The following is a 57,372-nucleotide window of genomic DNA, read 5'->3' as shown; positions in this document are numbered from 1 at the left end:
CTCCAGCACGGCCGCGACCCCGGCGACGGCGAGCGCGCCGTAGACGACGCCGAGCGCGGTCGAGACCGCGAGCGGCTGGAGGATCGGGCGCAGCGCAGGGGGCGCGAAGGGGCGCGGCGGGGTCGGCGCCGCGCGTGGCAGCTCGAACCGCCACGCCATCGCGACCGCGCCCGCGGAGCCGACGGCGACGAGCACCACGAGCGCGGCGGCCGGGCTCGTCGCGACGGCAACCGCGCCGGCGAGCAGCGGCCCGAGCGCGAAGGCGCCGTCCTGCAGCGCGGTGTCGGCGCCGAGCACGGCGGCGCGCGCGTCGGGCGCGACGCGGGCGCTGAGCGCCGCGCGCACCGCGACCGAGATCGACGGCGCCGAGAAGCCGAGCAGGAAGGCGGCCGCCGCGATCGCCGCGGTCGGGGCGGCGGCCGCGACGGTCGCCAGCAGCAGCGCGGTCACGCACGCGTGCAGGAGCGAGAGCGCGACGAAGCAGCGCAGGCCGCAGCGGTCGATCAGCCGGCCCTGCACCGGCCGCGTCAGCCCGACGCCGACCGACAGCGCCGCGACCGCCGCCCCGGCGCTTGCCAGCGACGCGCGGTCGTCCTCGACGAGCAGCAGCAGCGCGAGCCCGATGCCGCCGACGTGCAGGCGCGCGACCGCCGCGACCGCCAGCAACGGGGCGACGCCGGGGAGCGCGAGCGCGCCGCGGAGTCCAGCGCTGCGCTCGTCCGGCATCCCGACAGGATGACCCGCCGCCGGCAGCCGATCGAGATCGATCTGGTCTCGCCGATGTGCGCGAACGGGCATGCGCCGGGCGGGGGAGGGGCGCTACGGTCAGGCGGAATGGATCTGCTTCGGCACCTCCGGTACTTCGTCGCCGTCGCCCAGGAACTGCACTTCGGCCGCGCGGCCGACCGGCTGCACATGGCGCAATCGCCGCTGAGTCAGCGGATCCGCAGCCTCGAGCGCGAGTTCGGCGTGCAGCTGTTCGTGCGCAGCTCGCGGCAGGTCGCGCTGACCCCCGCGGGACGGGTGCTGCTCGACGAGGCGCCGCGGCTGCTCGCCGCCGCCGACGAGGTCAGGGCGCTGATGCACCGCGTCCGCGACGGCGGCCTCGGCGAGCTGCGCACCGGCATGCCGCCCGACTTCGACGCGCGCCTGGTCGCGGGCGTGCTCGCCAGCTTCCGCGCGGCCTGCCCGGAGGTCCGGCTCGACATCCAGCAGGCGCTCGCCGCCGAGCAGGAGCAGGCGCTCGCGACCGGCGCGATCGACGTCGGGCTGGTCTGGCATCCGCTCGGCGCGCGCGGGCTCGTCACCGGTCCCGTGCTGGAGAAGCCGCTGGGCGTCGTGCTGCCGGCCGACAGCGACCTCGCCGCGCACGAGCAGGTCGACCTCGGCGACCTGCGCGACCGCGCGCTCGTGATGTTCCCGCGCGAGGCGGGCCCGGCGGCGTACGACGAGGTGCTCGGCACCTGCCGCGCCTACGGCTTCGTGCCGGCCGACGTGCTGCACGCGCACCAGCGCGAGTTCGGCGTCGGGCTGGTGATGGCGGGCGATGCGATCGCGTTCGCCTTCGACGGCGAGCAGGCGGTCGAGGAGGTCGTCTGGCGGCCGCTGTGGGGCAGCCCGCTGCGGATGCGGCTCTCGACGGCGTGGCGCGATCGTGCCGACGGCCGCACCGTCGACGCGTTCACGCGCGCGGTCGTGACGACGCTGCGCGACGAGGGCGGCTGGGTCGAGAGCCGCGCGGCGCCGGCGCGACAGCACGACGCGAGCGTCCGCCGGCCGTCCTCGGGGGTGCTGTCGTGAGCGGGTCCTCGGAGCGGGTGCGCGCCGCCGAGCAGGCCAGGCGCGCCTTCGAGCGCGCGGGCGCGACCGGGCACCTGCACGTCGTCGACGTCGACCGCGGCGTGGACGGCGTCGAGCTGGAGGCCGGCGCCCCGGTCGCGATGGCGTCGGTCTTCAAGCTGCCGCTGCTCGTCGCGCTCTTCCAGCAGGCCGACGCCGGCGCGCTCGACCTGCGCGAGCGGCTGACGGTGACCGGAGACGGCGCCGGACTCACGGGGATCTCGCAGATGCACGACCCGGTCGAGATGTCGCTGCGCGATCTCGCGCTCGCGATGATGAGCGTCAGCGACTGCACGGCCGCCGACGCGCTCTACGACCGCGTCGGCCAGCCGGCCGTGCAGGAGGGACTGCGCCGGCTCGGGCTCGCGTCGACCACCGTCGAGGGCTGCTGCCGCGACATGTTCGCCGCGATCGAGCAGGGGACCGCGGCGCCGGCGCAGACGACGCCGCGCGACATGACGCGTCTGCTGAGCGCGATCTGGACCGACGCGGCGGCGTCGCCGGAGGCCTGCGCCACGATGCGCCGCCTGCTGCAGCTGCAGGTGTGGCCGCATCGGCTCGCATCCGGCTTCCCGTCCGACGACGTCACCGTCGGCGGGAAGACCGGCACGCTGCCCGGCATCCGCAACGAGGTCGGCGTGGTCGAGTACCCCGACGGCACCCGCTACGCCGCCGCCGTCTTCACGGTGACCGCCGACGCGCCCGCGACGCTGCCGGAGGTTGACGCCTCGATCGGCACCGCGGCGCGCATCTGCATCGACGCGCTGCGGGCGTAGCCGCAGCTCCCCCGTCAGGCGTCGACCGACGCGGCCAGGCGCGTCGCGACCACTCGGGCGTCGGCGACCAGCGCGGGCGGGTCGAGGACGTTGATCTCCAGGTCGAGCAGCGTCATCCAGACGAGGAACTGCCGCGACCAGCGGCCGTTGGAGGTCACGACGCAGGTGCCGCCGCCCGGCTCGGGCGTCACCGTGGCGTAGCGCGCGGGCACGCGCGGGGAGACCTCGGCGGCCGGGGCGTGGACGCGCACCCGTCCGGGCACCGCGGGCGACTCGCCGCGCAGGTTCAACGAGGTCTCCACGAAGGCCGCGGGGTCGCCGCCGGGGACCGTGCGACGGGGAGCGCGACCGCTGGGGGAGGGCGTCCCGGCGATCCGGTCGACGCGGAAGGTGCGCCAGTCGTCGCGGTCGAGGTCGAACGCGACGAGGTACCAGCGCGCGCCGGAGTGCACCAGCGCGCACGGCTCGGCGTGGCGACGCGACGCGCGGCCGTCCGGGGTCCCGTAGGCGAAGCGCAGGCCGACGGCGTCACGGCAGGCGCCGGCGAGCACCGCGAGCAGGTCTGCGTCGATCGGCGGCGCGTCGGCGCCGAAGGCCGAGGTGGCGTCGCCGAGCGCGCGCACGCGCCGGCGCAGATGCCCGGGCAGCAGCTGTTCGAGCTTCGCGAGCGCCCGCAGCGCCGTCTCCTCGGTGCCGCTGATCGAGCCCGACGCCGCCGAGCGCAGCCCGACCGCGACGGCGACGGCCTCGGCGTCGTCGAGCAGCAGCGGGGGGAGATGCGTGCCCGCGCCGAGCCTGTAGCCGCCGGCCATCCCCGGCGCGGCCTCGATCGGGTAGCCGAGCCCGCGCAGCTTGTCGACGTCGCGGCGGATCGTCCGCGGGCCGACGTCGAGCCGCTCGGCCAGCTCCGGCCCGGACCATTCGCGGCGCTGCTGCAGCAGCGAGAGCAGCGCCAGCAGCCGGGAGGAGGTCGGGATCGACATGCGCCACATGCTCGCCCACGCCGTCCAGGACCCGGCCGAGGCCGAGCAGGTGATGTGGGGCGAGGTGACGGCCGAGAACGGCTTCCGCGTGATGGCGTACGACGTGCCGTCGTCACTGCCGTGGAACCCCGGCGACAACGCCCACTTCGTCTCCGTCCGCGGCGACGACCCCGAGGAGATCACGGCCTACTGGGAGAAGCTCGCCGACGGCGCGACCGTCCGGCAGCCGCTCGCGCCGGCGTCGTGGTCGACGCTCTACGGCATGCTGCAGGACCGCTTCGGCGTGATCTGGGTGCTCGACGTCGCGAGCGCTCCCACCGACGCCTGAGCAGGAGGCACTATTCCTGTGCGATGAATCCTGAAGCACAGGCGGTCGCCACGGCCGAGGCGCAGGTCTCGGCCGCGCGCGACGATCCGGCAGCACGACTCGCGTTGATGGCGCGGCTGTTCGACGGGCCGACCGGCCGTGCGCCGCAGCACCGGCCGTTCCGGCGGGCGGCGTTGTCGTTCATGCGCTGGCAGGCGCAGCGCGGCGTGCTCAACCCGCTCGACGGATCGCAGCCCGGCAGCGTCTGGTGGCGCGCGATGAACGAGCGACTGCTGCGGGACGGCTGCGAAGCGGTCGCGCTGCTCGGTGGAATGGCCGGCGAGCCGTCGTCGCAGGCCGTGCGGCTGTGGCTGGCGTTCAGCACGAAGCCGACGGGGATCTCCTGGTACCGCGCGCACAACGCGAGCATCGTGAGCGGCTACCTGGAGCACCGGACCCTCGCCGAGGCAGAACGCGCTCCGGAGCGGTTCTTCATCAACGTCGCGCTGGTGCGCGTCCTGTACGCGCATGCGCTCGTCGGGGCGCCGCGCCTGGCCCTCGGCCGGCTGGCCCCGCTCGGCCGCCCGCTCGGCGACCCCCGCTTCGGAGTGGCCGGGCTGTTCCTCTCGCTGCGCCGTGTGCTGCCCGACCTCTATCCGCTGACGCTTGACGTGGAGAGCTACGTCGCCGACGAGCAGCGTCTCGGCCGGATGCTCGACTACGCGGTGATCGTGCCGCGACTGCAGCGCCTCTACGAGTGGTCGGCACGGGACCTGGGAGACGCGCGCCTGCTGGAGCTGGTTCGCGACGGCAACCCGATCTACGCCTGGCCCTTCGAGCAGCGACACGTCTGGCGCATGGCGAAGATGCCGCGCGCGGCGCGGGCGCTCGAACGCATCACGCGCGCTCGCGGCGGCGTATCGACGGTCTGAGACGCGCGGCCACGAGCCACTGAGACACCGAATATCGTTGTGTCGTGACGTTCGGGGACCATCCACTGCCGGTCGTCGGGCGCGAGCGGGAGCTGGCGCGCCTTGACGCGGTGCTGCGCGCGGCGGCGGCGGGAACGGGCGCGGCGCTCGTGGTCGAGGGTCCCGCGGGGATCGGCAAGACGCGCCTGCTCGCGGTCGCCCGCGAACGCGCGGCGGGGGAGGGGATGACCGTGCTGCACGCGCGCGGCACGCCGCTGGAGCGCGAGTACGCGATGGGGGTGGTGCGGCAGGCCTACGAGCCCTCGGTGCGCGCCGCCGAGCGCCACGACCGGCTGTTCGCCGGCGCCGCGGGGCTCGCGCGCGGCGTGCTGCTCGAGGGACCCGGCGAGCGGGCGGCGGCGCCCGTCGGCGTCCTGCACGGCCTCTACTGGCTGACCGCCAGCCTCGCCGATCGCGCGCCGCTGCTGCTCGCCGTCGACGACGCCCACTGGGCTGACGAGCCGTCGCTGCGATTCCTCGCGTACCTGGCCCGGCGCGTCGAGTCGCACGCGATCGCGCTCGTCGTCTGCGCACGCCACGAGCAGCAGGGCATCGCCGCGGACATGCTGCGTGAGATCGGCGCCGACCCGGCCACCGAGGTCGTCCAGCCGCAGCCGCTCCCGGTCACGGGCGTCGAGGCGCTGCTGACAGCGCTCGACGCCGGCGCGGTCGCGGAGCCGTTCGCGCGCGCCTGTCACGACGCGACCGGCGGCAACCCGTTCCTGCTCGCGGAGCTGATCCGCGCGCTGCACGCCGATCGCGTCCCGTTCACCGCGCGCGGGGCGGCGCGGATCCGCGGCGTCGCCCCGCGGCCGGTCGCGCAGATGGTGCGCGCCACGCTCGACCGGCTGGGACCCTCGGCGCGCGCGATCGCGCGCGCGGCGGCGATCCTCGGCGAGGACGCCCGCCTCGACGCGGCAGCCGCGCTTGAACGGCTGTCGATGACCGACGCGGCGGCGGCGGCCGGCGCGCTCGTGCGGGCCGGCGTGCTGGAGGACACCCAGCTGTTGCGCTTTCGTCATCCGATCGTGGCCGACGCCGTCGGCGCCGACCTCACCACAGCGGAGCGGGCCGACGGGCACCGGCGCGCCGCCGACCTGCTGCGCGCGCGCGGCGCCGAGCCCGAGCGCGTGGCGCTGCAGCTCCTGCACGCCCCGCCGGCCGGCGACGAGCGGGTCGTCGTCGAGCTGCGGCTCGCCGCGGAGCGCGCGCGGGCGCGGGGCGCGCAGGGGACGACGACGAGCCTGCTGCGCCGCGCGCTCGCCGAACCGCCGGTCGCGCACGTGCGCGGCGACCTGCTGCTCGAGCTCGGCGGAGCCGAGTACGCCTCCGGCGAGACCGGCGTCGCCGCAACCCACCTGGAGGAGGCCGCCCGCTGCGCGCCCGACCCGGCGACGCGGGCGCGTGCGCTGCTGGCGCTCGTCCAGGCCAGCCCGTACGACGCCCGCACGCATCGCTCGCTCAGCCCGCTGATCGCCCCGACGGTGGCGGAGCTGGAGCCGCGTGACGGTGCGCTCGCGCAGCGTCTGCGCCTGCTGATCATGCTGATGGCCCCGCCCGGACCGGAGCTGGACGCGGCGATCCGCGAGTGCCGCCGGCTCGACGGCGCGACGCCGGGGGAGGCCGCCGTGATGGCGTACCTGCTGATGCCGCTGATCCGCGACGGCGCGACCGCGACGGAGATCGCCGCCGTCGCCGAGCGCGCCGCCCCGCAGGCCGACGCGCTGCTGAGCGAGGGGGCGACCGCGCTGGTGATCGTCGGCATCGCGCTGAGCCTGCGCTGGACCGATCGGCTCGACGCGGCCGAGCGGCTGCTCGACCGCGTGATCGACAGCGCCCGCCGTCGCGGTTCCGCCGCCGACTTCGCGATCGCCTCGACGCACCGCGCCGGGATCCACCGCCGTGCGGGGCGGCTGCTCGTCGCCGAGGCCGACGCGCGCGACGCACTCGCCGCCGGCGTGGAGCGCGGATGGCTGTACGCGGGGCCGCCCGGCGTGATCCCGTTGATCGGATGCCTGGCCGACCAGGGTCGCGGGGAGGAGGCCGCGCGCGAGCTGGCGGCCGCGCACGGCGATGACGAACTCCCCGACGACCCCGCGATGACGCCGCTGCTGCTCGAACGGATGCGGCTGCGGGTCGTCGTCGGGGAGCCCCGGCTGGCGGTCGCCGACTGGGAGGAGGCGCGGCGCCGTGCTGGCCGGCTGTTCGGGGTCAACCCGGGGTGGATCGGAGACCTCGTCGTCGCCGCGGAAGCCCACCATGCGCTGGGCGAGCGCGACGCCGCCGTCGCGCTCGCGGACGAGGCGCTCACGCTGGCGCGGCGGTGGGACACGCCGGGCGCGATCGGCCAAGCGCTCCACGCCGGCGCTCGTCTCGGCCGCGCCGAGCAGGCGGTGGACGTGCTGCGGAGCGCCGTCGACCAGCTCGAGCGCTCGCCTGCTCGCGTCGAGCACGCCCGCGCGCTGATCGCGCTCGGCGGTACCCTGCGCCGCGGGGGCCACCGCGCCGACAGCCGCGTGCCGTTGCGCGAGGGGTACGAGCTTGCGCAGCGCGGCGGCGCCGCCGCGCTGGCGGAGCTGGCGCGGAGCGAGCTGCGGGCGAGCGGGATCCGCCTGCGCCGCGAGGCGCTCACGGGAGCGAGCTCGCTGACCGCGAGCGAACGACGGATCGCGGAGATGGCAGCCGCCGGAGCCTCGAACGCGGGCATCGCGCAGGACCTCTTCCTGACCGTGAAGACGGTCGAGATGCACCTCACGCACGCCTATCGCAAGCTGGACATCGGCGGTCGCCCGGGACTGGCCGAAGCGCTCGCCGGAGAACCCCAGGGGCGCGGTCCAGGGTCGGCCCCGTAGCGCCGCGGCGGCGTCCGGCGGAGCATCGCTCGAACCTTCAGGCCCCGGGGGGCCGGTTCGACGATAGGAGAGCGATTCCGATGAGGAGCACGCTGAAGTTCATCCTGGCGACGACGACGGCGATCGCGATGTCCGCGCCGTCCCTGCTCACACCGGGCGCGGCGGTCGCCGCCGACTACGGCCCGGACACCTGCCTCGCCGGCTTCGTCTGGCGCGAGGCGTTCGTCGGCGACACGGTCTGCGTCCCGCCCGCCACGCGCACCCAGACCTGGGCCGACAACGCCGCGGCGGCGTCGCGGATCGACCCGAACGGCGCCTACGGTCCACGCACGTGCATCTCGCCGTTCGTCTGGCGCGAGGCGCGTCCGAGCGACCTCGTCTGCGTCCCGGTCGCGACCCGCACCCAGACGAAGATCGACAACGCCTTGGCCACGAGCCGCCGCAACTCCGTCCTGGCGCGGCTGATGACGTGGGCGCCGACGGGTGACGGCGTCCTGCGCCACGTGGTGTTCGTCAGCAACGTGAACGTCGGCCGAACGTACCTGGGGCTGTACCGCAGCGGCAACCCCAAGCCGATCGCGTGGTGGTACCTGAACGCCCGCGCCACCTCGGGACACCTCGCCGGCGTCGCGATCTTCCGGACGAGTCGACTGGTCTGCAACGGCGCGCCGAACGGGTACTTCCGCGCCAAGGACATGACCTCCGGGCGCTGGTCCGTCCGCAAGCCCGTTCGCACGGGCTGCAGCACGCTGTAGCGAGCGGCGCGGCCGGCGCGATCGCGATGCCGGCCGCGCCGGCCGGCGCCCGCACGGGGAGGTGCGCATTACCGTATGCCCGCGCGCGAACGGTCGCGCGTCGTCGGCGAGTGACGTCTCGCCGGCGCACCGACGCGAAGGACCGACATGTCGATCATCCCCGCTCCCAGCGCGCGGCGCCCGCTGTTCGAAGACGTGCACGACGACTACCGCGAGAGCTTCCGGCGCTTCCTGCAGGCCGAGGTCGTCCCGCACCACGAGCAGTGGCAGGAGAACCACATCGTCTCGCGCGACCTGTTCACCAAGGCCGGCGAGCACGGCTTCCTGGCGATGGCGGTCGACGAGGAGCACGGCGGATCCGGCGTGGCCGACTGGCGCTTCAACGCCGTCCTCGCCGAGGAGGCCGCCTATGCGGTCGTGCAGTCGTCGTGGATGGGGCCGACCGTCCACAACGACCTCGGCCTTCCGTACGTGCTCGCCGCCGCCGACGACGAGCAGCGGCAGCGCTGGCTTCCGGGCACCGCATCGGGGGAGAAGATCCTCGCGCTGGCGATGACCGAGCCCGGCACCGGCTCGGACCTCGCGGCGATCGCGACGCGCGCCAAGCGCGACGGCGACGGCTACGTGATCAACGGCGCCAAGACCTTCATCTCCAACGGCATCAACGCCGACCTCGTCGTCACCGCCGTGCGCACGAGCGACGACCCGCACAAGGGTCTGTCGATGTTCGTCATCGAGCGCGGCATGGAGGGGTTCGAGCGCGGCAAGCAGATCCACAAGCGCGGCCAGCACGCCAATGACACCGCCGAGCTGTTCTTCAACGACTGCCAGGTCCCTGCCGAGAACATGCTCGGGGAGGAGGGGACGGGCTTCGCGCAGCTGATGTCACACCTGATCCCCGAGCGGCTCGGCCTCGCGGTCAGCTCGATGGCCGGCGCTGAGGCCGCGCTCGACATGACGCTCGAGTACGTCAGAGAGCGCAAGGCCTTCGGCCGCCCGATCGGCACGTTCCAGAACTCCCGCTTCGTGCTCGCCGAGCTGCAGACGAAGGTCGCGATCTCGCGCTGCTGGATGGACCGCACGATCGGCAGATTCGTCGAGGGCACCTGCACCGTGCAGGAGGCGGCGATGGCCAAGTACTGGACCACCGACCTGCTCTGCGAGGTCGCCGACGCCGGCGTCCAGCTGTTCGGCGGCTACGGCTACACGACCGAGTACAAGATCAGCGAGATCTGGGCCGACGCCCGCGTCAACCGCATCTACGCGGGCACCAACGAGATCATGAAGGAGCTGGTCGGCCGCTCGATGGGGTTGTGACCGGTTCGCTACGGTCGATGGATGCCGGCCCGCGCCGCTGACATCACGATTCGGCCGTGCCGCTCGGATGACGCTGACGCGTTGTGGGCGATCCTGCAGGCCGTCTTCTCGGCCGGCGAGACGTACGCCTACCCGACTGACATCTCGCGCGAAGCGGCGCTGGCCGGGTGGACGGCGCCGCCGGCGCGGGCCTGGGTCGCCGAGCGTGACGGCGTGGTTGTCGGCTCGTCACGTGTGATGCCCAACCAGCCCGGCCAGGGCGCCCACGTCGCGAACGGCTCGTTCGTCGTGGCGCCCGACGCCGGCGGTCGCGGCGTAGGTCGCGCGCTCTGCGAGCACGCGCTGCAAGCGGCGGCCGAGCTGGGCTACCGGGCGATGCAGTTCAACCTCGTCGTCAGCGCCAACGAGCGCGCGGTCGCGCTCTGGAGATCGCTCGGCTTCGAGACGGTCGGCCGCCTGCCCGGTGCGTTCATGCTGCACGGCGAGGAGGTCGACGCGTTCGTCATGTACCGTCGGCTCGACGACCTCCGCGGCGGCTAACGCGTAGCTTCAGTCGCACTGCACCTGTGCCAGCGTTGATCTGTAGGCGCTTCCGAGCTGGGTCAACGCCGTGCTCAGCTGTGTTCTCGCGTCGCTCAGGGAGAGGCTTCTTCCGAGCGTGCTGACGACGTCGCGCACCTCGTCGGTGAATCTCGTGGTCGCGGTCTCGACCTCTTGGCGTCGGTCGTCGGACAGCTCGGAGCGGTTGTCGGAGATCGTCGTGAGGTCGTCCTGAATCGTCTCCAGGTTGTTGCGGACCTGATCGACGGTCGCGGTGGTGAGCGTCAGGTTCGCGAGCTCGCCCACCTGCTGGGCGATGTCGTCGCGGGCGTCGCAGACCGCGGCCTGCGCCTGCTCCTCGTCGGAGTCGCCGCCGCAGCCGCCGACCGCGAGCGCCGCCATCGCGAGCAGCACCACGACGACGCGGAGCTTCGTTCGAGGCGCCTTGCCATCCATTACACCGAAAATCCTAACTGATGTTCGATGGTCGCGTCACATTATTGGCGGAATCGCGGGGTCGTCGGCGGGCGCCGCGCCGACGCGCGCGGCGAAGTCGGTCGCGAACCGCTCGACGGGTTCGCCTCAGTGGTTTGCCGCAACAGCTCTCCCGCGGCGGTGCGGGGGAGCAGATGGCCGAGCGGGAAGAGGGGGAGACTCGTCCTGATGCCGCTGAACAGGTGGGCAGAGGAGCACTCCAAAGAGCTGATCGCCGTCGCGGCGCTGACCGGGACGCTCGCGGGCGGCGCGTGCCACCTCGCGGGCGCCCCGGATGCCGGGGACTGGCTGTGGCGGATCACGCTCGTCGCGACGCTGGTGCCGCTGACGTGGTCAGTGGTGCGCGCGTTGTCGCACGGCGACCTCGGGGTCGACCTGATCGCGCTGTTGGCGATGGCCGGTGCGCTGATCGGCGGGGAGCTGCTCGCAGGCTCGGTGGTCGCGGTGATGCTGGCCGGCGGGAACGCGCTGGAGGCGTATGCCGATGGGCGCGCCCGTCGCGAGCTGACGGCGCTGCTGCGCCGGGCGCCTCAGGTGGCGCATCGCCGCGACGGCGACGACTGGGAGGAGGTCGACGTCGCGTCGGTGGCGCCCGGTGACGTGCTGCTGGTGCGCGCCGGCGAGCTGATCCCGGTCGACGGTGTGCTGCTGAGCGAGCGCGCCTCGATCGACGCCTCCTCGATCACGGGCGAGTCGCTGCCGATCGCCGGTGAGCGCGGGGTCAAGGTCCGCAGCGGCACCGCCAACGCCGGCGACGCGTTCGAGCTGCGCGCGAGCCGCGGTGCGGCCGACAGCTCCTACGCGGCGCTGGTGCGGCTGGTCGAGCGGGCGCAGTCGGAGAAGCCGCCGTTCACGCGCCTCGCCGACCGCTACGCCGTGATCTTCCTGCCGATCACGCTCGCGCTCGCGGGGCTGGCGTGGGCGCTCAGCGGCGAGGCGATCCGCGCGCTCGCCGTGCTCGTCGTCGCGACGCCCTGTCCGTTGATCCTCGCCGCACCGATCGCGCTCGTCTCCGGCCTGTCGCGAGCCGCGAGCGCCGGGATCGTGCTCAAGGGCGGCACCGCGCTGGAGCGGCTCGGCAGCGCCCGCACGGTCCTGCTCGACAAGACCGGCACGCTGACGCGCGGGCGACCGGCGGTCGAGCGGATCGTCGCCTTCGACGGCCGCGACGGTGACGACCTGCTCGCGCTCGCCGCCTCCGTCGACCAGCTCTCGGCCCACGTCCTGGCGGAGGGGATCGTCCACGACGCCGAGCGGCGCGGGCTCTCGTTGACGACGCCGCGCGACGCTCGCGAACAGCCGGGCGACGGGATCGTCGCGCGGGTCGACGGCCACCGCGTCGGCGTCGGCGGCAAGCGGTGGCTGCTGCGGCAGGGCTTCGCCGCGGCGAACGGCTCCGCGATGGGCGCGCCGCTCGATGCCGCCGGCGGCCGCGCCCTCGTCCACGTCGGCGTCGACCAGCGGCTCGCGGGCGTCCTGGTGATGGCCGACCGCCCGCGTCCGGACGCCGCGAACCTGGTGGCGCAGCTGCACGCGGCCGGTGTGCGGCAGGTCGCGATGGTGACGGGCGACGTCGCGGAGGTTGCCGATCAGGTCGCCGAGCAGGTCGGGCTCGATCGCGTCTACGCCGAGCAGACGCCGCAGCAGAAGCTGGCGGTCGTGCGGGCGGCGCGCGAGCACCCGGAGCTGCGGCCGGTGGTGATGGTCGGCGACGGCGTCAACGACGCGCCGGCGCTGGCGCTCGCCGACGTCGGAATCGCGCTCGCGGGGGAGAGCCGCACCGTTTCCAGCGAGGCCGCCGACGCGGTCATCACCGTCGACCGCGTCGACCGCGTCGCGGAGGCCGTGCGGATCGGCCGGCGCACGATGCGGATCGCGCGCCAGAGCGTGCTCGTCGGGATCGGCCTCAGCGTCGCGGCGATGGTCGTGGCGGCGTTCGGCTACCTGCCGCCGGTCGCGGGCGCGCTGCTGCAGGAGGTCATCGACGTCGGCGTGATCCTCAACGCGCTGCGAGCGCTGCGGCCATGACGCGCGCGGCAGGTGAGCGATTCGATGTCGAGAACCGCCGGTCGGCTCCGCTCACCAGGTGAAGGGCTCCATGCCGAGCATCGCCACGACAACCATCTGGAGGACTCGATGAGCATCGCCAAGCCCGACATCGTCACCCCTGAGCAGTGGCGCGCCGCGCGCGAGGCGCTGCTCACGAAGGAGAAGGCGCACACCCGCGCGCGTGACGCGCTTGCGGCCGAGCGCCGCCGCATGCCGATGATCCACGTGGACAAGGACTATCGCTTCACCGCGCCCGGCGGCGGAGACGCAACGTTGCTCGACCTCTTCGACGGCAGCCGCCAGCTCGTCGTGTACCGCTTCTTCATGGATCCGGACATGGACGTCTACCCGGAGCGCGGCTGCCCCGGCTGCTCGATGTACGCCGACCAGTTGAGCAACCTGCTGCACCTGCGCGAGCGCGACACCCGCTTCGTCGCCGTCAGCCGCGGCGAGCAGGAGCACCTGCAGCGCTATCGCGAGCAGATGGGCTGGGAGTTCCCGTGGTACACGCTGCGCGACGACTTCGACGCCGACCACGACGTCGCGGAGTGGCACGGCACGAACGTGTTCCTGCGCGACGGCGACGAGGTCTACCGCACGTACTTCATCGACGCCCGTGGCGACGAGGCGCTCGGGTCGACCTGGAACTTCCTCGACATCACCCCGTACGGCCGCCAGGAGCAGTGGGAGGACTCGCCAGAGGGCTGGCCGCAGACCCCGCCGTACACCTGGGGCGGCTGGCACGACACGTACGACCACACGCTCTGACGTGTTCGCCCACGTCGCAGGCATCCCCATTGAGAGAGGAACGTCATGGACCCGCAAGAGAACACCGAAGCGCCGCAGGAGCTGGCCGGAGGCCGTTCATGACCGTCCAGCGCCTGGAGCACGTCGGCATCGTCGTCGACGATCTCGCGGCGGCGACCGCGTACTTCACCGCACTCGGGCTCGAGGTGGAGGGCAAGGCGTCCGTCGAGGGCGGCTCGGTGGACCGGATCAACGGGCTCGACGGCGTGCGGGCGGATGTCGTGATCCTGCGGACCCCGGATGGCAGCAGCAAGCTCGAGCTGGCCAAGTACCACTCGCCCTCGTACGAGGGCGACACCGGGCAGCCGGCGCCCGCCAACGCCCCGGGCATCCGCCACATCCTCTTCGCCGTCGATGACATCGAGGCATCCCTCGCCGCCCTGCGACCACATGGCGCCGAGCTGGTCGGCGAGCTCGAGAACTACGGGAACAGCTATTGGCTCTGCTACGTGCGCGGCCCGGCAGGGATCATCGTCGAGCTGGCACAGAAGATCGGCTGATCGTCGCCTCAGCTGGGCGCGTCGCGCGCGTCGGGCTACGGAGCGATCGGCTGAAACGGTCGCTGGTCGCGCAGCTCGCCGCGGTGCTCGAACGACACCGACGTGTTCGGCGGGATCTCGTGCCAGAGCCCGGGCAGGTCGGAGAACGGCTCGGAGACGATCAGTCGGTCGCCGGGGAGGAGGCGGGCGAGCCGGTGGTCGGTGGGGTAGAGGCGGCGGACGGTCTCGACGCCGGCGGTGGTGAACAGGGAGCGCGGCGGGCCCTCGGTCGCGTAACGGACGGCCCACAGCGTGGAGCCGTCACAGACGCCGAAGCTCGCCTGCACCAGGCAGTCGCAGCCGCGCCGTCGGGCGGTCTGCTCGACGAGGCCGACGGTGCGCTCCAGCGCCGTGATCGGGTCGTCCTCGAGTCCGTGCGTGAGGGCGAGCTGGAAGAGCACCTCGGTGTCGGTCGAGCCGTGGACGGCGGCGAAGCGGTCGGGGTCGAGCGCGAGCATCAGGTCGCGGCGCAGGTGCGGGAAGTCGGCGACGTAGCCGTTGTGGACGAACAGCCATCTGCCATGGCGGAACGGGTGGCAGTTGGTCTGCTGGACGGGCGAGCCGATCGCGGCGCGGACGTGCACGAGGAACGCGTGCGAGGTGACGTGCGCGGCGAGCTCCCGCAGGTTCGCGTCCGACCACGCCGGCGCCTCGCTGCGGTACAGCGCCGGCTCGCCACCATCGTCGTACCAGCCGAGCCCGAAGCCGTCGCCGTTGGTCGGCTCGGCACCCATGCGCGCGTGCAGGCTCTGGTCGACGATCCCGTGCTTCGTCTGGAACAGCAGCTCGTCGATCAGCACCGGCTGCCCGAACCATGCCATCCAGCGACACATCGCTCACTGCCCGGGAGCGGCTTGCGCGTCGGGACGTTCGAGGATCGGGACGATCATCGCGGGTTGGTGCACCATGTCGGCTGATCTCCAGTTCGCGGACGCGTTGCGATGATCGTCGGCGTGCTCGAGCGCTGACAAGGGGGCATGCACCCTTCGCGGCTTCGTGCAGGTACTTCCTCAGCGCGGTCCGGCGGATGTAGGCTCCGCACATGACGATCGGCGCAAGCCTGTTCCTCATCATCGTCGGCGCGATCCTGCGCTTCGCGATCACCGCGGAGGTCGCGGGCATCGACCTGCAGGTCGTCGGACTGATCCTGATGATCGGCGGCGCCCTCGGTCTGGTCCTCGGCCTGATCATGACGTTCATGGCCGGCCGGCGGACGCCACCGCCCGGCGGGCGCGGGCCGGCCGACTACTGAGATCGTTCACGGCTGCAGCGCGATCACGACGAGGGTCTGGTCGAGTCGGCGGGGCATCGCCTCACGCCTCGTCGGCGAATGCCTCGCGCAGCGCCTGCTCGTCGCTCTCGGAGAGGTTCGTCTCGATCAGCTGGGCGTGCGAGCCCTCGAAGGCGTCGTGGACGCGGTCGGCGACGGCGCCGGAGGTGAGCAGGAAGAGAGCGGAGCTGCCGGGTCTGACCTCCGCGCGGACTCTCTCGATGAAGTCCTTGTCGATGCCGACGTGGGCAAGCGAGCCGCCGATCGCGCCGGCGGCGGCGCCGACGGCCAGCCCGAGGACCGGGATGAAGAAGATCAGGCCGAAGAGGAAGCCCCAGAAGGCGCCGCCGAGCGCGCCTCGCCCGGTCATGTCGGCGAGGTGGCGGGTCTTCGGCTTCTTCTTTCCGGCCTCCCAGGTGACGGTGGCGGCGTCGTGGAGCTGGATCAGCTCCTGCCGCTGCAGCTGCTCGACGGTCGTGACGGCGCGCTCGGCGCCGGCCGCATCGTCGAATCTCCAAACGGTGAGCGTGGCCATCGCATCTCTCCTGTCGGTGTGGTGGTGGAGTCGGAACGGATCGGGGTCGCGGGAGCGCGCCGTCAGCTCGCCGCCGCGTAGCGCTTCAGAAAGAGCGCCTCGGCGAGCGCGGTGTGCTCGATCTCGCGCGGGTCGACGCTCTCGTTGGGGGCGTGGATCAGGCACTTCGGCTCCTCGACGCCGAGCAGCATGATCTCGGCGTCGGGGAAGGTCTCGGCGAAGACGTTGCAGAGCGGAATCGAGCCGCCCTGGCCCTCGGTCGTCATCGGGTGGCCGAACGCCTCCTCCATCGAGACCTTCATCGCCTCGAAGGCGGGGCCGTCGAGTGTCCCGACGAACGGGTCGCCGACGGCGACGCGCTCGATCTCGCAGTGCAGCCCCCACGGCACGCGCGCCCGCAGGTGAGCGACGAGCGCGTCCTGCGCGGCTCTGCCCTCGACGCCGGGCGGGATTCGCAGGCTCACGCGGGCGGCGGCGCTCGCCTGTATCGCGGCGGAGGAGCCGACCACCGGCGGCACGTCGATGCCGAGCACGGTCGCCGACGGCCGCGCCCACAGCAGGTCGGCGGCGGCGCCGTCGCCCATCAGCTCGACGCCTTCGAGGACGTTGGCGTCGGCGCGGAACTGCTCGGCCGGGTAGTCGACGCCGGTCCATCTCTGGCTCGCGTCGAGGCCGTCGACGGTCGTGTTGCCGTCGGCGTCGTGGAGCGTCGCGAGCAGCTGGATCAGGCCGAGCACCGGGTCGGGCGCTGGGCCGCCGAACATGCCGGAGTGCATCGCGCTGGCGAGCGCGGTCAGTCTCACGTCGACGCTCGTCATGCCGCGCAGCGTCGTCGTCAGCGTCGGCACGCCGACGGCGAAGTTGCCGGTGTCGACGACGAGGATCGCATCCGCTCTGAGCAGCTCGGCGTTCGGCGGCACGAACGCCTCCAGTCCGCCGGTGCCCTGCTCCTCGGAGCCCTCGCAGATCAGCTTCACGCCGCACGGCAGGCCGCCGTGCTGCTGCAGCGCGCGCAGGGCGGTGAGGTGCATCACGATGTTGCCCTTGCAGTCGGCGGCGCCACGGCCGTACCAGCGCCCGTCGCGCTCGGTCAGCTCCCAGATCGGCGATCTCCACGCCGCCTCGCCCAGCGGCGGCTGCACGTCGTAGTGGCAGTAGAGCAACACCGTCGGGCTGCCGGACGGGCCGGGCGCGTGGCCGTGGACGGCGAGGCTTCCATCCGGCGTCGGCGACGTCGTCACGTCGTGCAGCCCCGCGTCGGTGAACGCCTCGACGACCCACGCCGCGGCCTTGTCGCATTCCTCGCGGGGGTACTGTCTGGGATCGGCGACGGAGCGGAACGCGACCAGCTCCGCGAGGTCGCTTCGAGCGCGGCTCATCAGCGCCCCGATCGCGGCGCGCAACTCCTCCGACGAAGCGATCTCGCTCGCGGCCATCACTGCCCTCCTGTCGATCTCGTCGCCGCCCACGGCGACCCGACTCAACGTCGTAGGCCACTCTCCACGCCCGTGCGCGGTCGTGTCGATGGTCTGTGCACGAGCGTGCGGGTGGTGCTGGCATCAGTGCCGGACGCGGCGTGCTCTGTTCAGCTCCCGGGTGATGCCCGTTCACCTTCCTGAGGGCGGCACGCCCGCCGGGCGCGGAGTGCTGGCGGCGACCTGCGTCTCGACGCTCGTCGTCAACGCCAACACCTCCGCGGTCAGCATCCTGCTGCCGGCGATCAGCGCCGACGTCGGCACCTCGACGACGACGCTGCAGTGGGCCGTCACGGGCTACTCGCTCGTCGGCGCAGCGGTGATCGTGACCGGTGGCGTGCTCGGCGACATCGCCGGGCGCCGCAAGGTCTTCGTCGCCGCGCTGCTGCTGTTCGTCGCCTCCTGTGTGCTGATCGCGCTCGCGGGCAGCGGCGCGGGCGTGATCGCTGGCCGCATGATCCAGGGCGCCGCCGGCTCGACGCTGCTCGCCTGCGGCATGAGCCTGCTGTCGGTCGGCGCCAGCGGCGCGGCGCAGATGCGCGCCGTCTCGATCTGGGGCGCCGCCTCCGCCGTCGGCGCCGCCGCGGGCCCGCTCGTCGGCGGCGCGCTCGTCGACACGACCGGCTGGCAGGGGCTGTTCTGGATCGACGCCGCGATCGCAGCGGCCTGCATCCCGCTGACGTTGGCGACCGTGCCCGAGTCGCGCGATCCCGAGCGGCCGCACACGATCGACCTCGCCGGCACGCTGCTGGTCGCAACGACGCTGGTGCCGTTCGTGCTCGCGCTCACGCGCGGACCGGACTGGGGGTGGGGGTCCGCGCTGACGCTCGGCTGCTTCGCCGTCTCGATCGCCGCCGGCGCCGGCTTCGTCGCGGTCGAGCGGCGGGTGCGGGCTCCGCTGCTCGACCTGGCGCTGCTGCGCAACAAGGTGCTCGTCGGCGCGACGCTGGCGATCCTGATCGGCGCCGGCACGATCAACGGCCTGATGTACGTCGTCAGCCTCTACTTCCAGGATCCGGCCGGGCTTGGCATGAGCCCGCTGGATGCCGGCCTCGCGACGCTGCCGGCGACGGTCGGCCTGATCGTCGTCTCGCCGTTCGTCAGCGATCTCGCGACCCGCATCGGGTCGCGTCAGACGATCGGGCTCGGCTTCGCGATCACGACCGTCGGTTTCGCCGCGCTGGTCTTCGTGACCGGCTCGTGGGCGTACGGGATGTTCGTGCTGCCGCTGATCGCGATCGCGCTCGGGATGGGGCTTTCAAACGGCTGCGCCTCGTCGGCCTCGACCGCGACGGTGCCGCAGAACCAGGTCGGCTCCGCATCCGGCGTCTCGAACATGGCCCGCTACGTCGGCGCCGCGCTCGTGACAGCAGCGGCGGCCACGATCTACGGCTCGGCAGCCGCCTCCGCCGACGGCGCCGCGCGCACCGACGCGCTCGTCGACGGCGTCGCCCGCTCGGCGCTGCTGATGACGATCGCCTCCGCGCTCGGAATCGCGCTCGCGCTCCTCTACGGACGTCACCGCCCCGCCCGCGCCCGCACCGTCGACCGCGCCGCCGCGGCCGCCGTCGCCGTCCACACGCTCCCGACACGGCAGGCAAGCGACATGACGCCGAAAGGGTCGCACGGGCGATGGCATCACGGCGCTCGAAACCGGGCGCGTCAACGATGACGCCTCAACACTCAAGAAATCTGGTTTGGTTACGCTGACACCACGAAGGAAGGTGGCTGCGGCTGATGACGATCAGCGTTCCCCAGACGCGCAGGGAGGTGCTTCGCGCCTGGACCCTGCCGCGGCCGGCCCAGCGCTTGCTCGCCACCGCGTTGGCCGCCGCGCTCGTCGTCGTCGTCACGTGGCTGCTGCTCGTGGGGGCGTGGAGAGCGTCGCTGATGCTGGTCGCCGCCGCCGCGCTCGTCGCCCTGGCCGGACTTGCCCGGCTGTTGCACGCCGAGCGGTGCACCGTGCGCGCGCTCACAGCCGAGCAGCGGTGGCTCGCTGCCGCTGCCGCGCAGTCGACGGGCGAGCTGCGCCGCTCTCGCGCGCGAATCGCTGCCGGCGCCGAGCGCGAGCGGCGGCGGATCGAGCGCGATCTGCACGACGGCGCGCAACAGCGGCTGGTCGCGTTGCGGATCGAGCTGGAGCTCGCCGAGGAGCTGGTCGAACGCGATCCGCACACCGCCCGCGAGCGGTTGCGCGAGCTGGAGCACGAGGTCGACGAGGCGCTCGACGAGCTGCGAGCGCTCGCGCACGGCGTCTACCCGCCGCTGCTGGCCGATCGTGGTCTGTCCGAGGCGCTGCGCGCCGAGACCGTTCGCGCCGCGCTGCCGGTGCGGGTGCGCGACCACGGGATCGGGCGGCATCCGACCGAGGTCGAGAGCGCCGTCTACTTCTGCGTTCTGGAAGCGGTCCAGAACGCCTGCAAGCACGCTGTCGGCGCACGGCAGGTGACGATCACGCTCAGCGGCGAGCACGACGGCGGGCTGTCGGTCGAGGTGCTCGATGACGGCGCGCGCATGCCGCAGATCGTGCCGGGGCACGGGATCGCGAACATGCGCGAGCGACTGGTGGCCGTCGATGGCGGCATCGAGATCGCGCCGCGTCCGCGCGGCGGTTGCGTGGTGCGGATGCGTGTTCCCGCGCGCGCCGTCCGGTAGGGCGCGCACCACCACCGTCGGCATGGTTCCGCCCTTGCCGGGTGCGGCCGCGTCCGGCAGGCTGACAGGCTCCGCAACGGAGGAGAAGCGACCATGAGCGGCGCGGTCACCGTGCTCGCCGTCGACGACCAGGAGGTCTTCCGCCGCACGGCGCGGCGGCTGCTCGACGCGACGCCCGACTTCGAGCTGGTCGGCGAGGCGGCCTCAGGGCCGGAGGCGCTGCGGCTGGCCGCCGAGCTGCTGCCCGACCTCGTCCTGCTCGACATCCGGATGCCGGGGATGGACGGGATCGAGACCGCGCGCCGGCTGATGCGGATGGAGCTGCAGTCGACGGTCGTGCTGATCTCGATCGGCGAGGTGCCCGAGCTGCTCACCGAGCCGCTGCAGGCGATCGGCGTCGTCGCCCATCTGCGCAAGCAGGACCTCTCCGCGCAGACGCTCCGCCGAACGTGGGAGTCGCACCACGCCTCATGATGGCTGCTCGGCGAGATAGATCAGCGCCGCCTTGACGCGCTGGCTGACGTCTTGCTCGTGCGCGATCCCGAACTTCAGGAAGATCGCGTGGATGTGCTTCTCGACCGCACGCTTGCTCACCGCAAGCTCGTCGGCGATCGCCTGGTTGCTGCACCCGCGCGCGACCAACGCGAGGATCTCCGTCTCCCGCGTCGTCAGCTGCGCCAGCGGCGAACAGGCGATGCGCCGACGCTCGGCGATCATCCGCTCGACCAGTCGCGAGTCGATGACCGAGCCGCCGCGCGCGACCGTCTCGATCGCCGCCACCAGTTGCCCGCGGCTCTGCACCCGTTCCTTGAGCAGGTAGCCGCGGCCGTCCGCGCCGGCGTCCAGCAGCGCGATCCCGTAGCGCGGCTCGGCGTATTGGCTCAACACGACGACGCCGACCCGGGGATGGGTCCGGCGCAGCTGCGTCGCGACCTGCACACCCTCGTCGGTCAGCGCCGGCGGCATGCGCACGTCCGTCACGACGACGTCGGGAGCGAGCTCCTCGACGGCGCGCAGCACCTCGTCGCGATCGCCGCAGAGACCGACGACCTCGAGCGACGGCGATCCCTCCAGCACATGCTCCAGCGCCGTGCGGATGATCGAGCTGTCGTCGGCGATGACGACGCGGAGCGTCATCGGCCGACTATCGAGCAGGTCGCCGGCCGCAGTCAAGCGGTTACTGCTCGATCGTGTCGTCGACCTTGTAGTCGCCGAGCTTGTCACGGAACTCCTGCAGCTCCTCGGGACAGTAGGTGTCGAGGATCAGCGCCTGCCCGACGAGCACACGGCGGTCGGCGATGACCGGGCGCTGCCCGACGAACGCCGCGCCGTTGGTCAGCTGGCTGTTGAAGAGCGCGCGGCCGAGCGCGTTGGCCGGGTTGTCGCAGACGGCGCCGCCGTCGGTCCCGAGCGACTTGACGATGATGTCCTGATCGGCCGGGACCGGCAGGCCGGCCCGCTCGAACTTCTGCGTCAGCTCCTGCGCCTTCGCCTGCGCGGCGGCGTCGTCCTTCTGGCCGCTGTAGGTGATCAGGCCGATCACGACGAGGATCAGCAGCACCCCGCCGACGAACCAGTAGATGAAGCGGAAGTCGTCGCCGGACGCTGACGGCTGGGGTGGGGTGGAGGCGCTCATGACGTCACCTCCGGCTGGGCCTGCTTCCAGCTCGGCTTGCGCAGCCGCAGGAACAGCCACGGTGGCAACAAGCCGATCAGCCCGGTCCCGGCAGCGATGACCGCGACGTACGCGACGGTGCTGCCGCTCTCGAACTGCGACGGCGGCACGAATCCGATCACGATCGCCGCGGCGGAGGCGACGAAGCCGACGACGCAGAGGAAGGCGAGCGCCGGCGCGCGGTAGCCGCGCTCGACGTTCGGCTGGGTTCTGCGCAGGCGCCGCGCGGCGACGAACATCAGCAGGTAGACGACGAGGTAGACCTGCGTCGTCATCACCGACAGGATCCAATAGGCGCTGGAGACCGACGGGATCAGCGCGTAGAGCAGCGCGATCACGGTCGTCACGGCGCCCTGGATGACGAGGATGTTGACCGCCACCTCGTGGTCGTTCTGGCGCTGGAAGTACGGCGGCAGGTAGCCCTCTCTCTGGGCGATCATCAACAGTCCCTTCGAGGGGCCCGACAGCCATGTGAGCATCCCGCCGAGCGAGGCGCAGACGAGCGCGATCGCCACGATCGGGACCAGGATCTGCAGGCCGAAGTAGGCGAAGAAGCCGTCGAACGCCTGCATCACGCCGGCGGTCAGGCTCAGCTCCTGGGACGGGATCACCCAGCTGATCGCGAGCGCCGGCAGGATGAAGATCAACAGCACCAGCGCGCAGGCGAAGAACATCGCGCGCGGGAACTCGCCGCGGGGGTTGCGCAGCGAGCCGACGTGGACGGCGTTCATCTCCATCCCCGAGTAGGAGAGGAAGTTGTTGACGATCAGCACGAGGCTGGCGATCCCCGTCCACTGCGGGATCAGGTGGTCGGCGTTCATCGGCGCGGCCGAGGCGTTGCCCTGCGCGAGGTAGATGATGCCGAGGATCACCAGCAGCGCACCGGGGATCAGCGTGCCGACGAGCAGGCCGCTGGAGGCGAGCTTGGCGATCCCGCCGACGCCGCCGTGCGCCGACATGAGCACACCGGCCCAGAAGACGATCACGATCACGACGCCGGTGTAGACGCCGTTGGTCGCCAGATCGGGATTGAAGACGTAGGCCAGCGTGCTCGCGACGAACCCCAGCAGCGTCGGGTAGTAGAAGATCGTCATCGCGAACTGACACCAGACGGCGAGCAGGCCCCACTTCGCCGAGAGCCCCTCGCTGACCCAGCGATAGACGCCGCCGCTCCAGCCCGACGCCAGCTCGGCCGCCACGAGCGCCTGCGGGATCAGGAAGATGATCGCCGGCACGATGTACAGGAACACGCACGCGAGGCCGTAGATCGCCATCGTCGGGGCGCTGCGCAGGCTCGCGACCGAGGCCGTGGTCATGAACGCCAGCGTCAGCCAGGTGATGTACGTCGGCTTGGCGATGACCAGCTTCGCCGCCGGGGCGGCAGCCGGTCGATCGGCGGGAATGTCCATGGAGGCCATGGCGGCGACTCTTCCGTGCCCCAGCAGCGGCGTCGAGGTGGCGTGCATGCGCCCGCGATGGGTGCGCGCACGACTGCCCGACCTCGACGCGGACATATCGTGGAGACGCTCTCGCGCAGGAAGGGGAGACTCGTCCTGATGCCGCTGAACCCCGGAAGGGGGAGTGATGAGGAACTTGATCGTGACCGGTGTCGACGGCTGCGACGGCGGCAAGGACGCCGCCGCGCTCGCGGTGGCGCTCGCCGCCGGCACCGATGCGGAGGTGCTGCTGACCGGGGTGTGGCAGGAGACCTTGCTGCCGCTTCCCTTGCTGCTCGGACCGCAGATGAGACCGCTGGAGGAGATCGAGCGGATGCTCCTCACCACGCGCGCCGAGCTCGCCCCGCGCGGGATCACCCGTCCGCTGAGCGACCTCTCGCCGGCGCGCGCGCTGCGGCGGACGGCGCGCGAGGAGCACGCGGACCTGATCGTGCTCGGCTCCACGCACGCGCCGCGCGGGCACGTCCGCGCCGGACAGTGCGCCCGGCAGGTCATCCACGACGCTCCGTGCGCGGTCGCGATCGCGGCGACCGGCGTGCACCATGAGCCGTTCGCGGTCCGCCGCATCCTCGTCGGGATCGACGGCGGCGTCGAGAGCGACGCCGCGCTGACCGCGGCCCGTGGGCTGGCCCGGACACTCGGCGCGCAGCTGAACGTGCTCACCGCCGGGGAGGTGCGCCTCGGCGATCCCGACACCGAGCTGGCGCTGGCAGCCGCGGCGGCCGACCTCGTCGTCGTGGGCTCACGTCACTGGGGGCGGCGCTCGCGCGTCGTGATCGGCAGCATCGCCGAGCGGCTGATGCGCGACGCGCCGTGCTCGCTGATGGTGGTGCCGCGCCCAGCCGAGGAGGCCAGCGACCGATGAGCGCCGTCGGCTTGACATAACCCGGCGGCGCTCATCGCACCGTCAGGGTTGCCGCGGCTGTTCACCGACGTCCAGTCACCTCTGCCGGTGCTGTGGCACGGAGTGAAATTTCAGTTGACACCGGATGTGTCATCGAATACACATTGCAGGTACAGGAGGTTCTCGCGCGGGTCGCGGCGGAGGCGTCGAAACGTCGGCGTCGGCCTGCCCGCACGCGCGAGTTCCGGGCATCACCGGAACCCCCACCGGTGCCGGCGCACGCCGAGCAGGCACAGAGGAGAGAGGCAGAATGCGAAGTGAATCGAGAGGCGGCCGCCTGATGCGGCGCCTGTTGCGCGCCCGCGCCGCCGGCACGCTCGCCGCAGCGCTCGCGGCTGCGGCCGTGTCCGGCTGCGGTGACGGCACGACCGCGACGACCAGCGGCGCCGGCGGAGACCGGACGCTGACGATCGCGACCCCGGGCTTTCCCCCGAGCCTCGACCCCGCGACGGGCGCCAACGAGCACGGCGACTACTTCAACCTCGCCTACGACCCGCTGATCGTGCAGGCTGCCGACGGCAGCTTCCAGCCCGGGCTGGCGACGAGCTGGAGATACGGGCCGCGCAACGAGAGCTTCGCCATCACCCTGCGCAGAGGCGTCAGATTCAGCGACGGCACGCCGCTCGACGCCAGAGCGGTCAAGACCTGGATCGAGCATGCGATGAGACTGCCCGGAGGACGCGGCCCGACCTATCTCGGCTCGCTCGAGTCCGTCGACGTCACGGGCCCGCTGGCGCTCACGCTGCGGTTCTCCTCGCCCACTCCGCTGCTCGAGCTGGTCTTCAGCCAGGTGCTCGAGATGGGGATGATCGGCAGCCCCAGAGCCGTCGCCGCCGGGACCCTCGCCACCAAGACCGACGGCGCCGGGCCGTACATGCTCGACCCGGCCAAGACGGTCGCGCGGGACCACTACACCTACGTCCGCAACCCGCACTACTGGAACAGAGCGGCGCAGCACTGGGACGAGGTCGTGATCAAGACGATCTCGAATCCGACCGCTGCGCTGCAGGCGCTCAAGACCGGCCAGGTGCAGGTCGCCAAGGATCAGCCGATCTCCAACATCGCGGCGGCTGAGAGCGCCGGCCTCAGATACGTCGATCCGCTGACCCTGCTGATGTCGCTGTCGCTGATGGACCGCGACGGCAGAGTCGCGAAGCCCCTGGCCGACGTGCGCGTCCGCCAGGCGATCAATCACGCGATCGACCGCAGAGCGATCGCGGAAGCGCTCGGCTCCGGCCACGCGCGCCCGACGGTGCAGATGGCCGTTCCCGGCGACGACAGCTACGACGCCGCGCTCGAGCAGCGCTACCCGTACGACCTCGCCAAGGCGAGAGCGCTGCTGGCCGATGCCGGCTACCCGGACGGCTTCAGCCTGCCGGTCCTCTCGCTCGCCGCGGTCGGTCAGGACCAGATGGCGCAGGCGCTCGCCGGCCAGCTGGAGAAGGTCGGCATCGAGCTCGAGCTGGACGTGAAGGCCACCAACGACGAGTACGTGAAGGGCCTCTCCAGCGGCAGATACCCGGCGGCGACGCTCAGCTTCGGACGGGTGCCGGCAGCGATCGACTACCAGCTGCTGTGGGGTCCCGATGCGGCGCTGTTCAACCCGTTCAGAGCGACCAGCCCGCGGCTTGACGCGCTCGACGCACGGCTCGACGCGGCCAGCGGCGAGCAGGCGCCCGCGATCGCGCGCAGCATGCAGGCCGTCACCGTCGACGACGCCTGGTACGCGCCCGTCTTCGCCGCTCCGCTCGTGGTCGTCCACAGCGACGACGTCGCCGGCGTCGTCGCGACGCCGGAGCGCAGCGTCGTCTACACGCCCGAGATCAAGCCCACCGACTGAGAGATGGACGTGCTGAAGGTGCAGACCTCCGCAGAGGCGCCGGCGGCCACGCCGCCGGCGCCGCGGCCGACGGTCCCGTGGTGGAAGAGCGGACCGATCTACCACATCTATCCGCGCAGCTTCGCCGACTCCAACGGCGATGGCGTCGGCGACCTGCAAGGCATCGTCGAGAAGCTCGACCACCTCAACGACGGAACCGAGCGGTCCCTCGGCGTCAAGGGCATCTGGCTCTCCGCGATGTACCTGTCGCCGGGGCGCGACGTCGGCTACGACGTCGCCGACCACCGCGTGATCGACCCGGCCTTCGGCACCCAGGAGGACTTCGAGACGCTGGTGCGCGAGTGCCGCAGCCGCGGCATCCACGTGATCCTCGACTTCGTCCTCAACCACACCTCGGACCTGCATCCGTGGTTCCTCGAGTCGCGCGCGAGCCGCACCAGCGCCAAGCGCGACTGGTACGTCTGGCGCAGACCAGTCCGCGGGCGCAAGCCGCCGAACAACTGGCGCTCCTTCTTCGGAGGTCCGGCATGGACCTTCGACGAGGAGACCGGCGAGCACTACCTGCACACGTTCCTGCCCGAGCAGCCGGACCTCAACTGGCACAACCCGGAGGTGCGCGCGGCCTGTCTCGACGTCGTGCGCCACTGGCTCGGCCACGGGATCTCCGGCGTGCGCCTCGACGTCTTCAACGCCTACTTCAAGCATCCGGACCTGCCGGACAACCCGCGCCGGCTCGGGCGCAGCGCGTGGAGCCGGCAGCGTCACCTCTACAACAAGGACCGTCCGGAGCTGCACGGCTTCCTCGAGGAGCTGCGCGCCCTGCTGGACGAGTTCCCGGACACGATGGCCGTCGGCGAGACCTTCGACGGCCATCCCGAGCTGGCCGCCAGCTACTGCGACAGCCTGCACATGGCGTTCAACTTCGACTTTCTGCTGCAGCCGTGGAAGCCGAGCGCGATCCAGCGCGCGATCGAGCGCTGGGACCGGCTGCTCTCACGCGAGGGGACGTGGCCGTGCTACGTGCTCTCCAACCACGACAACCCGCGCCACGCGTGGCGCTACGGTCGCGATCTCGCCAGCGGCGCGGCGGACGCTCGCGCCAAGGTCGCCGCCGCGCTGCTGCTGACGCTGCGCGGCACGCCGTACATCTACTACGGCGAGGAGATCGGGATGCAGGACGTCCCCGTCTCGCGCGACGAGGCGTGGGACGTCGCCTTCGACGGCGGCACGCGAGACACCGCTCGCACGCCGATGCACTGGGACGACAGCGCGTTCGCGGGCTTCTCGTCCCAGCGCCCGTGGCTGCCGATCGGACCCGACTACCGCGAGCGCAACGTCGCGCACCAGCAGTCCGACGGCCGCTCGATCCTCAGCTTCTACCGTCGCCTCAGCGCGCTGCGCGCGCAGACGCCGGCGCTGCTGGAGGGCAGCTGGACACCGTTGCTGAAGGCGCCGCGAGCCGCGCTCGTCTACATGCGGGAGACGCCCGGCAGCCGCGCGCTGGTCGCGCTCAACTTCACCGATCGACGCGTGCGCGTGAGACTCGACGCGCCGATGCCGACGCGTCGCTGGACGCCCCGCGTCAGCACCCGGCGACCCGACATCGGCTGGTCGGTCCACCTCGGGCAGACGCTCGAGCTGGGACCCTACGAGGCGACCGTGTTCACGTCGGAGGCGGAGCGATGACGCCCCCGCGGCTCACGCCGGAAGGGCGGTGTGACGCATGCTGCGGTTGATCGGACGGCGCCTGCTGTGGTCGATTCCGCTGCTGGTGCTGGTGCCGACGTTCACGTTCCTGATGGTGGCGTTGATCCCTGGGGACGTCGCCCGGACGCTGACCGGATCGAGCGGCAGCGAGGCGCAGTACCAGCAGCTGCGACAGACGCTGGGCCTCGACGAGCCGCTGCACGTGCGCTACTGGGACTGGCTCCAGAACGCCGTCCAGGGCGATCTCGGCATGTCGCTGTTCAGCCAGCAGCCGGTCACCGAGCTGCTCGGAAGCCGGCTCTCGGTGACCTTCTCGCTGGTGATCGGCTCGACGCTGCTGGCGGCGCTGATCGGCGTCGCCTTCGGAATCGCGGCCGCGATGCGGCCCGGCCGGAGCGGCAAGGTCGTCGACGCCGTCTCGCTCGTCGGGCTGGCGATCCCGAACTTCTTCCTGGGGCTGCTGCTGGTGGCCTGGTTCGCGGTCGCGGTCCCGCTCTTTCCGGCGACCGGCTACGTCGATCCGCAGGACTCGCCGCTGGAGTGGCTGCGGAGCATCGTGCTGCCGGTCGTGACGCTCGCGGTGCCGGGCATCGCCGTCGTCGCCAAGCAGACGCGGGACGCGATGGGCGACACGCTCGAGCGGCCGTTCATCCGCACGCTGCGCGCGTGCGGGGTCTCGCGCCGCTCGATCGTCTTCAAGCACGCGCTGCGCAGCGCCGCGATCCCGATCGTGACGGTCGTGGGCATCATCTTCGTGGGAGCGCTGAGCGGGACCGTGCTGGTGGAGACCGTCTTCGCGATGCCGGGGCTCGGCGGCGTCGCGGTGCAGGCGACGGCGCAGCACGACGTGCCGCTGATCCAGGGGGTCGCGGTCTACTTCACCGTCGTCGTGGTGCTCGTCAACCTGCTCGTCGACATCGTGTACGGCTGGCTCGATCCGCGGGTCCGCGTCGCATGAGCGCGCTCGCCACCCCGGACGCGGCCGTCGGCGCCAGCAACGGCGCGCGCGGATCGTTCGCGCGGCGACTGCTGCGCAGACCCGTCGCGATCGGCGCGATCGCCTTTCTCGCGCTGCTGACGCTCGCCTGCGTGCTGGCGCCGCTGATCGCTCCCTACGATCCCAAGGAGCAGGATCTCGCCGCCGTTCTCAGCGGCCCGACGGGCGATCACCTGCTGGGGACCGACACGCTCGGGCGGGACGTCCTGAGCCGGCTGCTGCACGGAGGGCAGCGCAGCCTGCTGTCGGTCCTCGAGGGGCTGGCCGTGGTGCTCGCGATCGGCGTGCCGCTCGGACTCCTGGGCGGGTACCTCGGCGGGCGCAGCGACCGTCTGCTGAGCCGCGTGGCGGAGCTGCTGATGGCGATTCCGGCGATCATCCTCGTGCTGGTCGTGCTCGCGGTGCTGCCGCACAACGAGGACGCCGCGATGGTCACCTTCGGCGTGCTGGGTGCGCCCGCCGTGCTGCGCGTGGTGCGCGGCGCGACGCTGAAGCTGCGCGAGGAGCTGTACGTGACGGCGGCGCGGGTCTCCGGCCTGTCGCACGCGCGGATCGTGCTGCGGCACATCCTGCCGCGCGTGACCGGCCCGGTGATCGTGCAGGCATCGATCTTCGCGGCCTACGCGCTCCTGTTCGAGACAGGGCTGGCGTACCTCGGCCTGACGGCCGACCCGACGACACCGACGTGGGGCGGGATGGTCGCCGAGGCCTCCACCGTGATGCAGCAGCAGGTCTGGCTGCTGTTCCCGGCGGGCGTGTTGATCGCGGTGACGATCATGGCCTTCGGCCTCCTGGGGGACGCAGTGCGCGACGCGGCGGTCGCGACCGAAGCGCCGGGGCGGCGGCGCGCGGTCGCCGCGGCGCCGGCCGGCATCGGCGAAGCGGCGGCGGCCGACGAGCGGCCGGACGCGCTGCTGCGCGTCCGCGGCCTCTCCGTCGTGCTGGAGCGAGGCGGCGTCGACGTGCCGATCGTCGACCGCGTCAGCTTCGACGTGATGCCGGGCGAGACGCTCGGGCTGGTCGGCGAGTCGGGCTGCGGCAAGAGCGTCAGCGCGCTCGCGCTGCTGCGGCTGCTGCCGAGCGGCATGCGCGTCGCCGAGGGCGAGATCGGGTGGGAGGGGGAGGACGTGCGGAGATACAGCGACCGCGCCTTCGACGCGCTGCGCGGTTCGACGTTCGCCTACGTCTCCCAGGAGCCGCAGGCGAGCCTCGACCCGACTTTCACGATCGGCTCCCAGTTGGTCGAGGTCGTCCGCAACCACGAGCACTGCTCGCGCGCGGCCGCCAAGGAGCGCGCGCTGGAGCTGCTGAGGCTGGTCGAGATCCCCGCGCCCGAGCGGATCGCGCGATCGCACGCGCACGAGCTGTCAGGCGGCATGGCGCAGCGGATCGCGATCGCGCTCGCGCTCGCCGGCCGACCGCGGCTGCTGATCGCCGACGAGCCGACGACCGCGCTCGACGTGACGGTGCAAGCGGAGATTCTGGCGCTGCTGCGCCGGCTGCAGGAGGAGACGGGGATGGCGATCGTGCTGATCACCCACAACTGGGGCGTCGTCGCCGACATCTGCGACCGCACCGTCGTTATGTACGCCGGCCAGGTCGTCGAGCGCTGCGCGGTCCAGGAGATGTTCGACCGGCCGCTGCATCCGTACACGCTCGGGCTGCTGGAGTCCCACCCGTCGCTGGCGACCGCGCGCGGTGCGCTGCCGTCGATGGCCGGACGCGTTCCGGCGCCCGGCGACTGGCCCGCCGGCTGCCGCTTCGCGCCGCGCTGCCGCTACGCGCGCGCCGAGTGCGAGGCCGCCCCGGTGCCGGTGCGGACGGTCGAGCCCGACCGCGTCTCGCGCTGCGTGCGGGTCGAGCAGGTCTTCCCCGTCGCGGAGGAGGTCGGTCGGCGATGAGGCCGCTGCTCGAAGTCGAGGGCCTGTCGGTCGCCTACCGGCGCCGGGGCGCCGTGGTCCGCGCGCTCGACGACGTCAGCTTCGACGTCGGCGCCGGCGAGACCGTCGGCCTCGTGGGCGAGTCAGGGTCGGGGAAGTCGACCGCCGGTCGCGCGATACTCGGGCTGACGCCGGTCAGCGCCGGGACGATCCGCTTCGACGGGCGCGACGTGACCGAGCTGCCGTTCGCCGCCCGCCGCGAGCTCTACCGCGACATGCAGATGGTCTTCCAGGACCCGTACAGCTCGCTCAACCCGTCGCGGACGATCGGGCAGACGCTCGCCGAGCCGCTGCGCGCCTTCGGCCTGCGCGACCGCGCGCAGCTGCGCGCACGGGTCCGCGAGATGCTCGAGCGCGTCGACCTTCCGCCCGAGGCGCAGGCGCGGCATCCGCGCGAGTTCTCCGGCGGCCAGCGGCAGCGGATCGCGATCGCGCGCGCGCTGATGCTGGAGCCGAGGCTCGTGATCTGCGACGAGGCGGTCAGCGCGCTCGACCTCTCGATCCAGGCGCAGGTGCTCAATCTGCTGCGCGAGCTGCAGGGCGACAGCGGCCTCAGCTACCTCTTCATCTCGCACGACCTCGAGGTCGTGCGGCACCTGTGCGACCGCATCGTGGTGCTGTACCGCGGCCAGGTGATGGAGTCGGGCGAGGGCGCTCGCGTGTCGAGGGACCCGTCGCATCCCTACACGTACGCGCTGCAGCAGGCGGCCCCCGTCCCGGACCCGCGCCTGCAGCGCAGCCGGCGCCAGGCGCGTGCCGCGCAGGCCGAGACCTCGCTGGATGCGGCCGCGGAGTCCCGCGGATGCCCGTTCGCTCCGCGCTGCCCGCACGCGCAGGCGCGCTGCCGGAGCGAGCGGCCGCGCCCGCGGGCCGTCCACGACGGCGGCCTGGTCGCCTGCCACCGGTATCCCGAGTGGCGCGACGAGCTCGCGGGGGAGGGCGTCGTCGCCGCGCCGGGCGGCGACGCGGTCGAGCCCGCGCTGCCCGGGCCGGTGGGCAGGGGGACCGATCACGATGCGTGAAGCTGTGCAACGAGGAAACGAGGGCAGGGTGCAGGGAACCGTGGAGGGGCACGTCGCACCGGGGTACGAGCCGGTCGCCGACGAGTTCGCGCGCAACTTCGCGCAGCGAGGCGAGCTGGGCGCGGCATTCGCGGTCGCGCGGGAGGGCGAGATCGTCGTCGACCTGTGGGGTGGCGTCGCCGACCGTGCCAGCGGACGGCCATGGACAGCCGATACGGCGCAGATCCTCTTCTCCGGGGCCAAGGGGCTGGTCGCGACGTGCCTGCTGATGCTGATCGAGCGCGGGGCGCTGGAGCTGGACGCGCCGGTCGTGCGCTACTGGCCGGAGTTCGGCGCCGCCGGCAAGCAGCGTGTGACGGTGCGCGAGATCGTCTCCCACACCGCGCGGCTGCCCGGCCTCGAGACGCCGGTGACATGGCAGGAGGCGACCGACGCGCAGCGGATGGCGGAGCTGCTGGCCGGGCAGCGCCAGAGCGACGACCCGCGCGCGATCCGCACGTACCACGCGATGACGTTCGGCTGGCTGGCCGGCGAGCTGGTGCGACGCGTCGACGGCCGCACGGTCGGCCGCTTCTTCGCCGAGGAGGTCGCCGCGCCGCTCGCGCTCGACCTCTGGATCGGGCTGCCGCCCGAGCTCGAGCCGCGCGTGGCGACCGTCGAGCTGGCCGCGGACTGGGGGAGCGCCGAGACGTTCGGCTCCGGTACGGGCGTCGACGACGCCGCTGCCGACCCGCTGCGCTGGTCGGTCTTCCAGAATCCGCTGCGCTACGACCGTTCCAGCTTCCCCTGGAACGAGCCGGCGTGGCACCAGGCGGAGGTCCCGAGCTCCAACGCGATCGGCACGGCGCGCTCGATCGCCCGCCTCTACGACGGCCTCGGCGAGCTGCTGTCGCCCGCGACGCTGGAGCTGGCCGTCACGCCGCTGAGCAGCCGCTGGGATCCGCTGCTCGACAGCCCGACGACCTTCGGCGTCGCGTTCCAGCTGCAGACCGAGAGACGCCCGCTCGGCCCGCCTGCCGGCGCCTACGGCCACGGCGGCTCGGGCGGTTCGCGCCACGGGCGCTGGCCCGAGCAGCGGCTGGGCTTCTCCTACGCGATGAACCTGATGCGCGAGAGCCCCGACGACGAGCGCGGCCTCGCGCTGTTGGGGACGCTGCACGCGTGCGTCACGAAGGTGCCGGCATGAGCGCCTCCGCGGAGCCGCAGGCGCCGGTGCCGTCCGAGCAGGCGCGCGCCTACCTCGACGCGGTGGGTCCGGCGGCGCCAATGTGGGAGCGCGAGATCGACGACCTGCGCGCGCAGATGCGCGAGGAGGCGGGGCGCTTCGGCGGCGATCCCGAGCCGATCGCCTCGGTCGCGGAGATCGATGCGGGCGGCGTGCCCGCGCGCCTGTACCGCCCGACCGGGGCCGAGCGCGGGGTGTATGTGTGGCTGCACGGCGGCTCGTGGATGATCGGCGACCCGGACTGCTTCGAGACGATGGCCCGCGCGATCGCGAACCGCGCCGGCTGCGCCGTGCTGTCGGTCGACTATCGCCGTGCGCCCGAGCATCGCTACCCGGCCGCGACCGACGACGCCTGGAGCGCAGTCCGCTGGGGCGCCGATCGCTTCGAGCACGTCGCCGTCGGCGGCGACAGCGCGGGCGGCAACCTCGCCGCGGCCTGCGCGCTGCGCGCGCGTGACGAGCAGCTGGAGCTGGCGCTGCAGCTGCTCGTCTATCCCGTGCTGGACCCGGACCTCGACGCGCCCTATCGCGAGGAGTTCGTGACCCGCTACGCCGCCTTCCTGGGCGAGCAGGCCGACTACGTCGGGCAGGCGCGGGCGAGCCTGGAGTACATCTGGGACGTCTACGTGCCCGATCCCGCGCAGCGGCTGCTGGCCGACGCGGCGCCGATGCGCGCCGCGTCGCTCACGGGCGTGGCGCCGGCGGTCGTGGTCGTCGCCGAGCACGACATGCTGCGGCCCGAGAGCGAGCGCTACGCGCGCCGGCTCGACGCCGCCGGCGTGCCCGTCGAGCTGTGGCCCTACCCCGGTCAGGTCCACGGCTTCGCCAACCTGCTCGGCGCGATGCCCGACGCCCGCGATCTCGTCGATCGCTCCGCCGCCGCGCTGCGGCTCGCGTTCGCCGACTAGGCCTCGACGCTTGGGGGTGGGGCGCGCCCCGCTCTAGACTGGTCGTCCAATGAACGGGGTCCGGATCAAGGACGTGGCGGCGAAGGCGGGCGTCTCGACGGCGACCGTCTCGCGCGTGCTGCACGACAACGGATACGTGTCGGCGGCGGCGCGCGAGCGCGTCGAGGATGCGCTGCGCGAGAGCGGCTACCGCATCAACGCCGTCGCGCGCGAGCTGCGCAAGCGGCGCACGATCACGATCGGGCTGATCCTCCACGGCGCGCTCTCCAACCCGTTCGTCACCGAGGTCGTCGTCGGCGCCGAGCACGCCGCCGCCGAGCAGGGCTTCAGCGTCCTGCTGTTCAACGCGCGCGGCGACGCCGAGCGCGAGTACGAGTGCGTCGAGACGCTGCTGAGCCGGCGCGTCGACGGAATCGTCTTCACAACGGCGGTCAGCGGTGACAACGTGCAGCGCGTCGTCGACGCCGGCGTCGCAGCGGTGGAGATCGAGCGCCGGCTGTGCCCGGCGGCGGCATCGGTCGTCGTCGACAACTACGACGGCGCTCAGGAGGCGATGAAGCACCTGCTCGAGCTGGGACACCGCCGGATCGGCTACATCGGCGAGCCGTTCCCCGAAGCGCAGGCGCGGCACGAGGCGACCGACATCGCGCGGCGTCGCTTCGATGCCTACCGCGACGCGCTGCGGGAGGCCGGCGAGCCGTTCGACGAGGCATGCGTCGTGCGCGGCGACTACCCGCGCGAGCAGGGCGGCTGGGGCGGCCTCGAGACCGGCGCCGCCTACATGGACCGTCTGCTGGCGCAGGCGCCCGACCTGACCGCGGTCTTCGCCGCCTCCGACCTGCTCGCCGCCGGCGCGCTCCAGACGCTCTACGCGCGCGGCGTGCGGGTGCCCGACCGGATGTCGCTCGTCGGCTTCGACGACACGTTCGCGCCGCACCTCGCGCCGCCGCTGAGCACCGTGCGGCAGCCGATGTTCGAGATGGGCTTCAAGGCCGCGTCGCTGGCGATCACGCTGATCACCGACGACCGCGCGGAGCCGCCGGTCGAGCGCTGCGCGATGAGCCTCGTGGTGCGCGCGACGACGGCGCGCCCGGGCGCGTGAGCTGAGGGACCCAGACCAGACGACCCGTGGCCGGTGGTGCGGCGCTCCGCGCGCGGCGGTCGCGCGTCCTCGCTCCCGCCCTCACCTCTCCTACGCCCGATAATCGATCTTATGTGAACTACTAGGAGAAGATGCGGCGAGCAACGACCCGGAGCCAAGCCGACGGCGCTATCTCGGACCGGTCCGCTCGAGCTTCGTCCAGCCGCGCCAACCGCGCTCCTCGAGCAGCTCGAGCAGGCGCGCCGCGATCGGCGTGGCTTGGAGGAAGGTCGCGTCGAGCAGCTCGACGAGCTCGTCGGTCATCGGGTCCGCGCCGTATGCCTCCAGCTCCTCTTCGTAGAGCGCTTCGATCGACGCGACCAGCCGGTCGGCCAGCGCGGGCAGCCGGGGATCGTCGCGCTCCCACTCGAACGCCGCCGTGCCGATGTCACGGTAGAGCTCGAGGAGCGTCGGGTCCTCCAGCTGCGCCCGCTTCGAGGTCATGTACATCGGCATGCTCGCGGGCAGCCGGGCCGCGACGAGGATCCACGCGTCGCGCTCGGCGTCGACCATCCGCTCCGGAAAGCCGAGCTGGCGCATCCGCTCGAGGTAGGCGACGGCCTCCGGGGGCAGCGCGAGGCTGTCACCGGCCGCAAGCTGCGCGATCCGCTTGCGGTGCCGCTGCCGCTCCCGGATCTCGGCCTGCAGGCGGTGGTCGATCTCCTCGACGGCCGCGGCGAACTCGTCCGGATCGGCCGCGAGCAGCTCGCGCACGCGCGACAGCGGCACGCCGGCCTCGGCGAGCGTGCGGATGCGGATCAGCTCGACGACCGCTACAGCGTCGTATCGCCGGTAGCCGGAGGCGTCGCGCCCCGGTTCGGGCAGCAGGCCCTTCTGGTGGTAGAAGCGGACCGCGCGCACCGTGACGCCGGCGTACGACGCCAACTGGCCGATCGTGAGCACGGGATTCTCCTATTTCGCGGGCACGCGGAGGAACAGCCGCCGCGACCACAGGTAGCCGAGCAGGGATATCAGCACGCACCAGCCGATCGCGAGCCACAGGTCGGAGTCTGTCGGCGCTCCGGTGATCAAGGCCCGCACGGTGTTGATGATCGGCGTGAACGGCTGGTACTCGGCGAACTGCCGCAGGCCCCACGGCATCGCGTCCGTCGGCACGAAGCCGCTGCTGATGAACGGCAGGATCATCAGGAACATCGGGGTGTTGCTGGCGGTCTCCACGCTGTCGGCCGCCAGGCCCATGCCGACGGTGAGCCAGGTGAGCGCGAACGCCAGCAGCACCAGCAGCGCGCCCGCGCCGAGCCACCCCAGCAGGCCGGCGTCGGAGCGGAACCCGAGCAGGAACGCGAACGCCGTCACGATCACCAAGGAGAAGGCGGTCTTGATCACCGCGCCCAGCACATGGCCAGTGAGAACCGACACCCGCGCGATGTTCATCGTGCGGAAGCGGGCGATGATCCCGGTGGTCATGTCGGTCGCGGTCGCGATCGCGGTTCCGAGCGCCACGCTGGCGACGGTCATGATCAGGATGCCCGGCGTGATGAAGACCAGGTAGTCGCTGCGGTCGCCGACGCCTGACTGACCCGGCAGACCGGCGCCCATCGTTCCGCCGAAGACGTAGACGAAGAGCAGCAGGAACAAGATCGGCTGCGCGACGAGCATGATCGACAGCGAGGGATAGCGGCGGATGTGCAGCAGGTTGCGGCGCAGCATCGTCGCCGAGTCACGGACGGTGTAGGTGGTGCTCATGCGGAGATCTCCTCCGTTGCGGGCGCCTCGGTCGCGTGGCCGGTGAGCGCGAGGAAGACGTCGTCGAGATCGGCGTTCTCGACGGTCACGCCGACGACGCCGTCGTCGTCGAGTCCGTCGAGCACCCGACGCAGCCCCGCGACGGTGCCGTCGTTGGGCAGCTGCAGGATGAGCGCCTCGGCGTCCGCGGTGGCGTCGGCATACGACGCAGCGGCCGCGGCCAGCGTTGCGGCATCGGTGAACTGCACCGACACCTGGCCGCCGGGCACCCGCCGCTTCAGCTCTGCGGCGGTGCCCTCGGCGACCAGCCGACCGCCGTCCAGGACGCCGATGCGGTCGGCGAGGTGATCGGCCTCGTCGAGATACTGCGTCGTCAGCAGCACCGTCACGCCGTCGGCGACCTGCTCCCGCACGATCGCCCACAGCTCGCGCCGGCTGCGCGGGTCGAGGCCGGTGGTCGGCTCGTCGAGGAAGATCAGCCGAGGTCTCGCGATGAGCGTCATCGCCAGGTCCAACCGCCGCTTCATGCCACCGGAGTAGGTCTGCGCCGACCGGTCGGCGGCGCCGACGAGGTCGAAGCGCTCCAGCATCTCGCTCACGGTGCCGGCGACGGTCGCCCGCTCCAGATGGGCCAGGTCGGCCATCAGCCGCAGGTTCTCGCGGCCCGTGAGCCGCTCGTCGATCGCCGAGAACTGCCCGGTGACGCCGATCGACGCGCGCACCCGGTCCGGCGCCCGACGCACGTCGTGGCCGGCGACGCGGATGTCGCCATCGTCGGCCGTCAGAAGGGTCGCGAGGATGTTGACGATCGTCGTCTTGCCGGCGCCGTTGGGGCCCAAGAGGGCGTACACCGATCCCTCCCCCACGGTGAGGTCAACGCCCGAGATCACCTCGTGATCGCCGTACGACTTCCGCAGCCCGACGACCTCGATCGCGTTGTTCCGATAGCTCATGCAGCGATGCTACGACCCTGACGCAGCGTCAAGGTCAAGGCGAATTCTGCTGCGCTGCCGCTACGCCGATCCGGCGGTCACGATGCCGTGCTCGTATGCGAACACAACCGCCTGAACGCGGTCGCGCAGCCCGAGCTTGAACAGGATCTGACCGAAGTGGCTCTTGACGGTCGCGTCGGTGATCACGAGCCGCTCGCCGATCTCGCGGTTCGACAGGCCGCGCGCGACGAGCGCCAGCACCTCGCGCTCGCGCGGCGTCAGCTCGTCGAGGACGGCCGGCGGCGGCCCGACCGGGCCGGCGCCCGCGGCGAACTCCGCCACGAGCCGGCGGGTGACGGACGGTGACAGCAGCGCGTCGCCGGTGTGAACGACACGGATCGCCTCGATCAGCTTCTCGCGCCGCGCGTCCTTGAGCAGGAAGCCGGCGGCGCCGGCGCGGAGCGCGCCGAAGACGTACTCGTCGAGGTCGAACGTGGTGAGCACGAGCACGCGCGGCGCGGGATCGAGCTGCGTGAGCCGCGCCGCTGCCTCGACGCCGTCCATGCGCGGCATGCGGATGTCCAGCAGCACCACGTCGGGCTGGAGCGCGCGCGCTTGCTCGATCGCCTCGACGCCGTCGGCGGCCTCGCCGACGACCTCGATGCCGTCCTGCGTCTGCAGGAAGAGCCGGAGGCCGGTGCGGATCAGGTCCTGGTCGTCGGCGATCAGGATGCGGATGTTCACAGCGGCAGTCTCGCAGCCACGCGAAAGCCGCCGCCGGTGGCGTGCCCGGCCTCCAGCTCACCGCCGAGCAGGGCGACGCGCTCGCGCATGCCCGTCAGGCCGTGACCTGTCCCCGTCGTGCCCGCGGCGCCGTCGTCGATGACCTCGACGTCGAGGCGCTCGCCGTATCTGAGCGCGACGGTGACCGATGTGGCGTGCGCGTGCCTGAGCGCGTTCGTCAGCGCCTCCTGCACGATCCGGTAGACGGACAGCTCGACGCCGCCGGGCAACGGCCGCTGCTCGCCCGTGACGCGCAGCTCCACCGGAAGCCCAGCGGCGCGGTAGTCGTCGACGAGCGCGCGCAGATCAGCCAGCGACGGCTGCGGGCGCAGGTCCGCGACCCGCTCGGGCTCGCGCAGCAGGGCGAGGATGCGCCGCAGCTCCGCGAGGCTCTCCTCCCCGCTCGCCTCGACCCGCGCCAGCGTGTGGTCGGCAACGTCGGGATCGCTGCGCAGCACGTCGCGCGCGCCGCGCACGCCGACGAGCATCACGCTGACCGAGTGCGCGACGATGTCATGCAGCTCGCGGGCAATCGCCGCCCGCTCCTCGTGGATGACGTTCCGAGCCTGCTCCTCGGCCGAGCGACGGCGCGCCTGCCAGTAGGCGCCGAGGAGACAGGCGATGACCGAGACGGGCGGCGAGTTGATCGATGCGACCTCCAGGATCACGGCCGTGGGGACGACAGCGGCGAACGCGACGCGCCGATCGCAGGTGTCCGCGACCGTGAACAGGGCGACCAGCACGGGCGCGCCGCCCGGGCTGTCCCCGAGCGCGGCCAGCGTCACCCCGCACGCGAGCGTGAAGGCCAGCACCGCCAGTGGGGCGCGACGGCGTGCGAGCAGCGCGGCGCCCGCCAGCACGGTGAGGGAGATGCCGCGGAGGGACGGCTCGCTCGCGTCGTCGTAGAGCAGGCTGAGCTCAGTGATCGTCGCGAGGACCGCGACGGCGAGATCGAGCGCGTGCGCCCTCGCCCCGGGTCCCGCTGCTGCGATCTTCGCGCCGACCCCGCCGGCGAGATCGAGCGCCCGCGCCCTCACGCCAGGTCCCGCCGCCGGTCGCTCGCGATCGCGACGACGAGGAGCGGCGCCGTCCACGCCGCGAGGACCAGCGCGGCCGCGCCGATCGACAGCGTGGTGTCGTGCGTCATCCCTGTCAGCACTTGCGCGGCGCCGAACGGAGTCAGGTTGCCGACCGCCTCGTCGGCCTTGGAGAGCAGGGGGTTCAACACGAAGTTCAGCATCAGCAAGGCGACGACGCCGGCGACCTGGTTGCGCACCAGCGCGCCGAGCGCCACCCCCATGATCACAAACAGCAGCCCCGCCCCCAGGTTGGCGCTTGCGACCGCCGCGACGTCGCCGACACCGAGGTCCGGGCCGGGATGGTCCGCGAGCAGCGGCAGCCCGAGCGCCAGTGACGCCGCCGTCATCGCCGCGGTGATCCCGAGACCCGTGGCGGCGTACACGCCCGCGCGGGCGAGCAGCAGCCGCACGCGCTCGTTGCCTGCCGCCAGTGCCGCGGGAGCCGCGGTGCGGTGGCGGAACTCCCCCGCGACTCCGACGACGCCGAACAACGCGAGCAGGAACGGCAGCCCGGTGAGCGCCTCGCGCTTCTCGCTGATCGAGTCGAGCTCGCCCGACGCGACCGCCACGGCGACGACGTTGAGCACCGCCAGCACGACACCGGCCGCGGTGTAGCCGAGCAGCGTGCGTGTGGTCAGGACCTTCAGCAGCTCGCCGCGGATCATGCCGTCGCCTCGAAGAAGAGGTCCTCGAGCGAGCCGTCCGCCGGGCCGCTGTGCACCAACTCGCCGCCGTTGAGCACGAGCACGTCGTCGACCGTCTGCTCAGCCTCAGCCAGCAGGTGACTGGAGATCAGGACGGTCCCGCCGGCCGCGGCCCGCTCCCGCAGCAGCTCACGCACCCAGCGGATCCCGCGCGGGTCGAGCCCGTTCAGCGGCTCGTCGAGGATCAACACGTCGGGATCGCCCAGCAGCGCCGACGCGAGCCCCAGCCGCTGGCGCATGCCGAGCGAGAATCTCCCGGCGCGGCGGCCAGCGGCCTCTTCGAGGTCCACCAGCTCCAGCACCTCCTCGACGCGGCGGCGCGGGAGGCCCGCCAGCGCGGCCAGCGAGCGCAGATGCGCGCGCGCCGTGCGGCCGGGATGGGCGCCGCAGGCCTCGATGTGGACGCCGAGCGTGCCGTGCACGACCGCGCGGCCCCTCGTGGGCCGCGCGAGGCCCGCGATGGCGCCCAGCGCGGTCGTCTTGCCCGCGCCGTTCGGGCCGAGGAACCCGGTGACGGCGCCGCGGCGCACGCTGAAGGACAGGTCGTTGACAGCGACGACGCGGCCATGGCGCTTCGTCAGACCTTCGACAGTGATCGAGTTCATGCGCCAAGGATCGACACCGCCGACCTCTCGCACATCGGCTCGCAGTCTGAACTTGGTCTCCGACCAGCGTCTAGCCTCCGGCCTAGTCGATCACGAGCTTGAGCGGTCTGCGGTGGCCGATCACGAGCGTGTAGCGGCGGTCGAAGAGGCGTCTGCGGACTGTCAGCGTCAGGCGGCCGCGCTTCAGCGTGCCGGTCGCGTGGACGATGCCGGCCCGCGACAGGCGCACGCCCCCGCCGGGCAGCGTTCTGGGCAGGCCCGTGCAGACGACCTGCCGGCCGCGGCGGGCGCTGCAACGGATGCGGAGCGTCGTCGGGGCTCTGCTTCTGGCGGCTGCTCTCGCGGGTGGTCTCTGTGACGGCGCGGGCGTTCCGCCACCGCCACCGCCCGCCGGCGGCTGCGGCTGCGGCGGCTGCTGTCCCCCACCGCCCGGCGACTGCGGCACGACGGGCACCGGCAGCCCGACGCCGCTCAGCGGGATGGCGATCCGACCGCCTGCGGACAGCACGTTCGCGACGGACAGCGTCGCCGACCGCTCGCCCTCCGCGCTCGGCGTGAAACGGACGCCGACGAAGCAGCTCTCGCCTCTGCTGAGCAGCAGCGTGGCGCAGCCGTCCGTGACGATCGTGAAGTCACTCGCGTTCAGTCCCTCGATCGTCGCGGACCCGAGCGGCGCGAGGAGATGGCTGACGGCCGTCACGGGGACGCTCACGACCGCGCTCCGGCGACCGCTCGTCTGCTCGCCGAAGTCGGCCGGCACGGTCCGCGTGATCGTGCGCGCGAAGAAGCGATCGCTCCCGCCGGACTGGCTCAAGTCGCCGATCGACAGAATCGACCCGTCGCCCAGCGGGACGAGCTGCCCGTTGTCCTGCTGCGAGGGCGGGTTGCCGGTGTCGATCACCGCACCCGTCGCCGGGTCGAGGACGACCGACCGCCGTGGGCCCGGAATGCTCGGCGATCCTCGCCCCAGCAGCAGCACGAGGCCGCCGGAAAGCGCGGCGGCGTCCGCGATCGGGAACGTCGCTCCCGCGAGCAACGACTGCACGCTGCCGTCGAGCGGGTCGTAACGGTCGACGCCACCGTCTGTCGGGTTCCAGAACTCGCCGACGGTGCCTCCGGCCAGCAGCAGCGAGCCGTCGGGCGTTGGGATCGCGGTATGCCGATACCGCACCTGCGGAAGCGGCTGAAGCGTCGTCCAGGTCCCTGTCCCCGCGTCGAACCGGAACACCCTGTCACTCTCGTAACCACCGCTCACGACGACGTCGCCGTCGGGCAGCTTCGCCGCGGTCGCGAGGTACGTCGCGACCGGCAGCGGGTCGACCGGCGTCCAGCTGTCCGCCACCGGGTCGTAGCGCGCGGCGGTCGCCGTCGGGCCGAACGGCCCTCCCCCCATGCCCGTCTCGTACCCGCCCGCGACCAGCACCGTTCCGTCGTCGAGCGGGGTCGCGGTGTGGTTCCAGCGGTGCAGCGCGAGCGGCGTTCCCTGCTCCCAGCTGTCGGTGGCGGGAGCGTAGAGCTGCACCAGGGTGACGTCCTGCCCGCTCACGATCCCGCCCACGACGAGCACGCGCCCGTCCGGGAGCGTCACCGCCGCGAGGCCGCCGCCGTTGCTCGGGTGCGGGATCGGGCTCCGGTCGCTCCACGTCCCGGTCTCGACGTCGTACCGCGCGACGCCCGGGTCGACCGTCGGGGGCGCACCGAGGTCGCTGCTCCCTTCCAGCACGAGCGCGTCGCCGTCGGGCAAGGTCACCGCGACCGACTGGAGATGCCCCTGGAGCGGTTCAGCTCTCGTCCATCCGGTTGGCGCGGGCCCCGCAGCCGCTGCGGCGGGCGCGAGCGCGACGCAGAGGAGCAGGGTGAGCACGAGCGACGGCAACGTCCTGGCGGGCTTGGGCATGGGCGGTCCTGGTCGGTGAACGGGCGACGTGCCCCGAGTGGTCGGCGGCGGGCGGGAAATCTGGATGCCGGCGCGCCAGGATCGCACCGCGGTCGGACGTCGAGGCGCTCGACAGAGATGAGTAGTCACTGCTCATGACGACGGCACGGCCGTACACAGGCGCGAGATCGCTCGGTCGCCCCGCGCACCGCTACCTGCGCGTGCTGGCACGCTGAGCGGCGCGGGCCGTGCGGCTGCCGTCGACGCTCCGAAGGTAGCGCGCGTCGCGACGTTCGACCGACGACGGGCGTCGCCGGCGGCGTCGATAGTGCGGCGCATGCACACCGCTCCCATCGCCGTCCGGCTCGGGGCCGCGGCCGCGCTCGTCGCGGCCGCGGCATTCGCGACGCTCTGCGGCATCCACATCACGCACGGGACCTTCGACGACGATCCGTCGACCACCGTCGAGTACGTCAACCTGCTCGCCTTCGCGGTCGCGCTCGCCGGCTCGGCGCTGGCCGCGCCGGCGCTCGGCGCCGCGACGGCGGCCCCGGCGTGGGCCACGCGGCTCGCCTGCGGCGGACCGCCGCTGGTGCTCGTCGGCGTTCTGGCGACCCTCGTCACCGGCAGCAGCCCGAGCTGGTTCGGCGTCGTCGCGGTTCCCGGCAACCTCGGCTGGCTCGCCGGCCTCACGTGGATGGCCGTCGTCGCCTGGCGCGGTCGCACGCTGCCGCGCTGGGCGGCCGCCGGACTGCCGCTGACGGTGATCGCCGGCGTCGGCCTCGCCCAGCTCGGCGGCGGGATCGTGCCCGCGCTGCTGTGGGCCTACCTGGCCGCCACGGCGCTGCGGACGAGCGTTCCGCGCGCCGGCCAGCTCGCGTCCTGAACACCGCCGTCGTCGTGCCGGGCGCGGCGCCGTGCTGCCCGCGGACGTGCGCGCCGGGCGGGTCGTTGCCCGCCCGGCGCGCGCTGTCGCAAGCGCGGCTCGGCCGCCGCTCAGCGCGTCACGCGCACGGCGACCGTGCGCGTGATCGTTCTGCCGCCGAGCTGCAGGCGGAGCTGGACGCGGTGCGTGCCGACCCGTGCGGCGGCGCCGACGCGCAGCCGCAGGGTCACGTTGCGCGACTGGCCGGCGGCGAGTGTCGCGACCCGCACCGCGCGGGTGCGGCCGGCGCGCAGCGCTCTTGGCGTGCGCACGGACGCGGTCGCGGACGGCAGCGCCGCGCTCGTGCCGTTGCGCAGCGTCAGCGTGTACTGCGCGGTGCGGCCGCGGCGGACCGACGCTCTCGAGGCTCTCGCCGAGACGACGAAGGTGCCGTCGCGGCCGGCGGGGCCGGCCGGCCCGACGGGTCCGAGCGGTCCGACGGGACCGACCGGACCGCCGGCGCCCGCGGGGCCGCCGGCCCCGTCGTTGCCGGAGCTGCCCGGCTCGCCCTGCTCGCCTCTCGGCCCCTGCGAGCCGTTCTGCCCGTCTTCGCCGTCGGCCCCGCTCGGCAGCGTCGTGCTCGTGCCGCTCAGCGCCACCGTCGCCTCGCCGCCGGGCAGATTGCCCTTCACGACGAGGTCAGCGCTGGAGGTCGCCTGCACGCGCGAGGGCGAGAAGCGCAGCTGCACGCGGCAGCTGTCGCCGATCCCGAGCGTCAGGTCGGCGCAGTCGTCCTGACCGATGAGGAACTCGCCGGCCGAGTCGTCGTCGTCCGCGCGCACGCGCACGCCGTCGACCACCAGCTTCTGCGCCCCGCTGTTGGTGATCGTCACCCACTTGCCGAGGCTGGTCGTGCCAGCCGCCTGCGGGGCGAATGTCGGCGCGGCCGCGTCGACCTGCGCGCCGACGGTGCCGGCGAGCGTGAACAGATCGGTGCGCGCCTTGCGATGACGCGGGTTCGACTGCTGCTTGTTCTTCGTGCCGCCGGGCGCGAACTCGACGAAGCCCTGGTCCATGATCAGCCGCACCTGCGCGCCGGGGACGAGCGTCTCGGGCATCGCGCCGAAGCCCTCCCACGCCGCCGGGGCGTCGGCGAACGCCTCCTCGCTGTTGGGCACCGGCGTCGTCAGCCGCACCGGCGCGTCATCGCGCTCGCCGGTCCAGCTGAACAGCGCCTGCTCCGGGGTGCCGCCGCCCGGGTAGAAGCCGCCGAGGACCAGGTACTGGCCGGCCGCGTTCTTGCGCAGCTCGCGGATGCTCATGCCGTCGAGGTCGAGCAGGATCGGATCGGCGAAGCGGGCGCTCGCGTCGCGACCGCTGGTGACGCCCTCGAGGTTGAGCAGCGGCACGATCAGCGCCTTCCCGCCCACCTCGTGCGGCAGCACCGGCGAGCGGAAGCCGAGGTAGAGCGCTCTGTCGTCGGGCGAGAACTCGACGCCCTCGAGGTTGAGGCCGCTGAGTCTGTCCGGTCTGCCGCTCTGGGCGGCGTCGAGGCCGAGCGGGTTGCCGTTGGCGATGTCCCAGGCGACGAGGTCGCGCCGCACGCCGCCGTAGGCGCCGATGCGCGTCAGCTCGACCTGCTCGCCGCTGCCCGAGATGCGCGTCGCGATGACCGTGTGCCGGCTCCGCTCGACGCCGCCGGTCTTGTTGTTGCCGTGCGAGCCGAACCAGTAGGCGACGTCGCCCTTGCGCGCCGAGGACTCGTGGTCGATCTCGCCGCCGGAGCCGTCGTCGGGGTTGGGCGAGGCGCCGATCGGAAAGTCCCGCAGTGCCGGACCGGAAACGTCGTCGCGGTAGAGGAACAGCTCGTTCGACTCGTCCTCCGCGACGATCATGTAGCCGTCGCCGACGTCGATCGCGGTCGAGGGATCGGAGACGCCCTGCAGCACGCGGCTCGTCGTCGTCGTCGCGTTGGTGGTGCCGTAGGGGACCGCCAGCGACGCCGTCTTGCCGCCGGCGCCCGTCACCGTCAGCGTCACGTCCGACTGCCCGAATGCGATCGGGGTGAAGAGGACCGAGCGGCGCGGGCCGGTTCCGACGACGGTCACGCCGGCGGTCGGGAGCGACAGCTCGTTGGCGGAGGCGGCCGTCACCGTCAGGTCCGACGGCGGGACCGGGTCGCCGTACTCGTCGAGCTGGCTGACCTCGATCGTCACGCCGGGATTGGTCGGGTCGCCGACGACGCCGGCCTGGTCGGGCACGTTCGAGGTGATCACCGGCGCCGCAGCGCCGGCCGGGTTCGGCGGCGAGACGGCGACCGCGATCTTGCGGGCCGGGGTCGGCAGCAGGGTCGCGGCGACCGCGTCCGTGACGAGGTCGACCATCACGACGTTGCCGGAGGTCGCCGGGATCCACGCCTCGCGGCCGTTCGGCGTGATCACGAGGCCGGTCGGCGTGCTGTTGGTCGCGCTGATGTCGACGTCGTGGCGCTCGCCGGTTGCCAGCTCGAAGGTGGAGAAGGTGCCGCCGACGGCCGGGACGTACAGCTCGCCGCCGTCTCTGGAGAGCTCGACGGCGCGGGCGTTGCCGGTCGTCGTCAGCGTTCTGGTGACGGTTCTGCTCGCGAGGTCGAAGACGAGCACTCTCGCGCCGTTGCCGGCGGCGACGTAGACGGTCTCACCGTCAGCGGAGATCTCCATGTCGCCCGAGCCCTGCGACGCGTCGATCGCGGTCGCGGTGCCGGTCGTGAGGTCGACGGTGACGAGCGCGTTGCGGCGCGCGGTGATCAGCGTCTCGCCGTCCGGCGTGATCGCGACGCCGCCCTCGGAGACGTTCAGCCCGCTCGCGCCGGGGATCGCGATCGCCGTCCCGAGGACCGGCGTCGCGCCCGACAGGTCGATCGGCACGACGGTCGTCGTGGTGATGACGTAGAGCGTGTCGCCATCGGGCGACACGACGCCGCCTCTGGCGTTCGTCAGCGCCGCGCCGGTGATGTCGGTCCCGAGCGCGTTGGTCGCGACGTCGACCGGCGTCACCTTGCCGGTCGAGCTCGTGCCGCTGATCGCGTACGCGGTCAGCTGGTCCGGGGCGATCGCGATGTCGTTGAGCGTGCCGTTGACGCTCAACGACGTGCCCAGGGCTCTCGTGCCGAGGTCGATCGGCGCGACGAAGCCGGTGCTGGTCGTGCCGCCGACGGCGTAGACGGTCGAGGCCGCCGACGCGAGCGACGGGCCCGCAAGCGCAAGCGCGAGCGCCGCGCCGGACGCGGCGAGCGCGCGGCGGCGGGTGGACGCACGCGCGGGACGGGCAGCGCCCGCGTCCGGGGACGCGGGCGGCGTGGGGATCGTCAAGGAAGGGCTCCTCCGGGGAATGACGGACGAGCGTCACCGTGACCAACGCTGACACGCCACCTGTGATCTCACGGTGACGGTGCTGTGAAGATCGTGCGGAGGCGTGTTGCGGACGTGTGACGACGCGCGCTCAGCGGCGTCTCGCCGCCTTCCGCGGCGGCTTGCCGGAGCTGACGACGATGCGGACCGAGCTGCCGGCTCTGTACAGGCCGCGGCCGGGCTGCGTCGAGATCACGGCGCCCTTCGGAACGCTCGCCGAGCGTCTCTGCGTGACCTTGCCGATCTTGCAATCGAGCTGGCGGAGCAGTCCGCGCGCGACGCCGCGCGCGAACGCGCCAGTTCTTGGAGCAGTGCGGCGCCGCTGGGTCGCCTCCTCCCCCGCGCCGCCGTCAGCGAACCCGCGCGACCGTCAGCACGCCGTCGTTGAAGAAGCCCTCGCCGCTGTCCTGGACGCCGCCCGTGACGACCTGGGAGCCGCCTTCGAGCGGCAGCTCGAAGCTCATCGGGCCGATGCCGGGGAGGCCCGGCCCCGGCTGGCCGGGGACCGGCGGCGGGTCGAAGCTGCCGGTTGAGGGGCAGTCGACGCTGGCGGTCGCGATCGCGCGGTCGTAGCTCCACGTCACGCGCAGCCTGCCCTCGTCGGTGCGGTCGAGCTCGACCGTGAAGGTGCCGCCGTCGCCCACCGGCGCGACGTAGCCGCATTCGTGCTTGGTCGTGAAGACGAGCCCGTTCCAGGTCAGCGGCCCGGTCGCGGTCCAGGCGTTCTCGCCGACCTCTCTCGCCGGGACGGTCACCGCGATCTGGCCGGCAGCGTCGTGGGTGGCGAAGACGCCGCGCCCGTCGACGTTGAGCGCCACCGTGTAGCCGCACTCCTCTCTGTCGGCGCGCTTCAGCGCGACCTTGCGCGCGTACTCCAGCCCGGCGAGCATCAGCAGGTCCGTGTGGACCGCGGCGGTGACCATCGCCTTGATGTTGTCGATCGAGCGCAGGTCGCTGTACCCGATCCCGCGCGCGTAGTTCCAGCCGCCCTTGGGGCCGAAGACGCCGCCGGCGGAGTCGTCGAAGTGCTCGGCGTCGCGTCTCAGCGCGCCCTCGACGTCTCTGGAATCGAGGATCGCGTCGCGGCCGAAGCCGCGGCCGAGCCGGCGGCCGCGGTAGGTCTGCGTCGGCACGCCGCTGCCCGACGACTGGAAGGTCGTGCGGACCTCGACGTCGAGCGTGCCGTCGGCCCGTGAGGTGTAGGTGAACTCCGCCTCGACCGACTGCTCGACGACGAGCGGCGGCTTGCCGTCGCGCTCGACCGTGATCTTCACGCTGCCTCTCGCCTTCACGCTCCCTCTGCGCTCACCTCTGTCTGACGGGCAGGCCGCGATCTTGTCCTCGAATGAGACCCTCGCTTCCCCTCTCACCCGCTCGAGGTCAGCCGCGAGCTTGTCAGTCAGGCCGGGCGCCAGCTCGGTGATGCCGTCGCGGCTCGCCTCGACCGTCGCGGTGGCGGTCGTCGTCGAGCCGCTGTCGGCGCCGCTGACCTCCTGCATGCCGATCGTCAGCGAGCCTCTGACGCCGTCGTGGGGCGCGAACGTGGTCGTCTCCGTGTCGCCGTCTCCGGCGGCGGCAGCGCGGGTCGCGCCGGCCGCGGCCGCCGCCCGCTTCCAGCCGTCGAGCGTCACGTCGACGATCCGCCGCGCACCTCTGCGACCGAGCGCCCGCTCCAGCCGCGCGCTCGCGCGCGGGTCGATCGCCTGCGCCCGGTGCAGCGCGTCGGTCATCGTCCCGGCTTGACCGATCGCCGTCGCGCTCGGAGCGGGCGGCTTGCCGACGGCGAGCGCGCGGCAGCGCAGGCGGCCACGCCGGTCGCGCACGGGGACGAGCTTCCGGCCGCGCTCCCGCACGATCGGGACCGTGTCCTGCGGGCAGCGCTGCTTCGTCGGGCCCTGTCTGGCGCCAGCAGGGGCGGCGGCCCCTGCGACGGCCGGCGCGGTGACGGGAATCGCCGCGGCAGCGAGCGCCAGCAGCAGGAGGGGAAATGAAAGGAGGAGACGCACCGCGCGAGTAAAGCCGCGGTCGCGCCCCTCCCACCTCCTCCGAAGGTCGCTCGCCGTCGGGCGGAAAGGCTGATTCGCCGGCCCGACGGCGTCGTGCCGGCCTCAGCGCGGCGCGATCACGCGCAGCCAGCGGTGCGCCGGCCGCGAGAAACCGTGCTCGGTGCGCGCTCGGATCGTCAGCCGGTACAGCCCGGGCGTCAGTCTCAGCCGGATCGTGCGGCGGCCGGAGACGGTCGCGACGACGGCGGTCGGCGCCAGCCTGCTGACCTTCTGGACGCCCCGCAGCCTGCCGGTGAAGCGGCGGTTGGGATCGGGCGCGGGGCAGCGCGCCATCCCCTTCGTCCCGACGCCGCGCGCGATCCGCAGCTCGACCGGTCGCAGCGTCGCGAGGCGCAGCCGGAAGTCGACGCGCACGACGCCGCTGGCAGTCGGGCGCACGCAGTTCGGCGTCAGCCGGAAGCGCTCGATCGCGCGACGCTTGACGGGCGGCTTTGCCGGCCGCGCCGGTGCTCCGGGAGCGACCGGCGGCGCCGGCGTCTGCGGGGCCGCGGGCGGCGCCGGCACCACCGGAACGACCGGCGGGCCAACCGGCGGATCGACGGGCGGGTCGACCGCTCTCGTCGCCCCCACGCCGGCCAGCGGCGCGGCCGGCGAGCTCTCGGCGTTGTCGTCGAAGGTCAGCTGCGCCGCGCGGGCGCCGACGGCCGAAGGCGTGAAGCGGACGCGCACGACGCAGCTGGCGGCCGGCGCCAGCTCCCTCCCGGCGCAGCCGTCGGTGACGATCGCGAAGTCGCCGGCGTCGGCGCCCGCGATCGCGCTGCCGTCGATCCACATGCGGTTGCCGCCGGCGTTGGCGACGGTCACGTCGCGCTCGACCGTCTCGCCGACCCTCACCGAGCCAATCTCGGGCACGGTCGAGCTGCGCTCGGTCGGCGGCGTGAACAGCTCGGCGCTGCTCAGGCTGCTGCCGCCGGCGGCGAGCACTCTGCCGTCCCTCAGCGTGGTCAGCGACGGCAGTGCCCGCAGGTCTCTCATCGCGTATGCGGAAGAGATCGCTCCGCTCGCCGGATCGATCAGCGGAGTCGTGCGGCTGGCGTCGTTGGTGACCAGCACGCGACCGTCGTCGAGCGTCGCCGCGTACGCGATGTTCCCGCCGTACGGCAGTCTGCCGCCAGACGACCACGACCCGGCCGCCGGGTCGTACAGCTCGATCCCGGACACGAAGCCGTCGCGGTTGACCCCGCCCGCGACGAGCATCCGGCCGTCGGGCAGCGACGCCGTGGCGGCCTGGCCGCGCGCCGTCGCCATCGAGGCGGCCGGGCTCCAGCTGTTCGTCGCCGGATCGTAGACGTCGGCGCTGGCGTGGAAGGTCGTCGACGGGCTCGCGTTGAAGCCGCCCGTGGTGAGCACTCTGCCGTCCGCCAGCAGCGCGGCGTTGAGGTTCTCGCGCCCGTCGCTCATTCTGTTCGCGGTCGTCGTCCAGAAGCCGGTCGCCGGGTCGTACACCTCACCGGTCGCGCTCGCGAGGCGCGCGTCGTCGGAGCCGCCGATCACCAGCACTCTGCCGTCGCCCAGCAGCACGGCGGAGTGGCCGTTGCGCGGCGTGTTCAGCGCGCCGGTCGCGGTCCAGGTGTTCGCCACGGAGTCGTACACCTCGGAGCTCGTCGTGATCCCCGTGGCGGTATCCCCGCCGGTGACGAGGATGCGGCCGTCGGTCAGCCGCGTCGCCGAGGCGTAGTGGCGCGGGACGAGCACCGGCGCAGCCATCGTCCACGTTCCGGTCGCGGTGTCGTAGCGCTCGGCGGACGGAACGTCGAAGCCGCCGTCGAAGCCGCTGATCGCCAGCGGGTCGCCGTCCGGCAGCAGCGCCACGGCGTGAGCGCGGTTTCTGACCGCCATGCTGCCGGTCGGCTCCCAGCCGGACGCGGCGAGCGCCGGCGCGCCGGCGGCGAATCCCAGGGCCGCCGACAGTCCGACGACGATCCCTGTGCGACGCAGCGTTCTGGTGACCATCGACGGACCGTACAGCGAGACTCAATCGTCTCGTTTTCAGCACGGGGCGCGGCGCCGCGCGAAGCGGGACGCCGCGGCGCCGCCCCTCCCTACTTCGTCGCGCCTCTCTGCAGCTCGGAGACGTCGATCGACTCGCCGGGGATCGGGATCTCGAATTCCTCGTCCCAGCCCTCGAACGTCATCACGCCTCTGTCGTCCTGGGCGGTGATCCGCAGCGGCAGCGGGGTGCCGGTCGTGGCGACGTCGAGCGTGCCCTCGTCGCTGACGAGCGCGATCGCGGGCCGGCCGTCGACCTCCGTCGCCTCTCCCTTCTCGATCCCCCCGCTGGGGTCGAGCGACTCCTCCAGCAGGCGGTCGACGTTGGCGAGCGCGGCGACGCCGGAGAACTGCGGGTCGTCGACCGGGCCGGCGAGCCATCTGTCGCCGATCAGCTCGGCGAGGCTCGCGCCGCCGATCTCCTCGTAGAAGGCGTCATCGCCTCTCATGAAGAAGCGGTCGCCGGCGGCGATGATCTCGAAGCTCGTGTCGCCGACGGTGACGCTGCCGACCGAGCCCTCGTCGCGCACGAACGTGATGTCGAACGAGGTGTCGTCGACCTCGCCGATCACATGGACCGACAACGCCTGCTGCGCGGAGGTTCTCGCGGCGGCGAGGATGTTGTTCGCGCTCTGGCCCGCGAAGCCGTTGTCGGGCAGGTCCTCGGTCGTCGCGGCAGGCGACTCGGTCGTCGTCGCGGGCGACTCGGTCGTCGTCGGCGAGGTCGTCGCGGTCGTGTCGGCGGCCGGCGTCGTGCCGGCGCTCGTGGTGGTCGCCGGCTCGTCGGAGCCGCCGCAGGCGCTCAGCGCGGCGGCGCACAGCAGCGCGACGGCGCCGAGGCGCCAGTGGTGGTCGAAGCGGTCCATCGTCCCAGCATGCGGTGCGGCCGCCCGGCGCCCAATGCACCAACGGCGACCGCCGCTCTGCCGAACGTCAGACGCGGATGTTGCGGTGGTACATCAGGCGGGCGAAGAGGCCGCCGGTGACGAACATGAACATCGCGTAGACGGCGGCGGGGATCGTCAGCACCGCCGCCAGCGAGGCGCCGATCGCGATCGCCAGCGTCGCGTTGTGGACGCCCAGCTCCAGCGCGATCGCGGTCGCGCTGCGGTCGTCGAGACGGGCCAGCTTCGCGACCGAGAAGGAGACGACCATCGCGGCGACGTTGAGCGCCAGCGCCGCCGCCGCGACCTCGCCGAGGTTCTCGAGCGCCGTCTCGTGCTCGGCGATCACCGCGCCGACGACGACGAGCAGGAACAAGGTCACCGCCACCTTCGCGACCGTCGGGCGCGCCGCCCGCGTGCGCTCCGGCCAGCGGGCGCGGATCGCCATGCCGAGCGAGACCGGCACGACCGTCACCAGCAGCACGCGCGCGACGATGCCGCCCATCGCGACGTCGCCGACGAGCGCGCCGGCGTCGAAGTGGTTGGCGGCCAGCTCCAGGTACAGCGGCACCGTGACCGCGGCCGCGAGGCTGCTGATCGCCGTCATCGTCACCGACAGCGCGGTGTCGCCGCGCGCGAGGTGCGTCAGCACGTTCGCCATCGTGCCGCCGGGTGAGGCGCCGAGCAGCACGAGGCCGACGGCCAGCCCCGGCGACAGGTCGAACAGCGTCGCGATCGCGAACGCCAGCGCCGGCGAGATCAGCAGCAGGTTCGCCAGGCCGATCGCGACGCTGCGCGGCTGGCGCGCGATCCGCGCGAAGTCCGCGCGCGTCAGCTCCAGCCCGAGGCTGATCATGATCACGCCCAGCGCCGCGGGCAGCAGGATCGTCGTGAGCAGCGAGTCTTCCATCCGCTCACGACCCTAATCCGGTTCGACGGCGCCCGCGCCGGTCCGGCGGTCGCCCGCCGGCCGTCGTCGCCGCGCGCGGCGACGACGGCGGAGCGGGCGAGCTCGCTAGCGGCTGGCCTTCTTCTTCGCGCCCTTCAGCGTCACCTTGACGACGCGCGTGACCGTTCTGCCACCTCTGGCGCTCACCTTCACGCGCACGCTGACGGTCGTTCTGCGGCCGGCGAGCCGCTTCGCCGCGGCCTTCGTCAGCTGCACGCGAACGGTCGCGCTGCGGCCCGCGGCGATCGTGCGCGGCGCCAGCACGATCGCGCGCAGGCGCTTGCCGGCGATCTTCAGCGTCACCCGCTTCGGCACGGTGACCGTGCACGCTCTGCCGCCGGCCGGGCAGTTGAGGCGCGCGATCTGCGCGACGCGCCGGGCGTTGACGGTGAGCGCCGTCTTGCCGGGCACGATCGCCTCGAGCGCCTTGACCGGCTGCGGCGCGACCGGGGCGACGGGCGTCGTCGGCGGCGCCGGGATCACCGGCGTGACCTGCGGCTGCGGATCGGGCTCGGGCGTGCCGAACGTGGCCGACAGCGCGATCGGGTCGAACGGCTCGCCCTCCGGGTAGTTGCCGAAGACCGCGCGGCCCGCGGAGGTCAGCGCCGTCTCCAGCCCGCTCCAGTCGAGCCCGCCGTCGCGCCCGACCGGATCGGACGGCAGCGTGACCGTCACGAGCGGGACGTTCGTGCGCGAGACCGGGTCCGGCGCCTCCATCGTCGAGCCGTTGGTGTCGGCGTAGAGCGTGCCGGTCGCGCCGTTGGCGACCAGCCGCAGGTTCGAGAAGGTCGTGTCGAGCTGCGGTCTCGTGCTGCCCGGCACGTGGTAGTCATGGCCCCAGAAGCGCACGCTGCCGCGCAGCCTCAGCTCCAGCGCCTTGGTCGCCGGGTCGTAGCTGCCGCCGCGGATGCCGAACCGGACGATCTCCGAGCCGGCGTCGCGGCCGTCGCAGAGGTTGCCGGTCGCGAGCGTGCCGGGCACCTGCGTCGCGCCGCCGGAGACGACGATGCCGCCGCGCGCGACGTTGCCGACGATGTAGCAGCGCCAGCGGTTCGCGAAGCCCCAGTCGAGCGTGCCGCCGCCGAACGTGACCGCGCTGGTGACCGGCGCCGAGACCTTCAGCGTCACGGTGCGGGTGAAGACCGTGCTCCAGGCGTCGGAGCCCGGCGTGATCTGGTTGCGCAGACGGGCGCGGAACTGCGCGCCGTCCATCTCGACGGCCGCGTTCGGGACGCGCAGGAAGCCGCCGTCGACGTCGAAGTCACCGGACTCCGCGTCGACGTCGGTCCAGAAGCCGCCGACCTTGCGCTGCCACTGGATCTGCGGCGCCGGGTTGCCGACCGGCATCACCTTCAGCTCGGCGGTCGTGCCGCTGGTGACGGCGACGTCGGCCGGCTGCACGGCGATCGCCGCGGCGGTGTTGACCGTGATCGTCGCGGGCGCGGCGACCTGACCGGCGACGTTCGTGAAGATCGCCCGCACCTGGCGGCCGTTGTCGTCGGCGGTGACGGGGAGCGTCAGCGTCCCAGCGGTCGCGCCGGGGATGTCGGCGAAGCGGCCGGTGGCGCCGGCACGGGTCTGCCACCGCACCGTCGGCGTCGCAGTGGTGCCGCCCCAGCCTCTGCCGGTCGCGGCGGCGGTGAAGGTCGCGGTGCCGCTCTCGACGCCGGCCGCGAGCGGGATCGTGACGTCCTGCGGGGCGGTCGTCACGCTGGCCGCGTAGGCGACGCGCTCGTACTTGATCAGCGATCTCTCCGAGCTGACGTAGACGGTGCCGTTGGCGCCGGCGGCGACGGCGACGGGGTTCAGCACGAAGACGCCGATCGGGCTGCCGACCGAGAGCACGCCGGCGGCCTTCGATCTCTCGACGAAGCCGATCCGGTTGGTGGCCGTGTCGACCGCCATGAAGCTGCCGCTGCCGATGTCCATGGCGCTCGCGAGCACCGTGCCGAGCCCGAGTCTGACGCGCTCTCCGACCTGTCTGATGACGCCGTCCTCGTCGCGCTGGGCGGTGAAGACCTGGCCGTGGTAGTTGGTCAGGTAGAAGCCGCCGCTGGGGATCGGCTGGACCGTCGTCGGCTTGTTGAACTGCTCCTGAACGGCGGTCGGGTTGCTGTAGTCGCCGGGCAGGTAGGAGGCGGTCGCCGTCGTGCCGTCGAAGGTCAGCCGCACCGGCCGCTGGCTGGCGGCGGTCACGACGACGTCGCCGTAGCCGTCGACCGCCAGCGCCGCGCGCGCGTCGGCGTTCATGCTGACGCCTCTGCGGGTGTATCTCGTCTGCACCCAGGCGCCGCTCTCGCGCTTCCAGGTGACGAGCTCGTCACCGTTGGCGGCGAAGAGGCGGCCGCTGTGCCGGTCGTAGGTGAGCACGTTCGCGGTGAAGGTGCCCGGGAGCGTGGTCTGGCTGTAGCTTCTCGCCGCGCTGTCCCACTCGAAGGCGTACGTGGTGCCGGCGCGGGAGTCGAACAGCATGCCGGTGTTCGGGTCGCCGGTCGACGCCGGGTAGTTCTCGAACATGACGCTCTGGCTGGAGCCGAACGGGGTGCCGACCGGCGCGAGGGTGGCGGGATCGAGCGCGACGAGGCCGTCGCCGCCGCCGACGACCGTGTGCAGCAGGTTGTGGCCGTAGTCGTAGTGGATGCCGTACGTCTTGCGCTCCGGATCGGGCGTGACGCGCGCGGTCTCGCTCAGCGCCAGCGAGCCGGCGGCGACGAGCGGCTCCTCGGTCGATCTCGGCAGGCCGCCGGGGCCGGTGTAGGTCGTCGACACCGAGTCCATCGGGTTGCCCGTCGGGTAGTTTCTGCTGAACGCTCTGGCGCCGTCGGCGGTCAGCGCCGTCGCGAGCGCGCTCCAGCTCGTTCTGCCGTCGGCGACTCTGAGCGCGTCGGCTCTCAGCGCGATCGTGACGAGCGAGATCTCGCCGAAGTCCTCGAGTCTGCCGGTCGACTCGCTGCGGCTGATGACCTTGACGCTCAGGCGGGCGTCATCGCCGTCGATGGTCAGGCGCGGATCGCTCATCGTCATGTCGAGCGCGCCCTCGTGGCCGGTCCAGCGGACCGTGCCGCCGAACTGCAGCTCGGCTCTGTGCGTCTCGGGGTCGTAGCTGCCCGATCTGAACGGCCAGCGGTAGCCGTCGGCCCCGCCGAGGTACTCGACGCCGCCCGACCAGGTGCCGATCCCCGTGTAGTTGCGCCAGGAGAGCTTCATGCCCCACAGCAGCCCCTCCCCTTCCGTGATCGCGACCGCGCCGGCGGCGTCGGCGCGCGCCGGTGCGGTCGCGGCCGTCGCGACGAGCATCGCGGCGGCGAGGAGTGCCGCGATCAGCGCCTGCCACGCTGACCGCGAAATGGTGCGGTGGGACATCTGTACCTCAAGCGTTAGGGAACCCTTATTAGGTTAGCCTAACTTGGCACCTCGCCACCACCGGCCCGAGCGCTTGCGAAGACCGGAACAAGGCCCGTCACCGCTCGCTTTCAGGCCCGTCACAGAGCTCCTTTCCGGCGTGTTCCGCCGCTACCCGTTCGTACCCCGCAGCGCGACGAACTGGGCGCGCACGTTGCCGCCGTAGCCCCCGGCCGGCGTCGCGACGATCCGCACCGTCAGCGCCGCTCCGGCGCGCGCGAGGCGGCTGCGGCCGCGCTTGGCGAGCGTCAGCGCGACCTTCGCGGTGGCGCCTGCGCGGATCGTCCGCGCGGCGGCGCGCGCGAGCGTCTGGCCGCCGCCGCTGACCGAGATCGCGCCGATTCTGCATGCCGTCGGACCGAAGCAGCCGAGCGGGATCGTGACCGCCCCTCTGCGCGAGACGAGCAGCGTCGTGTTCAGCACGACCAGCCGCGCCGGACCGCCGACCGCGAACGACTGCGCCGTCGCGCTCGCGCCGCCCGCGCTCGCTCTGACCGTGCACTGCAGCACCTGCCCGGCGTCGGCCTGGACCGGCGCGTAGCTCGATGCGGTCTTGCCCGCGATCGCGATCCCGTTGCGCAGCCACGCGTAGGTGAAGCTCGGCGTCGTCGCGGCCGCCCACGCGCCCGGGTTGCACGTCAGTCTGCCGCCGACCGTCGCCGTGCCGGTGACGACCGGGACGACCGTGTTGGCCAATGTCGCCGTCGTGGCCGCGGGGACGAGCACCGCCGGCGTTCTCGCGATCGCCGAGCCGGCCGCGTTGGTCGCGGTCACCTGGCAGGCGAGCTGCTCGCCGACGTCCTCTCTCTGCACGGTGTATCTGGCGCTGCTCGCGCTCGTGATCGCTCTGCCGCCGCGCAGCCAGGCGTACGCGAGCGCCGGCGTGGCGCTCCACGCGCCCGGCTCGCAGGTCAGCTGTCTGCCGACCGCGACGACGCCGGAGAGCGTCGGCTGCGTCGTCACGACAGGGGCCGCGAGCGGCTCGTAGGTGACGATCGCGACGCCGTCGGTCAGCGCCGTCGCAAGGCTCTCCGAGGTCGCGGTCGCCGCGGTCGCGAGGAAGTTCTGCCCGCCGGCGCCGCCACCGCCGCCGGCGCCGTAGTCCGTGCCTCTGGAGGCGCCGGCACCGCCACCGCCGCCGCCGGTCCAGCCGCCGCCACC

The 57,372-nt window shown here is 72.8% G+C and carries 49 protein-coding genes and 1 pseudogene (1 of these 50 only partly in view); 25 read left to right on the top strand and 25 right to left on the bottom strand.

The features are described 5' to 3' along the window. The coding region annotated (locus R7226_RS14080; RefSeq protein ID WP_318597808.1) for an MFS transporter crosses the window boundary (this coding region is incomplete at its 3' end): on the bottom strand, positions 1–726 show 726 of its 997 nt. 271 nt of the annotated region lie to the left of the window's left edge. Positions 727–834: 108 nt separating this feature from the next. On the opposite strand from R7226_RS14080, the gene R7226_RS14075 reads away from it, so the two are divergent. Together R7226_RS14075 and R7226_RS14070 are read left to right on the top strand one after the other, a co-directional pair. Beyond that, the gene (locus R7226_RS14075) at positions 835–1,800 is read left to right on the top strand and encodes a LysR family transcriptional regulator (RefSeq protein WP_318597807.1); all 966 of its coding nucleotides are present in this window, start codon (positions 835–837) and stop codon (positions 1,798–1,800) included. Continuing rightward, positions 1,797–2,615: a serine hydrolase gene (locus R7226_RS14070; RefSeq protein ID WP_318597806.1), complete on the top strand. Its 819-nt coding sequence runs from the start codon at positions 1,797–1,799 to the stop codon at positions 2,613–2,615. Before R7226_RS14075 ends, R7226_RS14070 begins: the two co-directional genes overlap by 4 nt. Before the next feature lie 14 nt (positions 2,616–2,629). Here R7226_RS14070 and R7226_RS14065 read toward each other — a convergent pair whose 3' ends face one another. Then, a complete protein-coding gene (locus tag R7226_RS14065; protein WP_318597805.1) occupies positions 2,630–3,598 on the bottom strand; it encodes a helix-turn-helix transcriptional regulator in 969 nt (322 codons plus the stop codon). Here R7226_RS14065 and R7226_RS14060 point away from each other — a divergent pair. The 6 genes from R7226_RS14060 (at position 3,597) to R7226_RS14035 (ending at position 10,340) form a co-directional block, all read left to right on the top strand. Next, a complete protein-coding gene (locus R7226_RS14060; protein ID WP_318597804.1) occupies positions 3,597–3,926 on the top strand; it encodes a VOC family protein in 330 nt (109 codons plus the stop codon). The genes R7226_RS14065 and R7226_RS14060 overlap by 2 nt on opposite strands. Positions 3,927–3,949: 23 nt before the next feature. Then, entirely contained in the window at positions 3,950–4,837 is an 888-nt protein-coding gene (locus R7226_RS14055) for a hypothetical protein (protein WP_318597803.1), read from the top strand. Between the two features lie 44 nt (positions 4,838–4,881). Then, entirely contained in the window at positions 4,882–7,728 is a 2,847-nt protein-coding gene (locus R7226_RS14050) for a helix-turn-helix transcriptional regulator (protein WP_318597802.1), read from the top strand. An 80-nt stretch (positions 7,729–7,808) separates the two neighbouring features. Continuing rightward, positions 7,809–8,483, top strand: coding sequence for a hypothetical protein (locus tag R7226_RS14045; RefSeq protein WP_318597801.1), 675 nt, complete (start codon positions 7,809–7,811; stop codon positions 8,481–8,483). Between the two features lie 147 nt (positions 8,484–8,630). Next, positions 8,631–9,800 carry an acyl-CoA dehydrogenase family protein gene (locus R7226_RS14040; protein WP_318597800.1) on the top strand — a complete coding sequence of 390 codons (1,170 nt, stop codon included), beginning with the start codon at positions 8,631–8,633 and terminating at the stop codon, positions 9,798–9,800. A 21-nt stretch (positions 9,801–9,821) separates the two neighbouring features. After that, the gene (locus R7226_RS14035) at positions 9,822–10,340 is read left to right on the top strand and encodes a GNAT family N-acetyltransferase (protein ID WP_318597799.1); all 519 of its coding nucleotides are present in this window, start codon (positions 9,822–9,824) and stop codon (positions 10,338–10,340) included. Between the two features lie 9 nt (positions 10,341–10,349). Here R7226_RS14035 and R7226_RS14030 read toward each other — a convergent pair whose 3' ends face one another. Then, positions 10,350–10,796 carry a hypothetical protein gene (locus R7226_RS14030; RefSeq protein WP_318597798.1) on the bottom strand — a complete coding sequence of 149 codons (447 nt, stop codon included), beginning with the start codon at positions 10,794–10,796 and terminating at the stop codon, positions 10,350–10,352. Positions 10,797–11,003: 207 nt separating this feature from the next. Between R7226_RS14030 and R7226_RS14025 the strand changes: the two genes are divergently transcribed. The 3 genes from R7226_RS14025 to R7226_RS14015 all read left to right on the top strand — a co-directional run bounded on the left by R7226_RS14025 (position 11,004) and on the right by R7226_RS14015 (position 14,191). After that, positions 11,004–12,863 (top strand): heavy metal translocating P-type ATPase, encoded by a 1,860-nt coding sequence (locus R7226_RS14025; RefSeq protein WP_318597797.1) that lies wholly within the window; start codon positions 11,004–11,006, stop codon positions 12,861–12,863. Between the two features lie 108 nt (positions 12,864–12,971). After that, a complete protein-coding gene (locus R7226_RS14020; RefSeq protein ID WP_318597796.1) occupies positions 12,972–13,652 on the top strand; it encodes a DUF899 domain-containing protein in 681 nt (226 codons plus the stop codon). Positions 13,653–13,750: 98 nt separating this feature from the next. Continuing rightward, positions 13,751–14,191 carry a VOC family protein gene (locus R7226_RS14015; protein WP_318597795.1) on the top strand — a complete coding sequence of 147 codons (441 nt, stop codon included), beginning with the start codon at positions 13,751–13,753 and terminating at the stop codon, positions 14,189–14,191. Positions 14,192–14,226: 35 nt separating this feature from the next. Here the strand turns inward: R7226_RS14015 and R7226_RS14010 are convergent, their stop codons facing one another. Beyond that, positions 14,227–15,051 (bottom strand): class II glutamine amidotransferase, encoded by an 825-nt coding sequence (locus R7226_RS14010; protein WP_318597794.1) that lies wholly within the window; start codon positions 15,049–15,051, stop codon positions 14,227–14,229. Positions 15,052–15,272: 221 nt separating this feature from the next. Here R7226_RS14010 and R7226_RS14005 point away from each other — a divergent pair, with 221 nt between their 5' ends. Continuing rightward, complete coding sequence (locus R7226_RS14005) at positions 15,273–15,482, top strand: DUF6458 family protein (RefSeq protein ID WP_318597793.1); 210 nt, start codon at positions 15,273–15,275, stop codon at positions 15,480–15,482. A 61-nt stretch (positions 15,483–15,543) separates the two neighbouring features. On the opposite strand, the gene R7226_RS14000 is transcribed toward R7226_RS14005, so the two are convergent. Both R7226_RS14000 and R7226_RS13995 read right to left on the bottom strand, forming a co-directional pair. Continuing rightward, positions 15,544–16,035, bottom strand: coding sequence for a DUF1269 domain-containing protein (locus tag R7226_RS14000; RefSeq protein ID WP_318597792.1), 492 nt, complete (start codon positions 16,033–16,035; stop codon positions 15,544–15,546). A gap of 62 nt (positions 16,036–16,097) precedes the next feature. Next, a complete protein-coding gene (locus tag R7226_RS13995) occupies positions 16,098–17,471 on the bottom strand; it encodes a dipeptidase (RefSeq protein WP_318597791.1) in 1,374 nt (457 codons plus the stop codon). Between the two features lie 163 nt (positions 17,472–17,634). On the opposite strand from R7226_RS13995, the gene R7226_RS13990 reads away from it, so the two are divergent. The 3 genes from R7226_RS13990 (at position 17,635) to R7226_RS13980 (ending at position 20,639) form a co-directional block, all read left to right on the top strand. Continuing rightward, positions 17,635–19,182: an MFS transporter gene (locus R7226_RS13990; protein WP_318597789.1), complete on the top strand. Its 1,548-nt coding sequence runs from the start codon at positions 17,635–17,637 to the stop codon at positions 19,180–19,182. 65 nt (positions 19,183–19,247) lie between these two features. After that, a complete protein-coding gene (locus tag R7226_RS13985) occupies positions 19,248–20,165 on the top strand; it encodes a sensor histidine kinase (protein WP_318597788.1) in 918 nt (305 codons plus the stop codon). A gap of 93 nt (positions 20,166–20,258) precedes the next feature. After that, entirely contained in the window at positions 20,259–20,639 is a 381-nt protein-coding gene (locus tag R7226_RS13980) for a response regulator (protein ID WP_318597787.1), read from the top strand. Here R7226_RS13980 and R7226_RS13975 read toward each other — a convergent pair. From R7226_RS13975 to R7226_RS13965, 3 genes are read right to left on the bottom strand one after another with little or no spacing between them, the layout of a single operon-like run. Next, positions 20,634–21,389: a response regulator transcription factor gene (locus tag R7226_RS13975; protein ID WP_318597786.1), complete on the bottom strand. Its 756-nt coding sequence runs from the start codon at positions 21,387–21,389 to the stop codon at positions 20,634–20,636. The genes R7226_RS13980 and R7226_RS13975 overlap by 6 nt on opposite strands. After that, positions 21,343–21,801: a hypothetical protein gene (locus R7226_RS13970; protein WP_318597785.1), complete on the bottom strand. Its 459-nt coding sequence runs from the start codon at positions 21,799–21,801 to the stop codon at positions 21,343–21,345. Before R7226_RS13970 ends, R7226_RS13975 begins: the two co-directional genes overlap by 47 nt. Then, entirely contained in the window at positions 21,798–23,258 is a 1,461-nt protein-coding gene (locus R7226_RS13965; RefSeq protein WP_318597784.1) for an APC family permease, read from the bottom strand. Before R7226_RS13965 ends, R7226_RS13970 begins: the two co-directional genes overlap by 4 nt. A 166-nt stretch (positions 23,259–23,424) precedes the next feature. Here R7226_RS13965 and R7226_RS13960 point away from each other — a divergent pair, with 166 nt between their 5' ends. The 9 genes from R7226_RS13960 to R7226_RS13920 all read left to right on the top strand — a co-directional run bounded on the left by R7226_RS13960 (position 23,425) and on the right by R7226_RS13920 (position 34,942). Further along, positions 23,425–24,162, top strand: a complete 738-nt coding sequence (locus tag R7226_RS13960) for a universal stress protein (RefSeq protein ID WP_318597783.1) — start codon at positions 23,425–23,427, stop codon at positions 24,160–24,162. 289 nt (positions 24,163–24,451) lie between these two features. Then, entirely contained in the window at positions 24,452–26,041 is a 1,590-nt protein-coding gene (locus R7226_RS13955) for an ABC transporter substrate-binding protein (protein ID WP_318597782.1), read from the top strand. Between the two features lie 3 nt (positions 26,042–26,044). Beyond that, positions 26,045–27,727, top strand: coding sequence for a glycoside hydrolase family 13 protein (locus tag R7226_RS13950; RefSeq protein ID WP_318597781.1), 1,683 nt, complete (start codon positions 26,045–26,047; stop codon positions 27,725–27,727). Positions 27,728–27,764: 37 nt separating this feature from the next. Beyond that, the gene (locus R7226_RS13945; protein WP_318597780.1) at positions 27,765–28,706 is read left to right on the top strand and encodes an ABC transporter permease; all 942 of its coding nucleotides are present in this window, start codon (positions 27,765–27,767) and stop codon (positions 28,704–28,706) included. Beyond that, positions 28,703–30,646: a dipeptide/oligopeptide/nickel ABC transporter permease/ATP-binding protein gene (locus R7226_RS13940; RefSeq protein ID WP_318597779.1), complete on the top strand. Its 1,944-nt coding sequence runs from the start codon at positions 28,703–28,705 to the stop codon at positions 30,644–30,646. The genes R7226_RS13945 and R7226_RS13940 overlap by 4 nt, the downstream gene beginning before the upstream one ends. Next, positions 30,643–31,707, top strand: coding sequence for an ABC transporter ATP-binding protein (locus tag R7226_RS13935; protein WP_318597778.1), 1,065 nt, complete (start codon positions 30,643–30,645; stop codon positions 31,705–31,707). The genes R7226_RS13940 and R7226_RS13935 overlap by 4 nt, the downstream gene beginning before the upstream one ends. A 28-nt stretch (positions 31,708–31,735) precedes the next feature. Further along, positions 31,736–32,893: a serine hydrolase domain-containing protein gene (locus tag R7226_RS13930; protein WP_318597777.1), complete on the top strand. Its 1,158-nt coding sequence runs from the start codon at positions 31,736–31,738 to the stop codon at positions 32,891–32,893. Continuing rightward, complete coding sequence (locus tag R7226_RS13925; protein ID WP_318597776.1) at positions 32,890–33,840, top strand: alpha/beta hydrolase; 951 nt, start codon at positions 32,890–32,892, stop codon at positions 33,838–33,840. The genes R7226_RS13930 and R7226_RS13925 overlap by 4 nt, the downstream gene beginning before the upstream one ends. Before the next feature lie 49 nt (positions 33,841–33,889). Beyond that, positions 33,890–34,942 (top strand): LacI family DNA-binding transcriptional regulator, encoded by a 1,053-nt coding sequence (locus R7226_RS13920; RefSeq protein WP_318597775.1) that lies wholly within the window; start codon positions 33,890–33,892, stop codon positions 34,940–34,942. A gap of 168 nt (positions 34,943–35,110) precedes the next feature. Here the strand turns inward: R7226_RS13920 and R7226_RS13915 are convergent, their stop codons facing one another. From R7226_RS13915 to R7226_RS13880, 8 genes are all read right to left on the bottom strand, one after another. Continuing rightward, on the bottom strand, positions 35,111–35,884 hold the full coding sequence (locus tag R7226_RS13915; protein ID WP_318597774.1) for a MerR family transcriptional regulator: 774 nt from the start codon (positions 35,882–35,884) through the stop codon (positions 35,111–35,113). A gap of 9 nt (positions 35,885–35,893) precedes the next feature. Further along, entirely contained in the window at positions 35,894–36,688 is a 795-nt protein-coding gene (locus R7226_RS13910) for an ABC transporter permease (RefSeq protein WP_318597773.1), read from the bottom strand. Then, positions 36,685–37,641, bottom strand: coding sequence for an ABC transporter ATP-binding protein (locus R7226_RS13905; protein ID WP_318597772.1), 957 nt, complete (start codon positions 37,639–37,641; stop codon positions 36,685–36,687). Before R7226_RS13905 ends, R7226_RS13910 begins: the two co-directional genes overlap by 4 nt. A gap of 60 nt (positions 37,642–37,701) precedes the next feature. After that, positions 37,702–38,364 (bottom strand): response regulator transcription factor, encoded by a 663-nt coding sequence (locus R7226_RS13900; protein ID WP_318597771.1) that lies wholly within the window; start codon positions 38,362–38,364, stop codon positions 37,702–37,704. After that, positions 38,361–39,440, bottom strand: coding sequence for a sensor histidine kinase (locus R7226_RS13895; RefSeq protein ID WP_318597770.1), 1,080 nt, complete (start codon positions 39,438–39,440; stop codon positions 38,361–38,363). Before R7226_RS13895 ends, R7226_RS13900 begins: the two co-directional genes overlap by 4 nt. After that, positions 39,437–40,069 (bottom strand): hypothetical protein, encoded by a 633-nt coding sequence (locus R7226_RS13890; protein WP_318597769.1) that lies wholly within the window; start codon positions 40,067–40,069, stop codon positions 39,437–39,439. Before R7226_RS13890 ends, R7226_RS13895 begins: the two co-directional genes overlap by 4 nt. Before the next feature lie 74 nt (positions 40,070–40,143). Continuing rightward, positions 40,144–40,791: an ABC transporter ATP-binding protein gene (locus R7226_RS13885; protein ID WP_318597768.1), complete on the bottom strand. Its 648-nt coding sequence runs from the start codon at positions 40,789–40,791 to the stop codon at positions 40,144–40,146. Positions 40,792–40,873: 82 nt separating this feature from the next. Continuing rightward, positions 40,874–42,541, bottom strand: coding sequence for a kelch repeat-containing protein (locus R7226_RS13880; RefSeq protein WP_318597767.1), 1,668 nt, complete (start codon positions 42,539–42,541; stop codon positions 40,874–40,876). A gap of 463 nt (positions 42,542–43,004) precedes the next feature. On the opposite strand from R7226_RS13880, the gene R7226_RS13875 reads away from it, so the two are divergent. Further along, positions 43,005–43,553 carry a hypothetical protein gene (locus tag R7226_RS13875; RefSeq protein WP_318597766.1) on the top strand — a complete coding sequence of 183 codons (549 nt, stop codon included), beginning with the start codon at positions 43,005–43,007 and terminating at the stop codon, positions 43,551–43,553. Between the two features lie 110 nt (positions 43,554–43,663). On the opposite strand, the gene R7226_RS13870 is transcribed toward R7226_RS13875, so the two are convergent. The 8 genes and pseudogenes from R7226_RS13870 to R7226_RS13840 all read right to left on the bottom strand — a co-directional run. Continuing rightward, complete coding sequence (locus R7226_RS13870) at positions 43,664–46,882, bottom strand: YncE family protein (protein WP_318597765.1); 3,219 nt, start codon at positions 46,880–46,882, stop codon at positions 43,664–43,666. 130 nt (positions 46,883–47,012) lie between these two features. Beyond that, complete coding sequence (locus tag R7226_RS31730) at positions 47,013–47,189, bottom strand: PASTA domain-containing protein (protein WP_404827841.1); 177 nt, start codon at positions 47,187–47,189, stop codon at positions 47,013–47,015. 82 nt (positions 47,190–47,271) lie between these two features. Then, positions 47,272–48,927, bottom strand: a complete 1,656-nt coding sequence (locus tag R7226_RS13865; RefSeq protein ID WP_318597764.1) for a hypothetical protein — start codon at positions 48,925–48,927, stop codon at positions 47,272–47,274. Positions 48,928–49,029: 102 nt separating this feature from the next. Continuing rightward, positions 49,030–50,940 carry a kelch repeat-containing protein gene (locus R7226_RS13860; RefSeq protein WP_318597763.1) on the bottom strand — a complete coding sequence of 637 codons (1,911 nt, stop codon included), beginning with the start codon at positions 50,938–50,940 and terminating at the stop codon, positions 49,030–49,032. Between the two features lie 89 nt (positions 50,941–51,029). Then, a complete protein-coding gene (locus R7226_RS13855; protein ID WP_318597762.1) occupies positions 51,030–51,842 on the bottom strand; it encodes a hypothetical protein in 813 nt (270 codons plus the stop codon). Positions 51,843–51,909: 67 nt separating this feature from the next. Then, positions 51,910–52,770 (bottom strand): bile acid:sodium symporter family protein, encoded by an 861-nt coding sequence (locus R7226_RS13850; RefSeq protein ID WP_318597761.1) that lies wholly within the window; start codon positions 52,768–52,770, stop codon positions 51,910–51,912. A gap of 105 nt (positions 52,771–52,875) precedes the next feature. Further along, entirely contained in the window at positions 52,876–56,172 is a 3,297-nt protein-coding gene (locus R7226_RS13845; protein ID WP_318597760.1) for an HtaA domain-containing protein, read from the bottom strand. Positions 56,173–56,322: 150 nt separating this feature from the next. Continuing rightward, positions 56,323–57,372 (bottom strand): annotated as a pseudogene (locus R7226_RS13840) (hypothetical protein); the annotation flags it as partial.

The organism is Conexibacter stalactiti (genome assembly GCF_033542075.1).
Classification (GTDB): Bacteria; Actinomycetota; Thermoleophilia; order Solirubrobacterales; family Solirubrobacteraceae; genus Conexibacter; species Conexibacter stalactiti.
Note: the sequence above shows the minus strand (reverse complement) of the source record. Positions and strands in the feature narration are given on the sequence as shown.

Bases quoted from the DNA above. Each gene is read 5' to 3' on its own strand.
- R7226_RS14075 (WP_318597807.1), top strand. From the start codon at position 835: ATGGATCTGCTTCGGCACCTCCGGTACTTCGTCGCCGTCGCCCAGGAA.
- R7226_RS14060 (WP_318597804.1), top strand. From the start codon at position 3,597: ATGCGCCACATGCTCGCCCACGCCGTCCAGGACCCGGCCGAGGCCGAG.
- R7226_RS14065 (WP_318597805.1), bottom strand. From the start codon at position 3,598: ATGTCGATCCCGACCTCCTCCCGGCTGCTGGCGCTGCTCTCGCTGCTG.
- R7226_RS14055 (WP_318597803.1), top strand. From the start codon at position 3,950: ATGAATCCTGAAGCACAGGCGGTCGCCACGGCCGAGGCGCAGGTCTCG.
- R7226_RS14045 (WP_318597801.1), top strand. From the start codon at position 7,809: ATGAGGAGCACGCTGAAGTTCATCCTGGCGACGACGACGGCGATCGCG.
- R7226_RS14040 (WP_318597800.1), top strand. From the start codon at position 8,631: ATGTCGATCATCCCCGCTCCCAGCGCGCGGCGCCCGCTGTTCGAAGAC.
- R7226_RS14035 (WP_318597799.1), top strand. From the start codon at position 9,822: ATGCCGGCCCGCGCCGCTGACATCACGATTCGGCCGTGCCGCTCGGAT.
- R7226_RS14030 (WP_318597798.1), bottom strand. From the start codon at position 10,796: ATGGATGGCAAGGCGCCTCGAACGAAGCTCCGCGTCGTCGTGGTGCTG.
- R7226_RS14025 (WP_318597797.1), top strand. From the start codon at position 11,004: ATGCCGCTGAACAGGTGGGCAGAGGAGCACTCCAAAGAGCTGATCGCC.
- R7226_RS14020 (WP_318597796.1), top strand. From the start codon at position 12,972: ATGAGCATCGCCAAGCCCGACATCGTCACCCCTGAGCAGTGGCGCGCC.
- R7226_RS14015 (WP_318597795.1), top strand. From the start codon at position 13,751: ATGACCGTCCAGCGCCTGGAGCACGTCGGCATCGTCGTCGACGATCTC.
- R7226_RS14010 (WP_318597794.1), bottom strand. From the start codon at position 15,051: ATGGCATGGTTCGGGCAGCCGGTGCTGATCGACGAGCTGCTGTTCCAG.
- R7226_RS14005 (WP_318597793.1), top strand. From the start codon at position 15,273: ATGACGATCGGCGCAAGCCTGTTCCTCATCATCGTCGGCGCGATCCTG.
- R7226_RS14000 (WP_318597792.1), bottom strand. From the start codon at position 16,035: ATGGCCACGCTCACCGTTTGGAGATTCGACGATGCGGCCGGCGCCGAG.
- R7226_RS13995 (WP_318597791.1), bottom strand. From the start codon at position 17,471: ATGGCCGCGAGCGAGATCGCTTCGTCGGAGGAGTTGCGCGCCGCGATC.
- R7226_RS13990 (WP_318597789.1), top strand. From the start codon at position 17,635: ATGCCCGTTCACCTTCCTGAGGGCGGCACGCCCGCCGGGCGCGGAGTG.
- R7226_RS13985 (WP_318597788.1), top strand. From the start codon at position 19,248: ATGACGATCAGCGTTCCCCAGACGCGCAGGGAGGTGCTTCGCGCCTGG.
- R7226_RS13980 (WP_318597787.1), top strand. From the start codon at position 20,259: ATGAGCGGCGCGGTCACCGTGCTCGCCGTCGACGACCAGGAGGTCTTC.
- R7226_RS13970 (WP_318597785.1), bottom strand. From the start codon at position 21,801: ATGAGCGCCTCCACCCCACCCCAGCCGTCAGCGTCCGGCGACGACTTC.
- R7226_RS13965 (WP_318597784.1), bottom strand. From the start codon at position 23,258: ATGGCCTCCATGGACATTCCCGCCGATCGACCGGCTGCCGCCCCGGCG.
- R7226_RS13960 (WP_318597783.1), top strand. From the start codon at position 23,425: ATGAGGAACTTGATCGTGACCGGTGTCGACGGCTGCGACGGCGGCAAG.
- R7226_RS13955 (WP_318597782.1), top strand. From the start codon at position 24,452: ATGCGAAGTGAATCGAGAGGCGGCCGCCTGATGCGGCGCCTGTTGCGC.
- R7226_RS13950 (WP_318597781.1), top strand. From the start codon at position 26,045: ATGGACGTGCTGAAGGTGCAGACCTCCGCAGAGGCGCCGGCGGCCACG.
- R7226_RS13945 (WP_318597780.1), top strand. From the start codon at position 27,765: ATGCTGCGGTTGATCGGACGGCGCCTGCTGTGGTCGATTCCGCTGCTG.
- R7226_RS13940 (WP_318597779.1), top strand. From the start codon at position 28,703: ATGAGCGCGCTCGCCACCCCGGACGCGGCCGTCGGCGCCAGCAACGGC.
- R7226_RS13935 (WP_318597778.1), top strand. From the start codon at position 30,643: ATGAGGCCGCTGCTCGAAGTCGAGGGCCTGTCGGTCGCCTACCGGCGC.
- R7226_RS13925 (WP_318597776.1), top strand. From the start codon at position 32,890: ATGAGCGCCTCCGCGGAGCCGCAGGCGCCGGTGCCGTCCGAGCAGGCG.
- R7226_RS13920 (WP_318597775.1), top strand. From the start codon at position 33,890: ATGAACGGGGTCCGGATCAAGGACGTGGCGGCGAAGGCGGGCGTCTCG.
- R7226_RS13910 (WP_318597773.1), bottom strand. From the start codon at position 36,688: ATGAGCACCACCTACACCGTCCGTGACTCGGCGACGATGCTGCGCCGC.
- R7226_RS13905 (WP_318597772.1), bottom strand. From the start codon at position 37,641: ATGAGCTATCGGAACAACGCGATCGAGGTCGTCGGGCTGCGGAAGTCG.
- R7226_RS13885 (WP_318597768.1), bottom strand. From the start codon at position 40,791: ATGAACTCGATCACTGTCGAAGGTCTGACGAAGCGCCATGGCCGCGTC.
- R7226_RS13875 (WP_318597766.1), top strand. From the start codon at position 43,005: ATGCACACCGCTCCCATCGCCGTCCGGCTCGGGGCCGCGGCCGCGCTC.
- R7226_RS13860 (WP_318597763.1), bottom strand. From the start codon at position 50,940: ATGGTCACCAGAACGCTGCGTCGCACAGGGATCGTCGTCGGACTGTCG.
- R7226_RS13855 (WP_318597762.1), bottom strand. From the start codon at position 51,842: ATGGACCGCTTCGACCACCACTGGCGCCTCGGCGCCGTCGCGCTGCTG.
- R7226_RS13850 (WP_318597761.1), bottom strand. From the start codon at position 52,770: ATGGAAGACTCGCTGCTCACGACGATCCTGCTGCCCGCGGCGCTGGGC.
- R7226_RS13845 (WP_318597760.1), bottom strand. From the start codon at position 56,172: ATGTCCCACCGCACCATTTCGCGGTCAGCGTGGCAGGCGCTGATCGCG.